The organism is Pigmentiphaga sp. MLSB6-MA01, from assembly GCF_058793475.1.
The window spans coordinates 166071-223146 of record NZ_JBXAFV010000004.1 but is presented as its reverse complement, the minus strand read 5'-3'; the positions used below and the strand labels follow the sequence as shown (position 1 = coordinate 223146).

The 57076-nt window shown below is 67.9% G+C and carries 50 protein-coding genes and 1 tRNA gene (2 of these 51 only partly in view); 31 read left to right on the top strand and 20 right to left on the bottom strand.

From position 1 onward, the window contains the following. Positions 1-388, bottom strand: the start of a protein-coding gene (locus tag AC1Q6E_RS08730) for an FAD-dependent monooxygenase (RefSeq protein ID WP_492572569.1). It extends 1277 nt beyond the left edge of the window; only the first 388 of its 1665 coding nucleotides appear in the window; its start codon is at positions 386-388; the stop codon falls past the left edge of the window. 226 nt (positions 389-614) lie between these two features. Here AC1Q6E_RS08730 and AC1Q6E_RS08725 point away from each other — a divergent pair, with 226 nt between their 5' ends. From AC1Q6E_RS08725 to AC1Q6E_RS08675, 11 genes are all read left to right on the top strand, one after another. Further along, positions 615-1667 carry a Bug family tripartite tricarboxylate transporter substrate binding protein gene (locus tag AC1Q6E_RS08725; RefSeq protein ID WP_152795944.1) on the top strand — a complete coding sequence of 351 codons (1053 nt, stop codon included), beginning with the start codon at positions 615-617 and terminating at the stop codon, positions 1665-1667. A 101-nt stretch (positions 1668-1768) separates the two neighbouring features. After that, positions 1769-2437: a TetR/AcrR family transcriptional regulator gene (locus AC1Q6E_RS08720; protein WP_296557671.1), complete on the top strand. Its 669-nt coding sequence runs from the start codon at positions 1769-1771 to the stop codon at positions 2435-2437. Between the two features lie 73 nt (positions 2438-2510). Then, positions 2511-3503: an amidohydrolase family protein gene (locus AC1Q6E_RS08715; protein WP_492572568.1), complete on the top strand. Its 993-nt coding sequence runs from the start codon at positions 2511-2513 to the stop codon at positions 3501-3503. A 124-nt stretch (positions 3504-3627) separates the two neighbouring features. After that, the gene (gene recA, locus AC1Q6E_RS08710; protein ID WP_152795939.1) at positions 3628-4701 is read left to right on the top strand and encodes a recombinase RecA; all 1074 of its coding nucleotides are present in this window, start codon (positions 3628-3630) and stop codon (positions 4699-4701) included. Then, positions 4688-5164, top strand: coding sequence for a recombination regulator RecX (gene recX, locus AC1Q6E_RS08705; protein WP_296557676.1), 477 nt, complete (start codon positions 4688-4690; stop codon positions 5162-5164). Before recA ends, recX begins: the two co-directional genes overlap by 14 nt. A gap of 59 nt (positions 5165-5223) precedes the next feature. Then, positions 5224-5526 carry a hypothetical protein gene (locus AC1Q6E_RS08700; protein WP_152795935.1) on the top strand — a complete coding sequence of 101 codons (303 nt, stop codon included), beginning with the start codon at positions 5224-5226 and terminating at the stop codon, positions 5524-5526. A gap of 48 nt (positions 5527-5574) precedes the next feature. Then, the gene (locus AC1Q6E_RS08695; protein WP_152795933.1) at positions 5575-7200 is read left to right on the top strand and encodes a M30 family zinc metallopeptidase; all 1626 of its coding nucleotides are present in this window, start codon (positions 5575-5577) and stop codon (positions 7198-7200) included. Positions 7201-7513: 313 nt separating this feature from the next. Continuing rightward, complete coding sequence (gene sucC, locus AC1Q6E_RS08690; protein WP_152795931.1) at positions 7514-8674, top strand: ADP-forming succinate--CoA ligase subunit beta; 1161 nt, start codon at positions 7514-7516, stop codon at positions 8672-8674. A gap of 38 nt (positions 8675-8712) precedes the next feature. Beyond that, positions 8713-9594 carry a succinate--CoA ligase subunit alpha gene (gene sucD, locus AC1Q6E_RS08685; protein WP_152795929.1) on the top strand — a complete coding sequence of 294 codons (882 nt, stop codon included), beginning with the start codon at positions 8713-8715 and terminating at the stop codon, positions 9592-9594. 60 nt (positions 9595-9654) lie between these two features. Further along, a complete protein-coding gene (locus AC1Q6E_RS08680) occupies positions 9655-10359 on the top strand; it encodes a TerC family protein (RefSeq protein ID WP_296557681.1) in 705 nt (234 codons plus the stop codon). 192 nt (positions 10360-10551) lie between these two features. Next, complete coding sequence (locus AC1Q6E_RS08675) at positions 10552-11280, top strand: TerC family protein (RefSeq protein ID WP_296557683.1); 729 nt, start codon at positions 10552-10554, stop codon at positions 11278-11280. 434 nt (positions 11281-11714) lie between these two features. On the opposite strand, the gene AC1Q6E_RS08670 is transcribed toward AC1Q6E_RS08675, so the two are convergent. The 4 genes from AC1Q6E_RS08670 to ppc form a co-directional block, all read right to left on the bottom strand. Next, positions 11715-12572: an IclR family transcriptional regulator gene (locus tag AC1Q6E_RS08670; protein WP_152795925.1), complete on the bottom strand. Its 858-nt coding sequence runs from the start codon at positions 12570-12572 to the stop codon at positions 11715-11717. A 50-nt stretch (positions 12573-12622) separates the two neighbouring features. Beyond that, positions 12623-13588 (bottom strand): tripartite tricarboxylate transporter substrate binding protein, encoded by a 966-nt coding sequence (locus AC1Q6E_RS08665; RefSeq protein WP_152795923.1) that lies wholly within the window; start codon positions 13586-13588, stop codon positions 12623-12625. Positions 13589-13617: 29 nt separating this feature from the next. Further along, entirely contained in the window at positions 13618-14766 is a 1149-nt protein-coding gene (locus tag AC1Q6E_RS08660) for an FAD-dependent monooxygenase (RefSeq protein ID WP_492572567.1), read from the bottom strand. A gap of 213 nt (positions 14767-14979) precedes the next feature. Beyond that, positions 14980-17823 carry a phosphoenolpyruvate carboxylase gene (gene ppc / locus AC1Q6E_RS08655; RefSeq protein ID WP_152795918.1) on the bottom strand — a complete coding sequence of 948 codons (2844 nt, stop codon included), beginning with the start codon at positions 17821-17823 and terminating at the stop codon, positions 14980-14982. A 195-nt stretch (positions 17824-18018) separates the two neighbouring features. On the opposite strand from ppc, the gene hemC reads away from it, so the two are divergent. The 5 genes from hemC to ppa all read left to right on the top strand — a co-directional run bounded on the left by hemC (position 18019) and on the right by ppa (position 22851). After that, the gene (hemC, locus tag AC1Q6E_RS08650) at positions 18019-18942 is read left to right on the top strand and encodes a hydroxymethylbilane synthase (RefSeq protein WP_492572566.1); all 924 of its coding nucleotides are present in this window, start codon (positions 18019-18021) and stop codon (positions 18940-18942) included. Between the two features lie 6 nt (positions 18943-18948). Next, a complete protein-coding gene (locus AC1Q6E_RS08645) occupies positions 18949-19788 on the top strand; it encodes a uroporphyrinogen-III synthase (RefSeq protein WP_152795914.1) in 840 nt (279 codons plus the stop codon). Beyond that, positions 19785-20945 carry a uroporphyrinogen-III C-methyltransferase gene (locus tag AC1Q6E_RS08640; RefSeq protein WP_152795912.1) on the top strand — a complete coding sequence of 387 codons (1161 nt, stop codon included), beginning with the start codon at positions 19785-19787 and terminating at the stop codon, positions 20943-20945. Before AC1Q6E_RS08645 ends, AC1Q6E_RS08640 begins: the two co-directional genes overlap by 4 nt. Positions 20946-20948: 3 nt before the next feature. Then, complete coding sequence (locus AC1Q6E_RS08635; RefSeq protein ID WP_152795910.1) at positions 20949-22244, top strand: heme biosynthesis protein HemY; 1296 nt, start codon at positions 20949-20951, stop codon at positions 22242-22244. Positions 22245-22314: 70 nt separating this feature from the next. Further along, the gene (ppa, locus tag AC1Q6E_RS08630) at positions 22315-22851 is read left to right on the top strand and encodes an inorganic diphosphatase (RefSeq protein ID WP_152795908.1); all 537 of its coding nucleotides are present in this window, start codon (positions 22315-22317) and stop codon (positions 22849-22851) included. A gap of 74 nt (positions 22852-22925) precedes the next feature. On the opposite strand, the gene AC1Q6E_RS08625 is transcribed toward ppa, so the two are convergent. The 10 genes from AC1Q6E_RS08625 to metC form a co-directional block, all read right to left on the bottom strand. Next, positions 22926-24326 (bottom strand): ATP-binding protein, encoded by a 1401-nt coding sequence (locus AC1Q6E_RS08625; RefSeq protein WP_492572565.1) that lies wholly within the window; start codon positions 24324-24326, stop codon positions 22926-22928. Beyond that, complete coding sequence (locus AC1Q6E_RS08620; protein WP_492572636.1) at positions 24302-24967, bottom strand: response regulator; 666 nt, start codon at positions 24965-24967, stop codon at positions 24302-24304. The genes AC1Q6E_RS08625 and AC1Q6E_RS08620 overlap by 25 nt, the downstream gene beginning before the upstream one ends. Positions 24968-25052: 85 nt before the next feature. Next, positions 25053-25811, bottom strand: a complete 759-nt coding sequence (locus tag AC1Q6E_RS08615) for a COG4705 family protein (protein ID WP_296557691.1) — start codon at positions 25809-25811, stop codon at positions 25053-25055. Positions 25812-26019: 208 nt separating this feature from the next. Next, complete coding sequence (locus AC1Q6E_RS08610) at positions 26020-26217, bottom strand: hypothetical protein (protein ID WP_152795902.1); 198 nt, start codon at positions 26215-26217, stop codon at positions 26020-26022. Between the two features lie 138 nt (positions 26218-26355). Beyond that, positions 26356-28164 (bottom strand): sensor histidine kinase, encoded by a 1809-nt coding sequence (locus AC1Q6E_RS08605; protein WP_296557694.1) that lies wholly within the window; start codon positions 28162-28164, stop codon positions 26356-26358. 264 nt (positions 28165-28428) lie between these two features. Then, positions 28429-29688, bottom strand: coding sequence for a D-amino acid dehydrogenase (locus AC1Q6E_RS08600; RefSeq protein WP_152795898.1), 1260 nt, complete (start codon positions 29686-29688; stop codon positions 28429-28431). Between the two features lie 12 nt (positions 29689-29700). Then, positions 29701-30696, bottom strand: coding sequence for a Bug family tripartite tricarboxylate transporter substrate binding protein (locus AC1Q6E_RS08595; RefSeq protein WP_152795896.1), 996 nt, complete (start codon positions 30694-30696; stop codon positions 29701-29703). Between the two features lie 195 nt (positions 30697-30891). After that, on the bottom strand, positions 30892-31671 hold the full coding sequence (locus tag AC1Q6E_RS08590) for an SDR family oxidoreductase (RefSeq protein WP_492572564.1): 780 nt from the start codon (positions 31669-31671) through the stop codon (positions 30892-30894). A 16-nt stretch (positions 31672-31687) separates the two neighbouring features. Beyond that, positions 31688-32623, bottom strand: coding sequence for a 4-hydroxy-tetrahydrodipicolinate synthase family protein (locus AC1Q6E_RS08585; protein WP_152795892.1), 936 nt, complete (start codon positions 32621-32623; stop codon positions 31688-31690). A 121-nt stretch (positions 32624-32744) separates the two neighbouring features. Beyond that, the gene (gene metC / locus AC1Q6E_RS08580) at positions 32745-33944 is read right to left on the bottom strand and encodes a cystathionine beta-lyase (protein ID WP_152795891.1); all 1200 of its coding nucleotides are present in this window, start codon (positions 33942-33944) and stop codon (positions 32745-32747) included. A gap of 182 nt (positions 33945-34126) precedes the next feature. Between metC and AC1Q6E_RS08575 the strand changes: the two genes are divergently transcribed. Both AC1Q6E_RS08575 and AC1Q6E_RS08570 read left to right on the top strand, forming a co-directional pair. Continuing rightward, a complete protein-coding gene (locus AC1Q6E_RS08575) occupies positions 34127-34585 on the top strand; it encodes an Lrp/AsnC family transcriptional regulator (RefSeq protein WP_087781515.1) in 459 nt (152 codons plus the stop codon). Positions 34586-34601: 16 nt separating this feature from the next. Then, positions 34602-36914 (top strand): molybdopterin guanine dinucleotide-containing S/N-oxide reductase, encoded by a 2313-nt coding sequence (locus tag AC1Q6E_RS08570; RefSeq protein ID WP_492572563.1) that lies wholly within the window; start codon positions 34602-34604, stop codon positions 36912-36914. Here the strand turns inward: AC1Q6E_RS08570 and AC1Q6E_RS08565 are convergent. Beyond that, a complete protein-coding gene (locus AC1Q6E_RS08565) occupies positions 36895-38313 on the bottom strand; it encodes an amino acid permease (RefSeq protein WP_152795887.1) in 1419 nt (472 codons plus the stop codon). The genes AC1Q6E_RS08570 and AC1Q6E_RS08565 overlap by 20 nt on opposite strands. Positions 38314-38442: 129 nt before the next feature. On the opposite strand from AC1Q6E_RS08565, the gene AC1Q6E_RS08560 reads away from it, so the two are divergent. After that, positions 38443-38517, top strand: a tRNA-Arg gene (locus tag AC1Q6E_RS08560). A gap of 25 nt (positions 38518-38542) precedes the next feature. Here the strand turns inward: AC1Q6E_RS08560 and AC1Q6E_RS08555 are convergent. Next, positions 38543-39496, bottom strand: a complete 954-nt coding sequence (locus tag AC1Q6E_RS08555; RefSeq protein ID WP_492572562.1) for a LysR family transcriptional regulator — start codon at positions 39494-39496, stop codon at positions 38543-38545. 99 nt (positions 39497-39595) lie between these two features. On the opposite strand from AC1Q6E_RS08555, the gene AC1Q6E_RS08550 reads away from it, so the two are divergent. The 3 genes from AC1Q6E_RS08550 to AC1Q6E_RS08540 are packed head-to-tail and all read left to right on the top strand — an operon-like array spanning position 39596 to position 42137. Then, positions 39596-40681 (top strand): Ldh family oxidoreductase, encoded by a 1086-nt coding sequence (locus AC1Q6E_RS08550; RefSeq protein ID WP_296557707.1) that lies wholly within the window; start codon positions 39596-39598, stop codon positions 40679-40681. A gap of 51 nt (positions 40682-40732) precedes the next feature. Beyond that, a complete protein-coding gene (locus AC1Q6E_RS08545; RefSeq protein ID WP_492572561.1) occupies positions 40733-41707 on the top strand; it encodes a Bug family tripartite tricarboxylate transporter substrate binding protein in 975 nt (324 codons plus the stop codon). Positions 41708-41723: 16 nt separating this feature from the next. Beyond that, positions 41724-42137, top strand: coding sequence for a cupin domain-containing protein (locus AC1Q6E_RS08540; RefSeq protein ID WP_152795881.1), 414 nt, complete (start codon positions 41724-41726; stop codon positions 42135-42137). A gap of 55 nt (positions 42138-42192) precedes the next feature. Here the strand turns inward: AC1Q6E_RS08540 and AC1Q6E_RS08535 are convergent, their stop codons facing one another. Then, complete coding sequence (locus AC1Q6E_RS08535; protein WP_152795879.1) at positions 42193-43128, bottom strand: LysR substrate-binding domain-containing protein; 936 nt, start codon at positions 43126-43128, stop codon at positions 42193-42195. A 120-nt stretch (positions 43129-43248) separates the two neighbouring features. On the opposite strand from AC1Q6E_RS08535, the gene AC1Q6E_RS08530 reads away from it, so the two are divergent. From AC1Q6E_RS08530 to AC1Q6E_RS08515, 4 genes are all read left to right on the top strand, one after another. After that, a complete protein-coding gene (locus AC1Q6E_RS08530; protein WP_296557714.1) occupies positions 43249-44133 on the top strand; it encodes an HTD2 family dehydratase in 885 nt (294 codons plus the stop codon). Next, positions 44130-45377 carry a CaiB/BaiF CoA transferase family protein gene (locus AC1Q6E_RS08525; protein WP_296557716.1) on the top strand — a complete coding sequence of 416 codons (1248 nt, stop codon included), beginning with the start codon at positions 44130-44132 and terminating at the stop codon, positions 45375-45377. The genes AC1Q6E_RS08530 and AC1Q6E_RS08525 overlap by 4 nt, the downstream gene beginning before the upstream one ends. Continuing rightward, positions 45374-46291, top strand: coding sequence for an HpcH/HpaI aldolase/citrate lyase family protein (locus AC1Q6E_RS08520; protein ID WP_296557718.1), 918 nt, complete (start codon positions 45374-45376; stop codon positions 46289-46291). Before AC1Q6E_RS08525 ends, AC1Q6E_RS08520 begins: the two co-directional genes overlap by 4 nt. Positions 46292-46358: 67 nt before the next feature. Beyond that, entirely contained in the window at positions 46359-47333 is a 975-nt protein-coding gene (locus AC1Q6E_RS08515; protein WP_152795875.1) for a Bug family tripartite tricarboxylate transporter substrate binding protein, read from the top strand. 45 nt (positions 47334-47378) lie between these two features. Here AC1Q6E_RS08515 and AC1Q6E_RS08510 read toward each other — a convergent pair whose 3' ends face one another. Then, entirely contained in the window at positions 47379-48332 is a 954-nt protein-coding gene (locus AC1Q6E_RS08510; RefSeq protein ID WP_296557721.1) for a tripartite tricarboxylate transporter substrate binding protein, read from the bottom strand. Between the two features lie 63 nt (positions 48333-48395). After that, entirely contained in the window at positions 48396-49304 is a 909-nt protein-coding gene (locus tag AC1Q6E_RS08505; RefSeq protein WP_152795871.1) for a dihydrodipicolinate synthase family protein, read from the bottom strand. Positions 49305-49517: 213 nt separating this feature from the next. Between AC1Q6E_RS08505 and AC1Q6E_RS08500 the strand changes: the two genes are divergently transcribed. The 5 genes from AC1Q6E_RS08500 to AC1Q6E_RS08480 all read left to right on the top strand — a co-directional run. Next, positions 49518-50243: a GntR family transcriptional regulator gene (locus AC1Q6E_RS08500; RefSeq protein ID WP_296557724.1), complete on the top strand. Its 726-nt coding sequence runs from the start codon at positions 49518-49520 to the stop codon at positions 50241-50243. An 82-nt stretch (positions 50244-50325) separates the two neighbouring features. Continuing rightward, entirely contained in the window at positions 50326-51531 is a 1206-nt protein-coding gene (locus AC1Q6E_RS08495) for an MFS transporter (RefSeq protein WP_152795867.1), read from the top strand. 312 nt (positions 51532-51843) lie between these two features. Continuing rightward, positions 51844-53802, top strand: a complete 1959-nt coding sequence (gene parE, locus AC1Q6E_RS08490; RefSeq protein ID WP_296557729.1) for a DNA topoisomerase IV subunit B — start codon at positions 51844-51846, stop codon at positions 53800-53802. Continuing rightward, on the top strand, positions 53802-56111 hold the full coding sequence (parC, locus tag AC1Q6E_RS08485) for a DNA topoisomerase IV subunit A (protein ID WP_152795863.1): 2310 nt from the start codon (positions 53802-53804) through the stop codon (positions 56109-56111). Before parE ends, parC begins: the two co-directional genes overlap by 1 nt. 4 nt (positions 56112-56115) lie before the next feature. Further along, a protein-coding gene (locus AC1Q6E_RS08480) for an MBL fold metallo-hydrolase (protein WP_296557732.1) crosses the window boundary here: on the top strand, positions 56116-57076 show its 5' portion. It continues 128 nt past the right edge of the window; 961 of the gene's 1089 nt are visible here — the first part of the coding sequence; it begins with the start codon at positions 56116-56118; the stop codon falls past the right edge of the window.

The window sequence follows — 57076 nt, the reverse complement described above, 5'->3', positions numbered from 1 at the left end:
GGCCCTGGGCGACCCACAGCGCATCCTCGGCCGCGTCGTCCAGCACCCGGTGCCAGCCCAGTCCTTCGGCGCGCACGCAGGCGAATTGCGTGCCGCCCAGTCCATCGAGGAAGGTGACGTGCGACGGCCACCCCGCCGGCACGTGGTTGACGGCCTTCAGCCGCCCGGCCAGGCCCCAGCGCCGCATGTGTTCCATGGTGCGCTTGTTCATGTTCATGGCCCGGGTCCACCAGTGCCCGACGGCCTCGACCTCGTCGATGACCTGGCATGAAATGCCCCGCAGGCCCAGTTCGACGGCGACGGCCAGCCCGACGGGGCCGGCGCCGACCACCAGCACATCGGGATCGGTCGCCAGGAATGGGGAGTGGGAGAAAGGGCGCTGCGTCATGATCGTCTCCTGCGTCGGGGCGCTTCCATCGTCTTTCATTTTTATTCCTAATAAAGGAATTTATTGCGAGATTCTTGTCGTCATCGAGGGCATTGTCAAGAGCCTTATGCAATGTTGAAACGAGAAGATTGGCCGTCCTTTGCCGGTATCCGCGAGGCATGGAAATTCCTGTTGTTATTTCCTAAAAAAGGAAATAAATTATGCCAACAACGACCGGGAGACATCCATGCATGCAATGAACGACGCCGTGCCGGCGAAGCATCCGCCTGCCGCGGCGGACCAGGGCGGGCGACGCTGGCGGAGGCCGCCGGGGCGCCTCGCGCGCCGGTTCCTGTCCGGCGTCCTGCTGGCGCTGGCGGGCGCGCACGCCGCGCTTGCCGGCGAGTTCCCGGACAAGCCTGTCACCATCATTTCTCCGTTCGCGCCGGGCGGCGCCGATCTGTTCCTGCGCATCGTGGCGCCGAAGCTGGGCGAGCAACTGGGGCAGCCGGTCGTCATCGAGAACGTGCCCGGCGCCGGAGGCATCCTGGGAGCGGAGCGCGTGATGCACGCGCCGCCGGATGGCTACACATTGCTGTTCGCGCCGTCCAGCGTGACCGTCACGGCGAAGTTCCTGTCGGCCAACGTGCGTTTCGACATCCTGAAGGATTTCACGCCGATCAGCCTGATGCACGAGACGCCCCAGGTGCTGTTCGTGCCGGGCGACCTGCCGGTCAATTCGGTGGCCGAGCTGATCCACTACGCGAAGCAGCGGCCGGGCAAGCTGGCCTACGGCAGCGCGGGCATCGGTTCGGTCATGCAGTTCAACGCCGAGCTGTTCAAGATGGAGTCCGGCACGGACATCCTGCACGTGCCCTTCAAGGGCATCAGCCCCATGAATACCGAGATCCTGGGCGGCCGCGTGGCCATGGGGTTCTCCACGCTGGCCTCGGTGGCGCCTTTCGCGAAGGCGGGCAAGCTCAAGGTGCTGGCCGCGCTCGATGCCAGGCGCCTGCCGTTCCTGCCCGACACGCCGGCGATCACCGAGACGTTGCCCGGTTTCCGCACCGTAGGCACCTGGTCTTCGCTGCTCGGGCCCGCGGGCATGCCGAAGGCGATCCAGGAGCGCCTGACGCGTGCCATGAGCGCCGTGCTGGCGATGCCCGACGTCAAGCGTTCGTACGATTTGAACTATGGCCTGATCATTGCCGGCTCGCCCGCGGACCTTACCCGGCGCCTGCAGAGCGAAATCGCGCAGACCACCCGCATCGCCGACACGGCGGGCATCCGTGCGGAATAGCCGTTGCGCCGGAGGAAGACGCCGGCCGCGCAGGGGCGGAGCTGGAAGGGGGGCGTGCGATAATGCCCGCCGGATCGAACCGGGTGGCGGGCATGGCGCGCATGGCAAAGGAAAATTCGGAGTCCGGCGGGGAGCGCAAGCGCGGCAAGGGGCGGCCCTCGGGCGCGGAGTCCGCCGTCGGCCGCAACCGCATCCTCGAACTGGCCGCGGACTTCCTGAAGACCCATCCCGTCTCCGAGTTGAGCACGGTCAACATTGCCAAGGTCGCCGGCGTCGATCCCGCGCTGGTGCGCTATTACTTCGGGTCCAAGAACGGCCTGCTGGCCGAGCTCATCTCCAAGTCCACGGGCGAGCGCACCGCGCTGAGCCTGCGGTACCTGTCCGATGCCGGCACGGCGGACCAGAAGCTCAAGCAGCGCGTCCGGTCGGTCCTGCAGGCCAACGTCGACAGCCCCTATTACCACGAGGTGATGGTGGCCCGGATCTTCAATGCCGACGACGAGGCGGCCCGGGCGATCCTCAACGACCTGGCCCAGCGCGGCCGCTATCTGGCCGAGAAATTCATGGCGGACGGCGAACGCAGCGGCGAACTGCGGGCGGTCGATCCCGCGTTCTTCCACATGCTGGTGGTCGGGGCCTGTTCCTTCTTCGTGACGGGCAGGCCGCTGCAGGAGGCCATGCGCGGCCGCAAGGTCAACGACCGGACCCTCGATGCCTTCGCCGAGTTCTTCGTCGACGTCGTGCTGAACGGACTCAAGCCCCGGCCCTGACGGGAGCGCCGCGGCGCCGCCGGCACGCCGCCGGCCCGGTCCATCGGCTTTCATCCATCCGGGGGGACCATCCATGTTGAAAGAGGGAGCGCCGGGCTGGCGCGCGCTGTGCCCGTGCTGCATCGACTTCCATGCGCACTTCATCCATCGCGAGGTCTTCGAGCTGGCGCAGCCGCACAGCGTGTCCAGCTGCTTCGGGCAGCGGCCGCTGTCGGCCGACAATCCACGCTTCCTGGGCATGCTGGATCCGCACCGGCAGGTCGACGACATGGCGGCGCGCGGCATCGATCGCCATGTGATTTCGTCGGCCGACGTCGTGGCGTCCCGGGCCTGGGCCGAGCCCGCCGAGGAAGCCCGGCAGGCAAGGCTGGTCAACGACATGGCGGCCGACTGGGTGCGCAGGTTCCCGGACCGGTTCGTGGGAACGTTCGTGCTGCCCCTGGGCGACATGGCGCTGGCCCTGCGCGAGATGGAGCGCGCGGTGGCGATGGGGCTGCGCGTGGCCAACCTGCCCAGCAACCACCGGGGCAGCTACCTGGGCGAGGCCCGCTACGGGGAAATGTGGGGCGCCATCGAAGACCTGGCGCTGGTCGCCTTCATCCACCCCGACGGGGTGCGCGACCCGTGGTTCCAGAACCATGCGCTCTGGAATTCCATCGGCCAGTCCATCGAAGAGGTCAAGGTCATGTCCTCGCTGATCTACGAAGGCGTCATGGAGCGGCACCCGGGCCTGCGGATCGTCATGGCCCACGGAGGCGGGTACATGCCCTACTACATGGGGCGGCTGGACCGCAACGCGACGTACCGGCCGGACACCATGCGCAACCTGAGCAAGCTGCCCAGCCATTACCTGCGCGATTTCCACTACGATAGCTGCGTGTACGATCCACATACCCTGGCGCTGCTGGTGCGCTGCGTGGGGGCGGACCGCCTCGTCCTGGGCGGGGATTACCCGTTCGGCGACGCCGACCCGGTCGGCGGACTGTCGGCGCTGGAGCCGGCGCAGCAGGCGGCGGTCGCGGGGGGCAATGCCGTCCGGCTGCTCGATTCCGGGGGCGGGAACTGAGGAAAAGGCAAGGGCGGCCCGCGGGCGGCGTTGTTTATTGCACGTGGCGCTTGCAGTCTCATACTGTTTTTTTATACAGTATCGAGCAGTGCAATAATTCGCCCATCAACCCAAGGATCCCAGAATGGACGACACCAAAGCTTCCAAGGCCGCTGCCGCTGCCCAGAACGAAAAGGCCAAGGCCCTGGCCGCCGCGCTGTCCCAGATCGAAAAGCAGTTCGGCAAGGGCTCGGTCATGCGCTATGGCGACAACGAGGTCGAGCACGACATCCAGGTCGTCTCCACCGGTTCGCTGGGCCTGGACATCGCCCTGGGCGTCGGCGGCCTGCCGCGCGGCCGGGTCGTCGAGATCTACGGTCCGGAATCGTCCGGCAAGACCACGCTCACGCTGCAGGTCATCGCCGAAATGCAGAAAATCGGCGGCGCCTGCGCCTTCATCGACGCCGAACACGCGCTGGACGTGCAATACGCCGCCAAGCTGGGCGTGAACCTGACCGATCTCCTGATCTCGCAGCCCGACACCGGCGAGCAGGCGCTGGAGATCACCGACGCGCTGGTGCGTTCGGGCGCGGTCGACCTGATCGTCATCGACTCGGTCGCGGCGCTGGTGCCCAAGGCCGAAATCGAAGGCGAGATGGGCGACTCCCTGCCCGGCCTGCAGGCCCGCCTGATGAGCCAGGCGCTGCGCAAGCTGACCGCCTCGATCAAGCGCACCAACTGCATGGTCATCTTCATCAACCAGATCCGGATGAAGATCGGCGTCATGTTCGGCAACCCGGAAACCACCACCGGCGGCAACGCGCTGAAGTTCTACGCCTCGGTCCGCCTCGACATCCGCCGCACCGGCTCCATCAAGAAGGGCGACGAGGTCATCGGCAACGAAACCCGCGTCAAGGTGGTCAAGAACAAGGTGTCGCCGCCGTTCAAGAGCGCCGAGTTCGACATCATGTACGGTGCCGGCATCTCGCGCGAAGGCGAGATCCTGGACCTGGGCGTGCAGGCGGGCATCGTCGAGAAGTCCGGGTCCTGGTTCAGCTATAACGGCGAACGCATCGGCCAGGGCAAGGACAATGCCCGCGAGTTCCTGAAAGAGCGCGTTGAAATGGCCATCGAGATCGAAAACCGCGTGCGCGACAACCTGGGGGTTGTTGCCCGGGTCGCCGGCGCTGGCAAAGTGACCGAGCTTGAAGGCGACTGAGGACGGCAAGCCCGCCTCGGGGCCTTCGCTGAAGGCCCGGGCGGTGGGCTACCTGTCCCGGCGCGAACACAGCCGCCTGGAACTGGGCCGCAAGCTTGCCCGTTTCGGGGAAGAGGACGAGGTTCGCGCCGTGCTCGACAGCCTGGAGAAGGAAGGCTGGCTGTCCACCGAGCGCTACGCCCAGAGCGTGGTGCACCGGCTGGCCGCCAAGCAGGGCACCATGCGCATCATGCATGAACTGCGCCAACATGGCGTGGCCGACGCCCAGATCGCCGAGTTGCGGGACACGCTCGACGCCACCGAGCTGGCGCGGGCCCGAGAGGTATGGCGCAAGCGTTTCGGCACGCTGCCCGCCGATGCCGGCCAGCGTGCGAAGCAGGTGCGTTTCCTGATGTCCCGGGGCTTTGGCCAGGCCACCATCAGGCAGGTGCTGCGGGGCGTGGACCTCGACGAGCTGGACTAGGGCCTGTTCACGCTGAATCCCCGTACACTTGCAGCATCCGCTTTCGCCGCGAGGCCGCTATGCGCGCATTGTTGCTGGCCCTGTGCCTGAGTGTGTCCAGCCTGTGGGCCTGCGCCCAGCCCGCCCCCCAGGCGGGCGAAGTGGTCACGCTGGAGGGGCGCCTCGTGCTCAAGGGCAATGAACCCTTCATCGTCGCCGTGCTGGAGTCGGGCGACCGGCAGTGGGACCTGCGGGGCCTGAGCCGGCAGCAGATGCAGGATCTGCAAGCCCGCACCGTCACGGTCACCGGCACGGTGACCCGTTCCGCCGGCGAAGCCGGCGGCGGGATGCCGGCCCAGTTGCAGGTGCAATCCATCCGCTAGCCCACCTGCCATGGTATGTTGCGCGGAAGCTTCTTCGGCGGGGGCAAGATGAATCGCAACACCGTGTTTACCATCCGGGCGCTGGCCGGGATCTCGTTGGCGACACTGCTGGCCTCCTGCGGAGGCGGCGGGGGCGATGCGGTATCCGGGTCGGGCGCGTTGTCCGTGGCGTGCAGCGGCGCGCAATGCGGCGCCTCCGACGCCCAGACCTACCGCGGCAGCGGCGTGGGCATCTGGCGCTACGACAATAGCGGTTCGAACTCGGGCACCTCGGTACCGATCGCCCTCAACGGCGTCGGCGGCCGCACGGTCACCCTGGTCTTCACCAATGTGTCCGACCGCGATGCCGGCATGGCCTCGATCAGCGCATCCGTCGCGGACCGGCCTGCCACCGCGTCGAAAGTGGAAGCCCCTGCCGATCCGGACCACTTGCCGGGCGTCAACCAGATTCCCGCGCACATCCGCGACTACCAGCCGCCGGTCGACCGCGCGTCCCAGCCCCAGTCCTCGGCGCGGCAGGGGCCCGCCGCCGTGGTGCGCGCCGCCGTCGAGGGCGACACGCGGGAATGGCAGGACAGCGGCGGCATGCGGTTCCAGGCCACGCTGGCCCGGCGCTGGGCGGCCTCCGACGGGCGCTGGCTGAACATCTGGGTGCAGGATGGCGAGCGCTCCGGCGCGAAAGTGAGCGAGGCCCTGCTCGACAGCCTGCGGAGCCGGTTCTCGTCGAACCAGGATTCCGTCTATCCCATCGTGACCGACCTCGCGGGCGCGCCCTGGGGCGCCACCGTCGGCAGCGGGTATATCGGTGCCGACCAGGACCTGCACATCGTGCTGTCCAACATCACGCCCGATGGCAAGCCCTGGGGCGTGATCGGCTATTTCTTCAGCGCCAATGCCTTCCTGAAGAGTTACGAGGCGCTCAGCAACGAGGCGGTGGTGTTGTTCCTGGACACCGAGACCATGTACCTGGGCGGCCAGGCCGGCCGGAACACGGGCTATACGACGCTGGCGCACGAGATGACCCATATGGTCAATTTCTACCAGCGCGCCGCGCGCACCGGCGTGAGTCCGGACAACCGCTTCGCGGTCTGGCTGGAGGAGACCACGGCCTTGATGATGGAAGACCTGGCGTCGGGCCGGGTGGTGCCGGGCTTCAACCCGCTGCGGGACGGGGACTACGGCAACTGGCTCCATCAAAGCCAGAACTGCGACTACATCCGGGGCTGGGACGCCAGCGTGTCATCCAGCTGTTTTTCGTATCCCATCGCCGCCAACTACGGGGGCTATCTGCTGAGGCAATACGGCACCGGTTTCTATCGCGACCTGCTGCGGCGCACCTCGTCCACCGATTCGTTCACGCTGCTCGACCAGGCGGTCAAGCAGGCGGGCGGCGCGGGCGCGCGCGCCGCCTTGCGCGACTGGGGCGCGGCGCTTGCCCTGCTGCCCGCGTCGTCGCCGGCCGGGTTCGGCTATCCCCGCCGGACGCAGGACGGCTACGACCTGCCCGCGATCAACGGCCCCGACTACGCTTCGCTGCGCAACCTGCCGTCCAGCTCGCCCTCCACGCTCAAGGCCTCGGGCCATTTTCCCCTGGTGCGCCGGCCGTCGGGCGCGTCGTATTCGGAAACCGTCGCGGTGCCGGCGGGCTCGGCCCTGACCGTCGTGGTCCAGTAGGCCGGGGGCCCCGGGGGGCAGGGGTGCTATACTCTCGCCGTTTTATCGCCTGCCCATTGCCTCCCGGCCACGCCCGGAACCCGCCGGCGCCCCCGATGCAATCGGCACCTTAGCGCATGCCCGTAACCGCCAATCGCCTCGCTATGCGACAGCCCGCGACTTTGCTCGTCCAGAGCACAGGTCCGTGGGCTTTTGTTTGCCCGGCCGCGGCTACGCCTGGGCTATCCCCATCCGTATCCAGGCGCATGACCCGTCATGGCGCTGGTCTTTTCCAACCGAACATTCAACGTCTACCCGACAGCGAAGGCTCCGCATGAAAATCCACGAGTATCAGGGCAAAGAGCTTCTGAAGAAATTTGGCGTCACCGTTCCGCGCGGCATCCCCGTGTTCTCGGTGGACGAGGCCGTCAAGGCCGCTGAACAACTGGGCGGCCCGGTGTGGGTCGTCAAGGCCCAGATCCATGCGGGCGGCCGCGGCAAGGGCGGCGGCGTCAAGCTGGGCCGTTCCATCGAGGAAGTGCGCACGCTGGCCGGCCAGATCCTGGGCATGCAGCTGGTCACGCACCAGACCGGTCCGGAAGGCCAGAAGGTCCGCCGCCTGCTGGTCGAGGAAGGCGCCGACATCAAGAAGGAACTGTATGTCGGCATCGTGACCGACCGCAGCTCGCAGCGCGTCTGCGTGATGGCCTCGAGCGAAGGCGGCATGGAGATCGAAGAGGTCGCCCACGCCACCCCCGAGAAGATCCTGAAGGTGTTCGTCGATCCCGCCAAGGGCCTGACCACCGAAGAGGCCTCGCAACTGGCTCGCGGCATCGGCGTTCCCGAAGGTTCGATCGCCGACGCGGCCGACCAGATCCAGAAGCTGTACACCTGCTACGTCGAAACCGACGCCGACCTGGCCGAGATCAACCCCCTGATCGTGACCGGTTCGGGCAAGATCATCGCCCTGGACGCCAAGTTCAACTTCGATTCGAACGCGCTGTACCGCCACCCCGAGATCGTGGCCTATCGCGACACCGATGAAGAGGATCCCGCCGAAATCGAAGCCAGCCAGTTCGGCCTGGCCTACATCCAGCTCGACGGCAACATCGGCTGCCTGGTGAACGGCGCCGGCCTGGCCATGGCGACCATGGACACCATCAAGCTGTTCGGCGGCGAACCGGCCAACTTCCTGGACGTCGGCGGTGGCGCCACGGCCGAGAAGGTGACCGAAGCCTTCAAGATCATGCTGAAGAACCCCGGCCTGAAGGCCATCCTGGTCAACATTTTCGGCGGCATCATGCGCTGCGACGTCATCGCCGAAGGCGTGATCGCCGCGTGCAAGGCCGTCAGCCTGAGCGTGCCGCTGGTGGTGCGCATGAAGGGCACCAACGAAGAGCTCGGCAAGAAGATGCTGGCCGACTCCGGACTGCCCATCATCAGCGCCGACACGATGGCCGAAGCCGCCACCGCCGTCGTGGCCGCCGCCAAGTAAGCGCACGAGCGCACAGCACAGGATATTAAGGACTCGAGATGTCTATTCTGATCAACAAAGATACCAAGGTCGTCACGCAGGGGATCACCGGCAAGACCGGCCAGTTCCACACCCGCATGTGCCGCGAGTACGCCAATGGCAAGAACTGCTTCGTGGCCGGCGTGAACCCCAAGAAGGCCGGCGAGGACTTCGAAGGCGTGCCCATCTACGCCAACGTCTCCGAAGCCAAGGCCGCCACCGGCGCCAACGTGTCGGTCATCTACGTGCCGCCCGCGGGCGCCGCCGCCGCGATCTGGGAAGCCGTCGAGGCCGACCTGGACCTGGCCATCTGCATCACCGAGGGCATCCCCGTCCGCGACATGCTGGAACTGCGCAACCGCATGCGCGACGAGAACAAGCGCACGCTGCTGCTCGGACCCAACTGCCCCGGCCTGATCACCCCCGACGAAATCAAGATCGGCATCATGCCCGGCCACATCCACCGCAAGGGCCGCATCGGCATCGTCAGCCGCTCGGGCACGCTTACGTACGAAGCCGTGGGCCAGGTCACGGAACTGGGCCTGGGCCAGTCCAGCGCCGTCGGCATCGGTGGCGATCCCATCAACGGCCTGAAGCACATCGACGTGCTGAAGATGTTCAATGACGATCCCGACACCGACGCCGTCATCATGATCGGCGAGATCGGCGGTCCGGACGAAGTGAACGCCGCCCAGTGGGCCAAGGACAACATGAAGAAGCCGGTGGTCGGCTTCATCGCGGGCGTGACGGCTCCGGCCGGCAAGCGCATGGGCCACGCCGGCGCGCTGATTTCCGGCGGCGCCGATACGGCCGAGGCCAAGCTCGAGATCATGGAAGCCTGCGGCATCAAGACGACCAAGAATCCGTCCGAGATGGGCAAACTGCTCAAGTCCGTGCTGTAATAAAAAACTCGACGGGCGCGGCCAGACCGGCTGCGCCCGTCGGCATTTCAGGAGATAGGTGTGGAATTCGGATCAGCGGCCTTCATACTGGCCCTCATACAAATCATCTGGGTGAACATCCTGTTGTCGGGGGACAATGCGGTGGTCATCGCGCTGGCGGCTCGTTCGCTGCCGGCCCATCAACAAAAGAAAGCAATCGTGATCGGCTCTGCGGCCGCCATCGTGATGCGGATCGTCCTGACGCTGGTTGCGGCCCAGTTGCTGCAACTGCCCTGGTTGAAGCTGATCGGCTCGGTGCTGCTGCTGTACATCGGTATTTCGCTGTTGTTGCCGGAAGGTGAAGAGGACGGAGGCAAGCTGGCCAAGGATGGCCTGATGGCCGCCATCCGCACCATCCTGATCGCCGACCTGGTCATGAGCCTGGACAACGTGATCGCCGTGGCGGCCGCCGCCATGGGCAATACCGTGCTCCTGGTCCTGGGCCTGGCCATCAGCATCCCGTTGGTGATCTTCGGCAGCACGCTGCTGCTGAAGGTCATCGAGCGCTTCCCGCTCATCGTCTGGCTGGGCGCCGCCCTGCTGGGTTTCATCGCGGGCGAGCTGTTCGTCAATGATCCGGCGTTGCACACCGAGGCCCTCGAAGCCTCGATGGGCCTCACGCATCATGCCGCGGAAATCGGCGCGGGCGTGCTGGGCGCCATCATCGTGCTGGTGGCGGGCAAGGTGCTGATGTCGCGGCGCCGGTCTGGCGACCAGCCTGCCTGACGGGTTGCAGTCGTAGTGCGTCGGCCTGGCCTCGGGGCGCCAGGCCGGCTTCGTCTTCGCGGTGGGGATGTCCGGGCATGCGGGTGCCTGGAAATGCCCACCGGGCAGGCGCGATGAATTCTAAAAACAAGGAAGAACCGATCTTCCTCACAGGAAGATTCGCTCGTCCGGATCTGGCTTAGGGAGCTACACGTGCTTGAATTTTTACAGACGCTCAGTTGGGCGGCGGTATTGCAGATCATCCTGATCGACATCCTGCTGGGGGGCGACAACGCGGTCGTCATCGCGCTGGCCTGCCGCAATCTGCCGGCCAAGCGGCGAATGCAGGGCATTCTGTGGGGGACGGCGGGCGCCATCGTGCTGCGCGTCGTGCTGATCGCTTTCGCGGTCACGATGCTCCAGATTCCGTTCCTGAAGATCGTGGGCGGCGTGCTGCTGTTCTGGATCGGCATCAAGCTTCTGGTGCCCGAGGATGAGTCGCACGACAATATCGAAGGCGGCGCCACGCTGCTGGGCGCGATCAAGACCATCATCATCGCCGACTTCGTCATGAGCCTGGACAACGTCATCGCCATCGCGGGCGCGGCCCAGCAGGCGGACGAGTCCCATCAGATCGGGCTGGTCGTGTTCGGCCTGCTGGTGAGCGTGCCCATCATCATCTGGGGCAGCACGCTGGTCCTGAAGCTGATCGATCGCTTCCCCGTCGTGGTGACGCTGGGCGGTGCGCTGCTGGGGTGGATTGCCGGCGGCATGCTGGCGACCGACGTCGCGGTCCAGTCCCATGTGATCCAGCCGAGTTCGCTGGCCGCCTACAACACGCAGATCACCTATGCCGCGGAAATCCTCGGCGCGCTGATCGTCGTCGGGGTGGGGATGTGGCTGGCCCGCCGCAAGAAGGTGGGGCAGCCCGGCCACGCCTGATCGGAACGCGGGGCCGCGAGGCCCTGGCGCGGCACGCCCTGCCTCGGCAGGGCGTTGTCGTTTGCGGCCGGTCATTCGCGGAAAAGGGCTGCTTGCCCGGCGAGCCGTGGCGTTCCAGGCAGGCGGGCCTGGCGGGCGCGGGCATGACGCGGGAAGGCCGGGCCCTTCCCGGCCAGGTCAGCGCCAGCCGCCGTGATCGCCGGCCATGGGTGCATCCCGCGCCTGAAACAGGCTAACCTATTGCCCCGCCGGGTTCCGGATCTCCCGCGCATCGGGACAGAGCCCGATAACCCGGTATTTTTTTATTGCCGCGCTCGCGCGGCGGTGTCAGAGGATGGAATGAAGAGCTTGCAGAAAGGGTTGACGCTGATGCAGATGCTGGTGGTGATCGGCGCGGTCGGCGTGGCGATCGCGGTCGTGGTTTCCTACCTGCGCTAGGTACTGGCAACGGGCTGCGGCTCGCGGTGGCCCAACGCCAGCGACAGCTCCCGCGCGGCCCGCACGACGGCGGGGATCACCGTCCCGGCAACGACCTCGTCGGTGAAGGTGTAGATCATCGAGGTTGCGTTCAGTCCCGCCACGACTTCTCCTCGGGCGTTCAGGACCGGCGCGGCGATCGAACGCACGCCCCGGTGGAATTCCTCGTCGTTGTAGACGTAGCCGCGTTCGCGCGCGGTATCCAGCAGCGCGCGGAAGGCGGCGGGGTTTACCGTCGATTTTTCGGTCAGGGCGGGAATGGGCGCGCCGTCCAGGATGCGGTCGATGTCCGCCTGGGGCTTGTAGGCCAGCAGGATCCGTCCGATCGAGGACGAGTGCGGCGGCATGCGGGACCCGACATGGATGTCGATCGAGGTCGGCAGCGGAATGCGGGCCTGTGCCACGTAGACCAGCTCGTCGCGGTCCAGGATGGCCATGTGCACCGAGGCGCCGACCTCGGTGCGCAGCCGGTTCATGATGGGCTGCGCCAGTTCGACCAGGGGAAGACGGTTCAGGTAGGCGAAACCGAGCTTCATCGCATGCGCGGTGAGCCGGTAGCGCCGGCCGACCTCCTCGCGTTCGAGGAAACCCAGCTTCTCCAGCGTATGGACGAAGCGATGGGGCTTGCTGCGGCTCCAGCCCAGGCGCTGCGCGAGTTCGGTCAGAGTGAGCGAGGGCTGTTCGCAATCGAAGGCTTCGAGCACGGACAGGCCCTGGGCCAGCGCGTCGACCCAGTAGGGATCCTTGCGGGGAGTGGAAGCGTTGTCGGGCGGATCGTCGCCGTCGTCGATAGCCGGCAGCAGGGGTTCGGTCATAGGGGGCAGATAGGACGGGGCGCAAGGCGAACGCCCCGCGCCCGGTCATTTTATAGTCTACGCAGCCCTATCCGGTCGATCAGCAGTTTTTCCTTTTGCATGGTGTCCGCCGCGAAGCGGGTGAACTGTTCGCTGCTCAGGTAGGCGGGCTCCAGGTCGTACTGCTTGAGCGCGGCGCGGTAGTTGTCCATGTCCATGGACTGCTTGAAGGCGTCGTGCAGGATGCGGACCACGCCTGGGTCGGTGTCGCGGGGCGCGGCCAGCCCGAAGGGGGCGTTCTGCACGATGTCGTAGCCCAGTTCCCTGAGCGTGGGCGCCGACGAGAAGCGGGCGCTGCGCGCTTCGCCGCCGGTGGCGAGCAGGCGCAATTGCCCGGACTCGACGTATTGGGCCCAGCTCGGACCGTCGGCGAGCGACATGATGTGGCCGCCCAGCAGCGCGGCCAGCGCCTCGGCGCCGCCCTTGTAGGGTACGTGGTTGAACTTCACGCGGGCCTGGAAGGCCAGGTCTTCCATGGTCAGGTGGGGAGAGGACAGGGTGCCCGGCGTGCCGTAGGTCATCGTGCCCGGATTGGCCTTGGCGTAGGCGATGTAGTCCGCCACCGTCCTGATGGGCGAGGAAGCCGGCACCACGAGGCCGAAGGGGTAGGCCGCCAGGCCGATGATGTATTTCAGGTCCTTGAGCGGATCCCAGGCGGTCTTGACCAGATAGGGCGTGCGGAACACCGATACCGCGATCTGCGCGATGGTGTAGCCGTCGGGCGCGGTGGCCTGCATCATCTGGGCGGGAATCACCATTCCCGCGCCAGGCTTGTTCTCGACCACGACGGGTTGCTTCAGGATGGCGGCCGCATTTTGCGCCAGGACGCGGAACGCGACGTCGGTGGCGCCGCCGGGCGCGAAGCCGACCAGCATGCGGATGGGCCGCGAGGGGAAACCGGGTTGGGCGCGCGTGGCCGGGGCCGCGCCGGCCCCCGCCGCCGCGATCATGGTGCCGAGGAAATGTCGTCTGTGCATGGCAAGGACTCCGCTAGGAAGGGAAGGGTTCAGTGCGCCCGCTCGGGCAGCGGTTCGGTCCAGGCGTCGTAGCCATAGACCCAGTCGGCGTTCGTGTCCGAGCGCAGCCAGTCGTTCTGCAGCGAGCCGCGCTGGATGCGGCTGGCGCGTTCCAGCCGGGCCTGTTCGTAGCGCAGCAGGGCGGCGGGCACGTCGTCCTTGGCCTGGCCCAGGCAGCGGCTCAGGACCGCGGCGTCCTCCAGGCCCATGGCGGCGCCCTGGGCCATGAAGGGCAGCATCGCGTGGCAGGCGTCGCCCAGCAGGGTGACCCGGCCATGGGTCCAGCGCGCCATGGGGTCGCGCGCGTAGAGCGCGGTCTTGAGGACGACGTCGCAGCCTTCCAGGATGGCGAGCGCTTCCTCGTGGAAGCCGGCGTACGCGCGCAGCAGTTCGTCCTTGTGGCCCTGGATCGACCAGGATTCGTGCGTCCATTCGGTTTCGGGCACGGTGGCGAACACGAACAGTTCGCGCTGGCCGCGGTCGATCAGGAAGGTGAATATCTGGCTGGAAGCATCCGGTCCCCACCACTTGGTCGTGGGGGTCAGGTCGTAGCGGGCCAGCGGTGCGGTGGGGACGATGGACCGGAACGCGACCTTGCCTGTGAAGCGGGGCGCCTCGGGTCCGGCGATGGCTTCGCGCACCACGGAATGGATGCCGTCGCAGCCGACCACGGCGCGCGCGGCCACCCGCGACCCATCGGCCAGCTCCAGCCATGCCTGGCGCCCGTCCTGGCCGACGCTGGCCACCTTGGCGCCCAGGCGGACCGCGCCGGCGGGCAGGGCCGTTTCCAGCGCCGACAGCAGATCGGCGCGGTGGATGGTCAGTTGCGGCGCGCCGTAGCGCCGTTCGCCCTGGGCGTGCAATTCCAGCCGGGAGGTTTCCTGGCCGCTGTCCCATAGCCGGCTGACCCGGCTGGTGGGTTCGTAGGCGGTACCCCGGAGCACCGCGCCCACGCCCAGTCCGTCCAGCACCTTGACCGCATTGGGCGTCAGATTGATGCCGGCGCCCACGCGCCCGAACCGGGGCGCCTGTTCGTAGACCCCCACCGTGAATCCCGCGCGATGCAGGGAGATGGCCGCGGCCATGCCGCCTATGCCCGCTCCGACGATCGCGATGTCGACTTCCGTCATGCTGCTCATCCTGATTTGTTTTGTATGAGAAAACTTTTTTTGAATATAAAACTTAACTGCGCGGGGAAGCAATAGGGGGAAGCCACGAAGGCGAGCGGAGGCGCATGCGCCGGGACGCGGCGCATGGCAGGGGGAAGAGGGCGTGGCGGCCGGCCGGAGGGATCCGGCCGGCCAGGGAGGGAGCAAGGCGGCGGGTCGGCGGCCGGCCCGCTCCGGCCGGGGTCAGCCGGTGTTGCGCAGGCCCGCGGCGATGCCGTTGATGGTCAGGTGGATGCCGTTCTGGGTTCGCCCGGCGGGATCCGCCTTGGTCCGGCCCGCCTTGCCGTGGGTGGCGCGATAGCGGCGGAGCAGTTCGATCTGCACGTGGTTGAGCGGATCGATGTAGGCGATGCGATCGCGGATCGAGCGCGCCAGGGACGGGTCACCGGCCAGCAACTGGCGCTGGCCGGTGATCAGCTTCAGCGCGCTCATGGTGCGCTTCCATTCGTCGCTGATCGCGCCGAAGATGCGCTTGCGCAGCGCGGTGTCAGGCACCAGCTGGGCATAGCGGGAGGCGATCACCAGGTCGGTCTTGGCCAGCACCATTTCCATGTTGGACAGCAGCGTGCGGAAGAACGGCCAGTCGCGCGCCATGGCCCGCAGGTGCTCGACGCGCTCGCGCTTGGTGCCCTCGCCGTGGCGCAGGTAGTCGTCGATGGCCGCGCCCATGCCGTACCAGCCCGGCAGCAGCAGCCGGCATTGGCCCCACGAGAATCCCCAGGGAATGGCGCGCAGGTCCTCGATGCGTCCGGTGGATTTGCGCGAGGCCGGGCGCGATCCGATGTTCAGGCCGGCGATCTCGGAGATCGGCGTCGAGGCGAAGAAGTAGTCGGCGAATCCCGGGGTCTCGTAGACCAGGTTCCGATAGCTGCGCATGGCAATCCCGGACAGGCGGTCCATGGTCTGTCCATAGCTGGCGAACAGCGCGTCCTCGGCCGAGGCGCTTTCGGTGTGGTCGGCCAGGCTGGCTTCCAGCGTGGCCGCGGTCAGCAACTCGAGATGCCAGCGGCCGATGTCGGCGTCCTTGTACTTGCTCTGGATGACCTCGCCCTGTTCGGTCAGGCGGATCTGGCCGGCCACGGTGCCGGGCGGCTGGGCAAGGATGGCGTCGAAGCTCGAACCGCCGCCCCGGCCCACGGTGCCGCCGCGGCCATGGAACAGGCGCAGCCTGACCTTGCGGGCGCGGAAGACCTCGACCAGCGCGCGCTCGGCCTGGTAGAGGGACCAGTTCGACGTCAGGAAGCCGCCGTCCTTGTTGCTGTCGGAGTAGCCCAGCATGACTTCCTGCACGCCGCGCTGGGCGTGGCGCACCCGCGCCTTGACTTCGGGCAGGTCGAGGAACTGCGCCATGATGCCGGGGCCGTTGGCCAGGTCGGGAATGGTCTCGAACAGCGGCACCACCATCAGCCCTTCGCCGTCGGCGGGAACGTGGCCGCTCGTAGAGCCGCCTCCCGGCGCGATCAGGCCGGTCTCTTGTTGCAGGACCAGGACTTCCAGCAGGTCGCTGACGGTTTCCGTATGCGACACGATGGCATGGTGCACGGCCTGCGCGCCGAAGCGCTGGCGGGCGCTGGCGGCCGCCCGGAAGATATCGAGTTCGCGGGTGGTTTCCTCGCTGTAGCGCAGCCAGGGCGAGACCAGCGGGCGCACTTCCTTGAGTTCGCGCCGCAGCAGCGCGATCCGGGCGGTTTCGTCCAGGCTGGCGTAGTCGGGTTCGACTCCGGCGCGCGCGAACAGTTCGGCCACCGTGCGTTCGTGCACGTCGGAACTCTGGCGCAGGTCGATCGTGGCCAGGTGGAAGCCGAACACGTCCACCGCCTGGCGCAGCGCCGACAGGCGCAGCCGGGCGATGGGCGAGGCATGGTGGCCGTTGAGCGAGTCGGCGATCACCGCCAGGTCGGCGGCGAAGGCGGCCGGTTCGGCATAGGGCTGGGCGGGCGGAGCCGCGCGGCGGGCCAGGTCGCGGCCGGTCAGCGCGCGCGCCGACGCCGCCAGGCGGGCGTAGATGCCGACCAGGGCGCGGCGGTAAGGTTCGTCGCGGCGGTGCTCGGAAAGATCGCCGCCTTGCTCGGCCAGCGCGGCCAGCGCATGCGAGGCGGGCGTCAGCAGTTCGCTCAGGGACAGCTCGGCGCCGAGCGCGTGGGTCTCGTCCAGGTAGTACTCGAAGGCCGTGGTGCTCTGGCGCAGCAGCGCCAGGTTCAGCGTCTCGGCGTCGACGTTGGGGTTGCCGTCGCGGTCGCCGCCTATCCAGCTGCCCATGCGAAGGAAGGACTTGAGCGGGGTGGGGTGGGGGCCGAACGGATCGGCCGGCTCGCGGCCGAGCAGGCGCGAAAGATGGCCGTACAGTTGCGGGATGACGGACAGGAAGGTGCTGCGGTAGTAGGACAGCGCGTTCTCGATCTCGTCGGCCACGGTCAGCCGGGAGTTGCGCAGCATGCGCGTCTGCCACAGCGTGGTGATGCGGCCCAGCAGGGCCAGGGTCTGCTCGAAGGATTCGTCGGTGGTGCGCGGGTCGTCGCGTTCCTGCAGCAGGTGGGCGATTTCCTTGTGTACGTCCAGCGTGCTCTTGCGCTGGACCTCGGTGGGGTGGGCCGTCAGGACCGGCGAGATCAGCGTCTCGTCCAGCAACTGGCGCATGCGCGCGTTGCCGATGCCCGCCGCGCGCAGCCGGGACACGGCGTTCTGCAGGCTGCCGCGCGCGGGGGCGTCCTGCTGGAGCAGCGTGGCGCGGCGGCGGCGGTTCTGGTCGCGGTCCTCGGCGATGTTGGCCAGGTGCAGGTAGTAGGTGAAGGCGCGGACCACGGAGTTGGTTTCGTCGGCCGCCAGCAGCTTGAGGCGTTTTTCCAGCGCGCGGCCGTCGGTGGCGTTGCCGTCGCGGCGAAAGCGCACCGCCGTGCGGCGCACGGTCTCGATGGTGTCGAAGACGCCCGCGCCTTCGCTGGCGCGGATCACGTCGCCCAGGAGGCGGCCCAGCAGTCGGATGTCGTTGCGAAGAGGCAGGTCGGGATCTTGAAGCGATGAGGTCATGGAGCGTCGCGCGAGTTGTCGTTGGAGTCGGCTGCTGCAAATGCTTGGAGAGGCGGCCCGGCGGCAAAAGACGCGGTACGGGCGCCGCCAAAGCATGCCATGAAAAATGGCCGCATATCGAATACTTCTATAATCCCGAAGGGGGGCGCCGCGAGAGCGGAAGCCTGGCCGCACCGCAATCGAGATCTCCGTATTTTGAAAAACGATCGTTTGATCATCGCCACCCGCGAAAGCCAGCTGGCGCTCTGGCAGGCCGAGCATGTGCAGGCGCGGCTGCGCGCGCTGTATCCGCAATGCACCGTCGAACTGCTGGGCATGACCACCCGCGGTGACCGCATCCTGGACCGCACGCTGTCCAAGGTCGGCGGCAAGGGCCTGTTCGTCAAGGAACTGGAAACCGCCCTGCAGGACGGCCGGGCCGACCTGGCCGTGCATTCGCTCAAGGACGTGCCGGTGGACCTGGCGCCGGAGTTCGCGCTGTCCACCATCATGGAGCGCGAGGATCCGCGCGACGCCCTGGTGTCGGCGCGCTACGCGGAGCTGGCCGAGATGCCCGCCGGCGCGGTCATCGGCACCTCCAGCCTGCGCCGCGAGTCGCAGATCCGGGCCCGCCATCCTCATCTGCAGGTCAGGCCCCTGCGCGGCAACCTGCAGACCCGGCTGGCCAAGCTCGATCGCGGCGAATACGACGCCATCGTGCTGGCGGCCGCGGGCCTGCGCAGGCTGGGCCTGGGCGACCGCATCCGGACCCTGCTGGCGCCCGAGGACAGCCTGCCGGCAGCCGGGCAGGGCGCCCTGGGCATCGAGATCCGCGCCGACCGCGAAGACCTGCGGGCCGCGCTGGCTCCGCTGGCCCATGCCGCGACTACCGCCGAAGCCCTGGCCGAGCGCGCCGTGTCGCGGCGTCTGGGCGGTTCCTGTCAGGTGCCGCTGGCCGCCTACGCGCAGGCGCAGGGCGAGTCGCTGCGCCTGTGGGCCCTCGTCGCGACGCCCGACGGCGGGCGCATCGTCCGCGCCGGACGCACCGGCGCGGCACGGGACGCCGAGGCCCTGGGCCTGGCCGTGGCCGAAGAGCTTCTTGCGGCCGGCGCGGCGGACATCCTCGCTACGCTGGGCTGAGCCGCGATGCCGGCCCAGCCATCCGCGCCGGCCCCCGGGCGCACCGCCATCCTGACCCGTCCCGCCGGCCAGAACGACGACCTGGCGCAGGCGCTCACGGCGCGCGGATGGCGGACGCTGGACCTGCCGGCGCTGCGGCTGACCCCCGAGGCCGGCCCGGCGCCCGATCCCGCGGATGTCGGCCTCGTCGTCTTTGTCAGCGGCAATGCGGTCCGCATGTTCCTGGACAAATGGCGCGCATCCGCCGGGCCGGACTGGACATGGCCCGCCGCCACCGCCGCCGCGGTCGTCGGACCCGCCAGCGCGCGGGCGCTGCGCGAGCACCCGGCCTTCGGCGACGGGCCGAGGTTGCTGCAGCCCGCGCCCGACAGCCTCCACTTCGATTCCGAGGCGCTGTGGGCCATCCTGTCCGCCGCGCCGCTGCCTGCCAGGGTCCTGATCGTGCGCGGTGGCCGGGGCGAGCAGGGCAGCGGCCGGGACTGGCTGGCCGGCCGCCTGCGCGACGCCGGCGCCAGCGTGACCCTGCACCGCGCCTACCGGCGGGTTCCCGAGGCCTGGACGCCCGCCCTGGCCGGCCGCTTGCGCGAACTGGCCCGCGCAGCTATCCCCACGACCTGGCTGCTGACCAGCGCCGAGGGCGTGGACGCGGTGCGCGGACAACTGGCCGCCCTGGAGTTGCTGGACTGGTGGGCAGATTGTCGTCTCGTTGCAACCCATCCGCGGATCGCCCGGCATCTAATAACGGTGATCGCCGAAGCGTTGCCTGCTCGCGGCGTCCCGCCAATGTTACAAACTTGCGCGCCCCGGGATGAGGACATCCTGGCCGCGATAGAATCGGTGTCATGACTGCATCCGAGAACGCATCTCCAGCATCCGCGCAGGGTCCTGCGCCCAACGATACCCGTTCCGCAACCGAGCGCGCCGGCCGTGCCCCCAAGGGCAGGGCGTCCAGCAGATCCTTTCCCTGGCTGGGGACGGTGCTCGCTTTCGCGCTGATCGTGATCGTGGTGCTGGCCGCCGCGCTGTGGCGCCAGCAGCAGCTCGTCGATGCCATCGGCCGCGAATCGGCGCGCCGGTTCAACGAACTCGATTCCTTCTCCCGCGATGCCCAGGCCCGCGCCCGCCAGGCCCTGTCCATCGCCCAGGGCAACACCGACAAGCTGGCCGTGCTCGAATCCAAGGTGCTGGAGTCGCAAAGCCAGCAGGCCGCGCTGGAGCAGCTCTACCAGGAGTTGTCGCGCGGCGAGGACGAATGGACGCTGATCGAGGTCGAGCAGGCGCTGTCCATCGCGGCCCAGCAACTGCAACTGGCCGGCAACGTGCAGAACTCGATCGCCGCGCTGCAGGTGGCCGATGCCCGCCTGGCGCGCGCCGACCGGCCGCAGTTCACCGCCGTGCGCCGCGCCATCGCGCAGGATCTCGAACGGCTGCGCGGACTGCCGTCGGTGGATGTGTCCGGCCTGGTGGTCAAGATCGACCAGTTGATCGGCCTGCTCGATCGCCTGCCGCTGCTGGCCAGCGTGCAGCCGGCCCATGAAGCCGACGATCAGGTCCCGCCGCCCGTGGTCGACCCGGCGCAGGCCCCGGCCGGCGATGCGCCCTGGTGGAAGCGCGCCATCGCGTGGTGGGGCCCGCTGCGGGACGGTTTCCTGGGCGACATGCGCGATCTGATCCGCATCCGCCGCATCGACAAGCCCGACGCTCTGCTGGTGTCGCCCGAACAAGGCGCCCTGGTGCGCGAGAATCTCAAGCTCAGGCTGCTCAATGCCCGGCTGGCCCTGCTGTCCCGGCAGGAGCATGCCTGGCAGGCCGACCTGGACGCCGTCGTCCAGGCCCTGCCCGCCTACTTCGATGTGAACGCGCCGGCCACGCGCAATGCCCAGGCCCTGCTCCGGCAGATCCGCGAGACCGATATCTCCATCGAGCTGCCGACCCTCAACGACAGCCTGTCGGCGGTGCGGTCGGTGCTGCCGCGCAATGCCGTTTCCGGCGCGCAGAGGTAAGGCATGCGCACCTGGTTCTGGACCTTGTTGCTGCTGGTGGCCGCCGTCGGGCTGGCCGTCGGGCTGCGTTATCACGCCGGCAATGTCGCGCTGCTGCTGCCGCCCTACCGGGTCGAGCTGTCCGCCAGCCTGGCCGCGCTGATCCTGCTCGCGTTGTTCGCGGTGCTGTACGCCGCGCTGCGCGCCATTTCGTGGACCCTGGAGCTGCCGGTGCGGGTGCGCCGCTGGCGCGCGCGCCGGGCGCTGGCGCAGCAGCAGGAACTGCTCGAGCGCGGCTGGATCAACCTGCTGGAAGGCCGCTACGCCAAGGCCGAAGCCGACATGAGCAATGTTGCCGGGCAGACCGACGTGCCGTCGCGCCGAGTCCTGGCCAACCTGTCGGCCGCCCGGGCGGCGCACGCGATGCAGGAGTTCGCCCGCCGCGATCTGCTGCTCGCGCAGGCCCGCGAAGCGGCCGAGGCGGATGCCGGGCTCAAGCCCGCCGTCGTCCTGGTCGAGGCCGACATGCTGCTCGACCAGCAGCGGCCCGAGGAAGCGCTGGCGCTGCTGTCGCAGTTGCACGAGGGCGGCCCCAAGCACATGCATTCGCTGCGGCTGACCCTGCGCGCCCACCGTGACCTGGGGCATTGGGCCGAGGTCCTGAAGCTGGCGCGCACGCTGTCCAAGCGCAATGCCCTGCATCCGGCCGCCGCCACGCGCATGATCGCCGCCGCCGCGGCCGAACTGCTGCGGTCGGCCAGCGATGCCGCCACGCGGCGCGTCATCTGGAAGGACCTGAAGGACGACGAACGCGTCCTGCCCGAAGTGGCCCGGGCCGGCGCGGAGGTGTTCGAGGCCGATGGCGACGAGGTGCGCACCCGCCGCATCCTCGAAGCCGCGCTCGACGCCCAGCTCAGCGCGGTCCTGTTGCAGGCCTATGCCCGCTGCAGCGCCGAACAGATATCTCCGCGGCTGGAGAAAGCCGAAAGCTGGCTGCGCCAGCACCCCAACGATCCCGACCTGCTGCAGGCGCTGGGCACGCTGTGCCTGTGCGGACGCCTGTGGGGGCCGGCGCAACGCTATCTCGAACGCAGCCTGAGCGAGCGCGACGACCCGCGTACGCACGCGTTGCTGGCCAGCCTGTACGATCGCACCGACCGCGCCGTCGATGCCGTGCGGCACTGGCGTCTCGCCACCGAAGGCGTCATCGGCCTGCCGGTGCTCAAGGCGGACGAGGGGGTGCTGTTCGGCCCCGCCGCCGCGCGTCCCCAGTTCGAGAGCGAAGAGGACGTAGCGCCCGATCGCGCGGCCGGCCTCTAGCGGCGGTTTTTTTCGATGTCGTGCCGGCCCCGGGCCGGTCCACCTGTTTTTTTCAACTTTCCAGGCAGTTATGAATCTCGATCGAGTCGGTCCCGGCAAAAAGGCGCCGGAAGAATTCAACGTCATCATTGAGATCCCGATGAACGCGGATCCGATCAAGTACGAAGTCGACAAGGAAACTGGAGCCTTGTTCGTCGATCGCTTCATGATGACCGCCATGCACTACCCGTGCAACTACGGCTACGTGCCGCAGACCCTGTCCGACGACGGCGACCCCGTCGACGTGCTGGTCATCACGCCCCATCCGGTCACCGTCGGCGCCGTGGTTCGCTGCCGCCCCATCGGCATCCTGAACATGGACGACGAAGCGGGTGGCGACGCCAAGCTGCTGGCCGTGCCCGTGGACAAGGTCCTGCCCATCTACCGCCACTGGCAGAAGCCGGAAGACCTGCAGCCCGAATACCTGCTGCGCATCCAGCATTTCTTCGAGCACTACAAGGACCTGGAGAAGGGCAAGTGGGTCAAGATCAAGGGCTGGGACGGCCCGGACGCCGCCCGCCAGGAGATCGTTGGCAGCATCGAGCGCTACCAGCAGGCAGGCAAGTAAGTCGACGGTCGTACCGTTGTGCGAAGACCTCCCGCCAGGGAGGTCTTTTCATTTCAGGCCGGCGGTATTTCCGTTCATCGAGGTCGAGTTGCGTCGGTGGGGCCGGTATCGATCCGGCCAGCCGCTTCCATGGGGATGAGCACCGTGACGCTCAGGCCGGTCTGCGTTGCCTGGTCGGAAAAGTCGAGGCGGATCTCGGCGCCTGTGCGGTCGGCAATTGTCTTGACGATCGAAAGCCCCAGGCCCGAACCCATCTGTCCGCTGCCCGGCGTGCGGTAGAACGCGTCGAAAACCCGTTCGCGCTCGGCCGCCGGAATGCCCGGACCGGTGTCCCGGACGCACAGCACGGCATGGTTTGGCGCCACCCCGACGGAGAGGTCGACCCGTCCGCCCTCCGGCGTGTAGCGAATGGCGTTGTCGACCAGATTCCGGGTCAAGGCGATCATGTCCACCTCGCGTACCCAAACCCGCGCATCCTGGTTTCCCTCGACCCCGATGTCGATGCGCCTGGCCTCGGCCAGCGGCATGAGGTCCTCCAGCACCCGGCGGTAGATGCCTTGGACGGACACCGGCGAGGTCGGCGGATCCGGCGCCGACTGGGCCTTGGCCAGGGCCAGCAATTGATCCAGCAGGCCGCGGCCGCGCTCGATGCCCTGGCGCAGCAGCATCAGCCGTTCACGGGCCTGGCTCGACATTTCCGCCTCTGCCAGCCGTTCCGCTTGCAGCGACAGCGCCGTCAGCGGCGAGCGCAACTCGTGGGCGGCGTCCGCCACGAAACGGCGCTGCGACGCCATGGACTGCCCCACGCGGGCCAGCAGGCGATTGATCGCTATGGTAAAAGGCCGCACCTCGATGGGAAGGTGGCGGTCTTGGACCGGGTGCAGCGCCTGCTCGGCGCGCTGATCGATTTCCTTGGAAAGCGCCGCAATGGGCCGGAACATGCCGCGCACCAGATTGGCGACGATCAGCAGCAGCACCGGCACCAGGAGCAGGAAAGGCAGGACGGTGCGCAGCGCCCCATCTCGGGCGATTTCATTGCGGAAGTCGGATTCCTGGGCCACGGCGATCCGTTCGCCGGCGGCCGTCGTCCTGACCAGGACGCGGAACGCTTCTCCGCCGACTTCCAGGGTGTGCAGGCCGTCGACCAGCGTTGCCGGGAGCGCGAGCGTTCCTCCCGCCTCTTTGCCTGGGAGAGCCGGGCCGCCGTCCCCGAGGCGCTGGACGATCACGCGCGACGCGTCGTCGCCGCCCTCGGGTCCGGCCGCGTTGGCGGGCGCGGCGGGGGGCAGGCGCTGCCGATCCATGAGTTGCGCGACCTGGCGCAAGACATCGTCCTGGAGTTCGTGGGCTTCATCGAAGGCCGAAAGGAACGAGAAGATGCCGGCCGCTGCCGCGACCACGAGGATGGCCAGCGACAGGGTGAAGGACAGCTTGAGCTGCACCGATTCGTTCAGGCGTTTTTGGAGACCATCCATCCCACCCCCCTGACGTTCTTGATCGTCTCGCTGCCCAGCTTGCGCCGAAGTGCGTGAATCAGATATTCGACGGCATTGCTTTCCACCTCTTCGCCCCAGCCGTAGATGCGATCCTCCAGCTCGCCGCGCGAGAGAATGGCTCCCGGCCGAACCAGCAGGGCTTGCAGCAGCGAGAACTCCCGGTGGGACAGTAGAACCGGGGCACCGTCCTTGACGCGGGCTTCTTTCGTGGCGGGGTCGAGCGATATCACGCCGTTGCCCAGAACGGGCGCGGCGCTTCCGCCCTTGCGCCGTAGCACGGCGCGCATCCGGGCCAGCAGCTCGGCCATCTCGAACGGCTTGGGGACGTAGTCGTCGGCCCCGCCGTCCAGGCCGCGCAGACGGTCATCCAGGCCATCGCGGGCCGTGATGATGAGCAGGGGGACAGGATTGTCCCGGGCGCGGAGGCTGCCCAGCACTTCGAGCCCGTCCTTGCCGGGCAAGCCCAGGTCGAGCAGCACCAGGTCATAGTGCTGGCCCGCCAGCGTCGCCAGGGCGGTTGCGCCATCCCGCACCCAGTCGGCGGCATAGGACGCATCCTTCAAGGCGCCCTGGATCGCTTCACCGATCATGGCGTCGTCTTCGACCAGCAGCACCCGCATGTTCTCTCCTGTCGTGGTGTCCCATTCGCCATGCATGCATGGCTGCTGTCAGGATCGTATTGAAAACGGGACATGACGGCACTATTCAATGCGCCGTCCGGGCCGCCCGCTGCCTGAGCAGCAGAATAGCGGTCAGCATGAAGGCCAGCAGCGCGGCAGAGGCCCAGTAGCGGCTCAAGGCCAATCCTCCCGCGCTCAGCGGCTTGTCCAGGAAGTCACCGACCACGGCGCCCAGCGGACGGGTCAGGATGAACGCCGCCCAGAACAGCAGCGTGCGCGATACACGAGTCCAGCGATAGGCTGCCAGAATCAGGGCGAGCCATCCCACGAACACGATGGCCGCGCCGGTGTAGCCCAGGCCGGCCGTGTCGGCCGTCCAATCGCCCAGCGCCGTCCCCAAGGTCTGGGAGAACATGATCGTCATCCAGTAGAAGGCTTCCGCCTTGGGCGTGCTGACGGTGCTTACCGATACCGAACCCAGGGTGCGATGCCAGGCGAGGAGCGTGCCGAGCAGCATGGCCAGCAGCAGGCACGAGCCGCCAGCGTAGCCGATGCCCAGCGAGCGGTCCGCGAAATCGGCCAGCGTCGTGCCGACCGTGGTGGTGGCAATGATGGTGGTCCAATACAGGAAAGGGTGGAATCCCTTGGCCTTGATCTGCGCGATCACGGCCGCCAGGAAGATCGCCGCGAAAATGCCGGTGCCGATCAGATAGCCCAGGTTCATGGACATCGAGACGGCATCCCCGCCGGTTTCGCCGAGCGTGGTGGCGGCGATCTTGATGAGCCAGAACCCGAGCGTGACTTCGGGAACCTTGGCCAGCGCGTGGTCAGTGGATGTTTTCATGAGGAACCTCGCAGCCTGGACCCCGCCTTGGCGGGGGTCGGAGGCTGGCAACGGATTGGCCCTGGCCGCAGGCAAGGTGGAACGGCCTGCGGGCAGTCTGCCGGGGCTGGCTTAGCCGGGCCATAGGTTCACTCACGGACCGATCCGCGCGGGATCAAGCGGCCGGCAATCCGGCGAGGGGCCGGCCGACGCCGCCTGGCGGCCTGTCCTAGCCGTGCTTCTGCTCAGCCAGGCAATGCGGGCAGTAGCGGGAATGCGGCTTCAGGTAGCGGTCGCAGTCCAGGCACAGCGATCCTCCTCGCAACTCGATCTCCCGCAGGCGCCGCCGCTTGCGCCAGGACGATCGGAACTTGAGCAGGCCCAGCAGGAAAGCGACCGCGAGCGAGCTATAGGCGAGGGTGGTCATGAAGCCTCGAAAACGAGGAATAGGGACCGTTTATTCTAGGTTTTTCCTGTTTCATCTTGTAATTATTTCCGAAATGTAATGTGCTGTGGCGCTTTACATACGGATACAGGAAGGCGGGCGCCGCAGTCGCGGCCGGTGTTACCGGGGATGCGGCTCGTGGGGCAGGGTGAAGCGCAAGGTGGCGCCCTTGCCGGGTTCGCCGTGGGCGACGATGCGCCCGCCATGGCGCTCGATGATGCGGCGGCAATGCGCAAGCCCCACGCCGGTGCCGTCGAAATCCCGGTTGGAATGCAGCCGGCTGAACATGCCGAAGAGCTTGGCCGACTGCCGCATGTCGAAGCCGGCGCCGTTGTCGCGAACGTTGATGGCGATCGTCTGTTCGTATTCGTCGGCCCAGATCTCGATCAGCGCGTTGGGCGTGTAGCGGGTGAACTTGACCGCGTTGTCCAGCAGGTTGACCATGACCAGCCGGATCAGGTGGGGATCGGCGAAGACGCGTGGCAGCTTGTCGATGCGCCAGGAAACCGACCGGTCGCCGACGTTGGCGGCCAGTTCCGACTGGATCTCCTGCACCATGGTGCCGAGCGGCCAGAGTGAAGGCACGATGCCGGCGCGCCCCAGCCGCGAGAGTTCCAGCAGGGCGTCGATGGTGCGGTTCATGCGCTCCGCGGTGGTCAGGAGCGCCGACAGCATGGGCTTGATGTCGCTGCCGGGCTGCTCGCTCTTGCGCAGCATGATGTCGGCGGCAGACATGATCTGGCGGGCCGGCGCGCGCAGGTCGTGGCTGACCGAGCTGGTGAAGGCTTCCAGCTCGGCCGTGCGCTCGGCCACGCGCAGCTCCAGGGTTTCGTTCAGTTGCCGGATCTTGTCCTCGGCCAGCCGGTGTTCCGTGACGTCGACGCAGAACAACTCCACCCGCTGCCTGCCGTCGCGCGTGACGCTGATCGCGGCAAGCTCGACGTCGCGTTTCTGGCCGTCCAGCGCCACCAGCCGGTAAGGCCTGAATTCGGCGAAGCCGGGGGCCTGGGCGAGTTCCTCGATGCGGCGGCGGACCTTCTCGCGGTCCTTGTCGACGATGAAGTCCGAGAACGGCCGTCCGATGGCGCGGCCAGGCCAGTCCGCCGACAGCATGAGCAGCGCCGCGGGATTGGCATAGATCAGCAGGCCGTCGACCTGGCTCAGGATACCGATGGGCGCGTGCTCGATGACGGCCTTGTACATGGATTCGCGCTCGATCAGGCCGTGCTTGGCGCGCACCGCGTCGGTCACGTCGACCAGCATCATCAGCGTGGCCGGGGCGCCCGCGGCCGTGTCGGCGTGCGGCGACAGGAAGACGTCGAACTCGCGCTTGACGTTGTCGGGCGTGGTGAAGGGCAGGCGGAAGCTCACGGCCTTGCCTTGCGCGGCCTGTTCGAGATGGGGGGCGTACAGCGAGGCCGCGCGGCGCGGCCAGAGTTCCTGGGTGGTGCGTCCCAGCGCGATGGCGGCGGACTTGTCGATCAGCGCCAGGTAGGGGGCGTTGGCGTAGGTCAGCGCCCCGTCGGCGCCGGCGATCGCCATGGCGTGGGGCAGCAGGTCCAGCAGCGGCTCCATGCGCGCGGCGGTCGAGCCCGCCGCGGGCCGGTCGAGCGTGTCTCGCGCCGCCGGTCGCCGGGCCGCCGCCTGGGACGCCGACAGGCAGAGATGGACGACGGCCACGGACAGCAGCGTGGTCACGGCGAACAGCGGCGCAACGGGGACGTCGGGCACGCGCCAGATCAGCGGCAGGGGGCCGATCACCCAGGTCCAGAAGTCCAGCAGCGAGGTAAAGACCACGGATACCATCGAGAGCAGCGTCGATTCGCGCAGGGGCAGCACGATGACGCCGGCGACCAGCGCGGAGATCAGGGGCAGCGCGATGGGCCATTGCAGGCCGCCGGTGACCGCGCAGGCCAGCAGGCCGAGCACGGAGCATCCGTAAATCAGGCCGCGTCCACGGACGGGGGGACGGACTTGGGCGGAGGCAACGGCATCGCCTGCCAGGACGCTTGCTCGGTCAGCTGGCATGGGAGCTTGGTATCAATTGAAATAATGGGTTACGTGTGGCAGCCGCGCCGGATTGTACCGGCTTCCCTCCGGGCTGGGAATCGTCGCGTTCGTCGAAAGGCAGGTCCGTGCCCGGACCAGGTGCCGTCCGGGGGCAGGACGGCCTTTGGCAAAAAGGAGCAGGCCCTAGGCCTGGAAGCGTTCCGCCGTCAGTCCGTCCAGGTCGATGGCGGGCTGCCGGCCGGCAACGATGTCGGCGACGATGCGGGAGGTGCCGCAGGATTGCGTCCATCCGTTCGAGCCGTGGCCGCTGTTCAGGAACAGGTTGTTCCAGCGCGTGCGGCCCAGGATGGGCGGGCCGTCCGGCGTCATGGGCCGCAGGCCGGCCCAGAATTCCACCTGGTCCCAGTCCAGTCCCCGCGGGAACAATTCGCCCACGACGTCGACCAGCAGTTTCTTGCGCGCCGGGTTCAAGCCCAGTCCGTAGCCGGTCAGCTCGGCCATGCCGGCGGCGCGTATGCGGTCGCCCAGGCGCGAGATCATGATCTTGTTGTGCTCGTCCATGACCGCCATGCGCGGGACCGCGTCGGGGTCGGACACGGGCACGGTGATGGAATAGCCCTTCAGGGGGTAGACCGGCAGGTTCAGGCCCAGCGGCCGCACCAGGAAGGGCGCGTGGCTGCCCAGCGCGACGACGTAGGCATCGGCGCGCAGCGGGCCTTGCGACGTGCGGACCGCGCCGATGGCATCGCCCTCTCGCTCCAGCGCGTCGATGCGCACGCCATAGCGGAAATCGACGCCGCGCTGCTGCAGGAACGCGGCCAGGCCCTGCGAGAATTTGTAGCTGTCGCCCGAGGCGTCGGCGGGCATGTGCAGGGCGCCCGCCACCGTGGCGCGGCTGTGCGCCATGGCTGGTTCCAGCGCGCTGATGTCGGCGGCGTCCAGGATGCGCCAGGGTACGCCGTACTCTTCCAGGGCCTTGGCCGACAGCCGGCCCAGGTCGAGTTCGGCGGGCGTGCGGAAAATCTGCAGCGTGCCGCCTTCATGAAAGTCGAACGACGGCAGCTCCTCGCTGCCGGCGATCTCGCGCAGGCACTGCAGGCTGTAGTGCGCCACGCGCTGCATGCGCAGCTTGTTGATGCGGAAACGCTCGGCATTGCAGTTGCGCATCCATTGCAGCACCCAGGCCACCTTGCGGGGCTCGGGCAGCGGCGAGAACCGGATGGGGGAATCGCGCTGGACCGACAGCTTCAGCACCTTGGCGATCATGCCCGGCGCGGCCCAGGGGCCGGCGAAGCTGGGACATAATCCGCCCGCGTTGCCGTAGCTGGTTTCCCGGCCGGGGCCGGGCTGGCGCTCGACCACGGTGACTTCGTGACCGTCCTTCCACAGGTAGTAGGCGGTCGCGACGCCGACCACGCCGGCGCCCAGCACGAGTACTTTCATGAACCTTGCCGCTTATTCGACCGTGATCTTGGCCGCGTCGATGATCTTCTGGTAGCGCGCCATTTCCGAGTCGATGTACTTGGCGAAGTCGGCCGAGTTCTTGTAGGCCGATTCGAAACCCAGGGACGCCAGGCGCTCCTTCATCTCGGTCGATGCCATGATCTTGGCCGTGGCGGCGTCCAGCTTCTTCAGGATGGGGGCCGGCACCTTGGCGGGCGCCCACAGGCCGTACCACGAGTAGAACTCGAAGTCCTTGAAGCCGGATTCGCGCATGGTGGGCACGTCGGGCAGCAGCGGGCTGCGTTCGCGGCCGGTCACGGCCAGGGCGCGCAGCTTGCCGGACTTCACGTGCGGCAGCGAGGACAGCATCGGATCCATCATGGCGGACACCTGGCCGCCCACGAGATCCTGGAGCGCCGGCGCGGCGCCCTTGTACAGCACGATGGGGATGTCGCCGGTCAGGTGGGCTTCATGCAGGAACTGCGCCGCGCCCAGGTGGCCGGCCGAGCCGAAGCCGCTGGTCACGAAGGTGTACTTGGTGGGGTTGGCCTTCAGGACGGAGACGAATTCCTGGACGCTGTGGGCGGGGACCGTGGGATGGACGCTGAAGATCAGCGCGCCCTGGGCCAGCATGCTGACGGGGGCGAAGTCCTTGACCGCGTCGAACTTGATGTTCTTCTTGTACAGCAGGGGATTGATGGCGTGGATGGAGGCGTTGAAGTACAGCGTGTAGCCGTCCGGCTCGGCGCGCGCGACGTAGGCGGCGCCGATCATGCCCGACGCGCCGGCGCGGTTCTCGACCACGATGGATTGCTTGAGTTCGTCCTTGAGCTTTTCGGCGAACAGGCGGGCCGTGTTGTCGACCGCGCCGCCAGGCGCGTGCGGGACGACGATGGTGATCGGGCGGGCCGGATAGTCGCCCTGCGCGAAGGCGGGGCTGGTCAGGGCGGCAGCGCTGGCGGCGGCCAGGGCGGTATTCAGGAAAGTGCGGCGGGTCGTGCGTTTCATGATTTCCCCATATTCGAAAAACAGAATTGTCTCCGTTTTCTATATATTTTGCGGTTATTAGAAAATGCTCCGGTTTCCCCTGTCGGGGTGGGCCGGAGCCCGCGCATCCTGGGCCATCCCGCGGGCGGGACGGCACGGACGCCTTGTTGTTCTCCTGTTTTCCTTCTTATTCCCGGATCGACGCCCAGGTGCCCGTCAGAACGTGCCCGGGTAGCCGCCGCCGTCTATCAGCAGGCTCTGGCCCGTGATGTAGCCCGTGTGCGCCGAGCACACGAAGGCGCACAGCGCGCCCAGTTCCTCGGCGCGCCCATAGCGGCCGGCGGGGTTGTTGCTGCCGCGTTCCGCCCAGAGCTGGTCGAAGGTCTTGCCGGTATCCTCCAGCATGCCCTCGATGTGGCGGCGCTGGGCGTCGGTGGCGAACACGCCCGGCAGCAGGTTGTTGATCGTGACGTTGTGGCGCACCGTCTGGCGGGACAATCCCGCCACGAAGCCCACGAGACCCGAGCGCGCGCCGTTGGACAGGCCCAGTTCGATCTGCGGCGTCTTCACGCTGCGCGACACGATGTTGACGATGCGGCCGAATTTGCGTTCGACCATGCCGTCGACCGTGCGGCGGATCATTTCGATCGGCCCCAGCATCATCGAGTCCAGCGCCTGGTGCCAGTCGTCCAGCGTCCATTTGCGGAAGTCGCCAGGCTCGGGACCGTCGGCATTGTTGACCAGGATGTCGGGGGCGGGACAGGCGGTCAGCGCCGCGTCGCGTCCCGCTTCGGTCGTGATGTTGGAGACCACGTAGCGTACCGGCGTGCCGGTCTGCGCCGTGATCTCCGCCGCCGCTTTTTCCAGCGTGGCCTGGGTGCGCGCCGCGATGGTCACGAGCACGCCTTCCTGCGACAGCTGGAGCGCGCAGGCGCGCCCCATGCCGCGGCTGCCGCCGAATACCAGTGCGCTTTTGCCTTGGATGCCGAGGTCCATGAGTCGCGTCCGTCCGTCAGGCCGACTTCAGCTCGGGCGAGCTCCAGCCGTATTTCTTGTCCAGCTCGAGCTCGCGCACCACGCGCAGGCCCTTCTGCAGGGCCTCGGGAGCCAGGCCCTTGAGCGGCTTGCGCAGATCGCCGGCGGGCAGGCCGACGGCCTTCATCAGCGACTTGATCGCCACCGGGTTGATGGCCGAGTACGAGAAGTGCAGCATGGGCAGCATGTGCAGGTACATGTCGCGGAAGCTTTCGGACACGTCGGGCGTCTTCCAGGGCTTGGAGATCGTGGCGATCTCGGCCGGGGCGATGTTGCCGGTCATGTTGGCGGTGCCGTGGCCGCCCAGGCTCATGGTCGGAACGACCAGGCCCAGGTTGGGCGAGTCGCAGCACATCACGGCCACGTCGGGGCGGGCGCGCAGCACTTGCGCGACCTGGCCCACGCGGGTGGTCGATTCCTTGTGCACGACGTAGTTGGGGTGCTTGAAGATGCGCAGCAGGTTGTCCCAGTGCAGGTCGGTCTTCACGCGCGGCGGGTTGTTGTAGATGCCCAGCGGCAGGTCGGTGGCGTCGGCCACTTCCAGGAAGTAGTCCTCGATGTCGGACTCGGAGCCGCAGATGTAGGCCGGCGCGGCCAGGATGGCGCCGTCGGCGCCGTTGGCGCGGGCAAAGCGCAGGTAATCGATGGTGGTGGCGGTGTTGTTGCCGGTGCAGCCGTAGAAGAACTTCATCTTGCCGTTCTTCATCTTGGCCGTCTCGGCGATGATCTGCTGGCGCTCTTGCTGCGACAGCATCGAGACCTCGCCCGTCGAGCCCATCATGAGCACGGCGGAGGTGCCGTTGTCCTCATGGAACTTGAGCAGGGTGCGGAAGCCTTCGAAATCGACGCTGCCGTCTTGATTGAAAGGGGTGATCAGGGCAACGAACGACCCTTCGATTTTCATCTTAGCCATGACGATTCCACCAATTGGATAACTGTTACATGATACCTTGCGGAGGTCTTCCGCTTTTCCCCTGTGGGCGCCGCGGATCCGGCTTTGCCGGTCCGCCAGCGCCGCCCCCTGGGGGGTGCGCCTAAGCGCGTAGGGGGGTGCACACCTCAACCTCCGCCAGCGCGGCGAAGCCGCCTTCCAGGTCGGCGATCAGGTCGGCCGGGTCCTCCAGGCCGACGTGCAGCCGCAGCGCCTGGCCGGTGTAGGGCCATTTGGCGGTGACACGGTCGCCCGACGGGTTGAAGGGGATGACCAGGCTTTCGTAGCCGCCCCACGATACGCCGATGCCGAACAGCTGCAAGCTGTCGATGAAGGCTTCCACCGCGGCCGGCGAGGCGGGCTTGAGCACTACCGCGAACAGTCCGGCGGCGCCCAGGAAGTCGCGTTTCCACAGCGCGTGGCCGGGATGGCTGGGCAACGCGGGGTGCAGCACCTTTTCCACCTCGGGCCGGGTTTCCAGCCACGAGGCCACCTCGATGCCCGACTTCCAGTGCTGCTGCAGGCGCACGTTCATGGTGCGCAGGCCGCGCAAGGCGAGATAGACGTCGTCGGGGCCGGCGGTTTGGCCCAGGTCCTGGGTGGTGCGCTTGATCAGCGGCCAGGTTTCCTCGGTGCAGGTGACGATGCCCAGCATGGCGTCGGAATGGCCGACGATGTACTTGGTCGCGGCCTGGATGGAGACATCCACGCCATGCTCGAAGGGCTTGAAGAACAGCGGCGTGCCCCAGGTGTTGTCCATGACCACCCTGGCGCCGTGGCGATGGGCCACGGCCGCGATGGCGGGGATATCCTGCATGTCGAAGGTCTCGGACCCGGGAGATTCGACGTAGACCACGCGGGTGTTGGGCCGCATGCTGGACTCGATGCCGCCGCCCGAGGTCGGGTCGTAGATGGTGACTTCCACGCCGAAGCGGCCCAGCACGCGGGTCAGGAAGGTGCGGGTGGGAGAATAGGCGCTGTCGGTCAGCAGCACGTGGTCGCCGGCGGCCAGCAGCGCGGTCAGCGCGGTGGCGCAGGCGGCCAGCCCCGACGGGAACACCTGCGAGCGGTAGCCGCCTTCCAGTTCGGCGATGGCTTCTTCCAGCGCATGATGGGTGGGCGTGCCGAAGCGGCCATAGGTGGTGGCGCCTGGCTCGTCGGCGGCGCGCCGCTTCTTCTTTTCTTCCCATTCGGCCATCGACCCGTGAAGAATGGTCGACCCGCGGAAGATCGGGGTGTTCACGAGTCCGGCGAAACGCTCGGGGTGCCTGCCGGCGGTAACCAGCCTGGTCTTCTCTTTCATTGCTGCGGTTGTCCTCGAATACACAGACGGCGCCGGGGCGCCGGATCCCATCCGCGATACGGTCGGGCATGGAGAAAGTGTAGGCGGGAAGGGGATTAAATTTTTTTCCTTCTTGACACCGATTTGTCAAAAAATGGGAAAATTATTTATCCTATAGTCTCTAGAATGGTGATTGATTCCCCATGGATAAAAAAGACAGCAATATTCTTTCTATCCTCCAGGAAGACGCCACGCTGTCGGTCAACGAGATCGCCGAGCGGGTCAGCCTGTCTCCCACCGCGTGCTGGAAACGCATCCAGCGCCTGACGCAGGAAGGCGTGATCCGCAAGCAGGTATGCCTGCTCGACAACCGCAAGCTGGGCGTGGGAGTGACCGTGTTCGTGGCCGTCAAGACCAACCACCACGACCTGCAATGGCTGCAGAAATTCGCCGCCGGGGTGCGCGACATGCCCGAGGTGGTCGAGTTCTACCGGATGAGCGGCGAGATCGACTACCTGCTCAAGGTCGTGGTGCCGGACATCCAGGGCTTCGACATGGTGTACAAGAAACTCATACAGGTCGTGGAACTCTTCGACGTCAGTTCGAGTTTCGCGATGGAAGAACTGAAATACACGACGGCGCTGCCGTTGGATTACGCCTGACCCCGCCGAGACCGCCATGGCCGCAGACATCAAACGCTTTCCGTCCCTCTCCCACTGGGGCGCCTTCACCGCGGTCGTCGCCGACGGCCGCCTGCAGGCCTGCGAGCCGTTCGCGCTCGACCAGGCCCCGTCGCCCATCCTCCAGTCCATGCCCGGCATGGTCCATTCCCCCCTGCGCATCGCCCGCCCCGCCGTGCGCGAAGGCTGGCTGCGCGACCGCGAGCGGGCCGATCGCGGCGCGCGCGGCAGCGACCGGTTCGTGGAAGTGGAATGGGACGTGGCCTTGAAACTCGTGGCCGACGAACTGGCGCGGGTGCGGACCACCCATGGCGACACCTCGATCTTCGGCGGGTCCTACGGCTGGTCTTCGGCCGGCCGCCTGCATCATGCGCGCACGCAGACGCACCGCTTCCTGAACGCGGGGGGCGGCTGCGTCAACCAGGCCGGCAACTATAGCTGGGGCGCCGCGCAATTCCTGTTGCCGCACGTCATCGGCACCTATTCGCCGGTCACCGGGCGCGTGACCGACTGGAACAGTGTCGCCGCGCACACCCGGCTGTTCGTGGCCTTCGGCGGGATACCGCTGCGCAATACGCAGATCACCTCGGGCGGCGCCGGCGAGCACTCCGCGCCGCGCTGGCTGGCGCGCGCGCGGGAAGCGGGCGTGGAATTCGTGGTGGTCAGCCCCACTCGCGCCGATGTGCCGGAGGGCATCGAGGCGCGTTGGATCCCCATCCGGCCCAATACGGACGCTGCCCTGATGCTGGGGATGATCCACACGCTGCTGACCGAAGACCTGCACGCCGCCGATTTCACGCGGACACATTGCGCCGGCTTTGACCGTTTCGCCGACTACGTCCTGGGCAAGTCCGACGGCCAGCCCAAGAGCCCCGAATGGGCGCAGGCCTTGTGCGGCGTGCCGGCGGCCGACATACGCGGCCTGGCGCGGCGCGCCGCCGGCACGCGCACCATGCTGACCTGCACCTGGTCGCTGCAGCGCGCGCATCGCGGCGAGCAACCCTATTGGGCCTCGATCGCGCTGGCTTCGGCGCTGGGCCAGATCGGCCTGCCCGGCGGCGGCTTCGCGTTCGGCCATGGCTCCATGAATGGCGTCGGCAACCCGCGGCCGGCCGCCGCCTCGCCCGAGATGTCCTCGGGCGCGAATCCCACCGGGCGCTCGATTCCCGTGGCGCGCATCGCCGACATGCTGCTGCGGCCGGGCCAGCCCTTCGAGTTCAACGGCCGCACCGACGTCTATCCCGACATCCAGATGATCTACTGGGCGGGCGGCAATCCTTTCCATCACCACCAGGACCTGAACCGCCTGGTGCGTGCCTGGAGCAAGCCCCAGACCATCGTCGTGCACGACAGCTGGTGGACGCCCACGGCGCGCCGCGCCGACATCGTGCTGCCCGCCACCACCACCCTCGAACGCAACGATATCGGCGGTTCGTCGCGCGACCGTTTCGTGCTGGCCATGCACCAGGCGCTGGTGCCCCACGCGCAAAGCCGCAACGACTTCGACATCTACCGCGAACTGGCGGCCATGGGCGGCTACGAGGCGGCCTTCACCGGCGGCCGCGACGAGTTCCAGTGGATACGGCACATCTACGACGGCATGGCCGCGGGATGGCGCGAAGCGGGTTTCGATGCGCCGGCCTTCGAGGACTTCTGGCGCGCGGGCCACCTGGAGTTGCCTGAACCGGCGCGCGAATTCGTGCTGTTCGAGGACTTCCGCCGCGATCCGGCGGCCCATCCGCTCAAGACCCCGTCGGGCCGGATAGAGATTTATTCCGAGCGCATCGCCGGCTTCGGCTACGACGACTGCCCGCCCCATCCGGCCTGGGTACCGCCGGCTGAATGGCTGGGCGCGGACCTGGCCGCGCGTTTCCCGCTGCACCTGGTCACCTCGCAGCCGGGCGACAAGCTGCATTCGCAACTGGACGCCGGCGTCGTGTCCGCCGCGAACAAGCTGCACGGACGCGAACGCGTGCGGATGGCGCCGGAGGACGCGGCGGCGCGCGGAATCCAGGACGGCGACCTCGTCAGGGTTTTCAACGATCGCGGCGCCTGCATCGCGGCGGCGCTGGTGCTGGACGGCGTGATGCCCGGCGTGGCGATCATGTCCACCGGCGCGTGGTTCGACCCCCTGGACGCGGCGCTGGAGCGCCATGGCAATCCCAATGTGCTGACGCTGGACGCGGGCACCTCGCGCCTGGCGCAGGCGCCCAGCGCGCTGTCGGCGCTGGTGGACATCCGCAAGTGGGAAGGCGAGGCGCCGGCGGTGGAGGCCTTCGAGGTGCCGGAGATCAGCGTCCGGGCGGCGTGACCGGTTCGGCGCTTCCCAGCACGGCCTTGCGGCGCGAGTACAGGAAATACACCGCGAGGCCCGCCAGCACCCATACGCAGAAGGCCAGCCAGGTGACGTGGTCCAGGTGGGCGATCAGGAACACGCAGCATGCGACGGCCGCGAGCGGGACATAGGGGACGCCGGGGCAGCGGAAGCCGCGCTGCAGGTCGGGATGGGTCTTGCGCAGCACGATGACGGCCAGCGAGATCAGCGCGAAAGCGGTCAGCGTGCCGATGTTGATGAGCTCGGCCAGCACGGCCAGGGGGACGAGCCCGGCGATCAGCGCGAATAGGAGCCCGACGGACCACGTCAGCGCGAAGGGCGTCGCGTAGCGTGGGTGCAGGCTGGCCAGCCGCCTGGGCAGCAGGCCGTCGCGGGCCATGGCGTAGAGGATGCGCGTCAGGCCGTAGCCCATGACCAGGATGACCGTCGTCATGCCCAGTATCGCGCCCAGGTCCACCACGCCGGCCAGGCCGAGCTGCCCGGTGCGCTGCAGGGCCAGCGATACCGGGTGGTCGGTGTTCTCGGCGAAGTCCCGGTAGGGCACGATGCCGGTCATGACCAGCGTCACGAGCACGTACAGCACGGTGCAGATCAGGAGCGAGCCCAGGATGCCGAGCGGCAGCGAACGCTGCGGATCCCTGACCTCCTCGGCCGACGACGCGACCGCGTCGAAGCCGATGAACGCGTAGAACATCAGGGCCGCGCCGGCGTAGACGCCGCTCATGCCGTAGGGCATGAAGGGGGTCCAGTTCTCGGTCCGCACGTGGGTGGCGCCGGCGGCGATGAACAGCACCACCACCAGGATCTTGATCGCCACCATCGTGTTGTTCACGCGCTTGGACTGGCGGATGCCCAGCGAGAGCAGGGCGGTGATGGCGGCCAGGACCAGGAAGGCGGGCAGGTTGAACAGCGAGGCGCTGCCGGCCACCGCGCCAGGCGCCGCGCGCAGCGCCTCGGGCAGGTGCAGGCCGAAGCCGGCGACCAGCGATTGCAGGTAGCCGGACCAGCCCGCCGCGACGGCCGAGGCGGCCAGGCCGAACTCCAGGATCAGGATCCAGCCGATCAGCCAGGCCGGCAGCTCGCCCAGCGTGGCATAGACATAGGTGTAGACGGAACCCGATACCGGCAGTGAGGACGAGAACTCGGCGTAGGACAGGGCCGAGAAGAAGCAGGCGATGGCCGCCAGCACGAAGGACAGGGACAGGGCGGGACCGGCGATCAGGCTGCCGGTGCCGGTAAGAATGAAGATACCCGAACCGACGACCGCGCCCACGCCCAGCATGACGAGATCGAAGGTGGAGAGGCTTTTGCGCAGGCCGGCGGTCTGGCGCTGCGCCAGCATGCTGTCTATGCTTTTGACGCGGAACAGGTCCATGGTCGCCTTTCGCTGGAGGTGGTGTTGGCGCGTTCCCGCCCGGTCCATTGCCCGCATTCTCACATAGGTGGGATTGCCGAGGCGATTCTTGTCCCGGGGGCCTTTCTGCTGGTACAGTAGCGGGCTTGCGTCCCTGTAGTTCAATGGATAGAACAGGTTCCTCCTAAGAATCAGATCCAGGTTCGATTCCTGGTGGGGACGCCATCCTCCGCTTCCCTCCTTCCCCCGGTCACCCCCCGATTCGCATGGAATCCTGCCTTTCAGCGGATGCCGCGCCCAGGTTCGATATGCCGAAGACATTGGCGCGATCGAGCCGGGCGAATTCGGCGTGGAGCAGTTCCTGCACCGCATCGTAGGCGGCCGGGCTGTCCCGCTCGATGCGGCGGGCCAGCACCAGCATGCGGTTCAACTGCACGCCCGTGATTTCCGAGCCGGTCACCCGGCCAGCGGCGACCAGATCCTTGAAGACCGAGATCGGCATGATGGTGGCCCATCGGCCGCGGCACACCAGTTCCCGGATGGCATCCACCGAGTCGATCTCGGCCTCGAGCGTCAGGTCCATGCCCAGGGGCATCAACTGCCTGTCCACGATGTCGCGATGCAGGGAGGTCATCAAGAGCGGTATGCGATGCAACTGCGTGGCGGGGATGACCGGGCCCAGGCCCAGCGCGACGTTGGCGATCAGCGCGAAGGGTTCGCCCAGCAGCGGTTGCAGGGCCAGCGAGCCGCCCGGGGCGGGGTTGGTGACCACGGCCAGGTCCACCATTCCGCGCTCCACCCATTCCAGCAGGGACGGGGTGAAGGCTTCGCGCACCTTGATATGGATGCCGTCCAGGCCGCGCCGCGATTGCTCGAACAGGCCGGGCACCAGGACCGCGGCCAGGGTGGGCGAGATGCCGATGGTGACGGTGGTCGCGGCGCTGGCCGGGCGCTGCGTCATCTGGCGGCGTAGCCGGGCCGCCTCGGCCAGCATGCGCTGGGCGGACTCGTACAGCGTCAGCCCGGCGGCCGTCAGCCGCACGCCGCGGGCGCCCCGTATCAGCAAGGGCTGGCCCATGTCCCGTTCCAGTTCCCGGAGCTGGCGGCTGAGCGCGGGCTGGGCGATGGATATCGCTGCGGCCGCGGCGCTCAGGCTGCCGGCATCGACGATGGCGACGAAGTACCGCAACGTGCGCAGATTCATGGCAAACCCGAAGAAACCATATCAAGATGATATGGCCTGGAGCGAATTCTGTATTGGATTTCCCGCATGCCGCTCTCTAGCATTGGCCGGTAATGGGCAATGGCATCGACGGATATGGGTGAAGATAGCAATTCGATATCGGTTTCACAGGAACAACTGGAGCGGTTCATCGCGTCCGCGCTGCGGCGGGCGGGTCTGCCCGAGGGCGACGCATCGGCGGTGGCGGGGTTGATGGCGCAGGCCGATCTGCAAGGGTCGGACGGCCACGGCGTTATCCGCCTGCCCCAGTACATACGGCGGATCCGGGCGGGCGGCATCAATGTCCGGCCCGACATCCGGGTGGTGGCCGACATGCCGGCCATGGCCATCGTGGACGGCGACAACGGCATGGGGCACCTGGTGGTCTCGCGCGCGACCGAGATCGCCATCGGCAAGGCCCGGACCCAGGGAGTCGCGTGGGTCGGCACGCGGCGCAGCAACCATGCCGGCCCGGCATCGCTGTACTCGGCCATGCCGTTGCGGCACGAGATGATCGGCATCTACTTCGCCGTGGGCAACGCCAATCATCTGCCGCCCTGGGGCGGCACCGAGATGCTGTTGTCGACCAATCCCATTTCCGCCAGCGTACCGGCGGGCGAGGAACCCGCCGTGGTCCTGGACATGGCGACCACGGTCGCCGCCTACGGCAAGGTCAAGGCCAAGGCCAAGCGCGGCGAGATGATGCCCGAAGGCTGGATGATCGACCGCGAGGGCAAGCCGCTGCTCGACCCCACGCGTTCGGACGACGGTTTCCTGATGCCCATCGGCGGCCACAAGGGCTATGGCCTGGCCCTGATCGTGGGCCTGCTGGCCGGCACCTTGAACGGCGCCGCGATGGGGCGCGAGGTCGTCGATTTCAACAAAGACCATGTGACGGCCACCAATACCGGACAGGCCATCCTGGTCCTGAACCTGGCCGCGTTCGGGCCGGTCCAGGCGTTCAAGGGGGCGGTCGACCGGCTGGTGGAGGACCTGCGCGGCAGTGCCCGCATGCCCGGCACCGATCGGATCTGGATGCCCGGCGAACAAAGCCATGCGCGCCGCCGCCGCTACCGGGAAACGGGCATCCCCGTGTCCCGTGGCGTGGCGGCCGAGCTGGACCAGCTTGCCAGGGAACTGGAGATACCGCCCCTGGCAGCCTGCTGATCGACCATTCGTTCCCAGACATCATCCGCATAGACGGGGGAGGAGACAGACATGAAGTCCATCATCGCAAGCGTGGGCATGGCGTTGCTGGCCTGCGCGGGCAGCGTGCCCGCGCAGGCGGCCGATACCTATCCCGCCAGGCCCGTCCGCATGGTGATCCCGCTGGCCGCGGGCTCCGCGGTGGACAAGGCGGTCCGGATCGTGGTCCAGAAGATGTCCGAGGACCTGGGCCAGCCCTTCGTGGTCGAGAACATTCCCGGCTCGTCGGGGCTGATCGGCGCGGACAAGGTGGCCAAGGCCGCGCCGGACGGCTACACGCTGGGGGGCTTCAACGACAGCATCCTCACCATGATTCCGCACATCTATCCCAACATGCCGTGGCATCCCCTGAAGGATTTCGATCCGGTCTCGCTGGTGGCGACGGTCGAATGGGGGCTGGTGGCGCCGGCGGACTCTCCCTACAAGACGGCGGCCGATTTCATCGCCGATGCGCGCGCGAATCCCGGCCGCATCAACTACAGCTCGGGCGGCAACGGCAGCCCGCAGCACATCGCGATGGCGCTGTTCGCCAAGAAGGCCGGCCTGGACATCGTGCACGTGCCCTACAAGGGCGCCACGCCCGGCGCCGTCGCGGTGGCGGGCAAGGAAGTGCAGGCGGGTTTCCAGGGGCTGGGAACGGTGGCCGGGCTGATCCAGGGCGGGAAGGTGAAGCTGCTCGCGGTCTCCACGAAGGAGCCGCTGGCGCAGTTCCCCGGGGTGCCGACGGTGGACACGTCCGGCCTGCCGGGATTCTTCTTCGATTCGTGGGCCACGATCGTCGCGCCGCACGGCACGCCCCGGCCCATCGTCGACCGCCTGCACCAGAGCGTGGTGAAGGCGCTGGCCGCGGCCGACGTCAAGGCGCAACTGGCGCCGCTGGGCATGACGCTGCGCGGTATCGGTCCCGACGAGTTCGGGGCGGCCACGCGCGGCAACTTCGACCTGTACCGGCAACTGATACACGATGGCAACATCCAGTCCAACTGAGGCCGAGGAACCCACGATGAACATCACGCCGTCCCGGGCCGTCCTGCTCAAGGCAGCCGAGTTGCCAGTTCACGACCGGGGCGGCGGCGCGCGCACCACGCCGCTGGTCGGCCGTCAGACCGGTGCCCAGGGTTTCCTGACCGGCTATACCGAATTCGCGGCGGGGGCGCAGATCCCCTTCCACTTCCACAATTGCGAGGAAAGCGTCGTGCTGATCGAGGGCGAGGCCGTGCTGGACATCGACGGCGAGTCCCATCCGCTCAGGGCGCACGACGCCACCTATATCCCGCCGGGCGTGCCGCACCGCTTCCGCAATCTGTCGGCGACGCGGCCGATGAAGATCCTGTGGATCTACGGCTCGCCGGACGCCACCCGCAGCCTGGTGGAGACCGGCGAGACCCGGCCGATCGCGGCCGAGCACGGCAAGTAGCCGTCCGTCCGGGGTTCTCGGCCCGCTGTTCGCGCCCCTGCGCGAAGCCGCCGCCTCAGGCCGGCGGTTCGGTGCTCAGCAGTGCTTCCTCGATCGCGGCGGGCGTCAGGTCCGGCGCCAGCTTGCCGACGAACTCGTACAGGTGGCGCGGCCAGTAGGCGCCGCGCCGCGCCAGCGCGTAGACGGTGCTGGTCGGGAACAGGTGGTCCACCGGACGCGCGTCGAGCTTGCGGTCGCGCGTGCGGGAATAGGCCAGGAGCGGGATGACGGCCAGGCCCACGCCGGTGGCGGCATAGCTTTTCATGATTTCCACGTCGGTGCCGCGCATGGCGATCTTGGGCGCCAGGCCGGCGGCGGCGAAGGCTTCGTTCACCCGCCGGCCGATGGCGTGCTGTTCGCTATAGGTGATGAGCGGGTGGCGGGCGATGGCCTCCAGCGTCAAGGGCGAGGTCTCGAACACGGGATGGCCACGCTCGCCGATCAGCACGTGCTTGAGCTTGTAGCAAGGGATGGTGGCCAGCGACGGCGGCAGGATCTGCGGCGCGGTGGACAGGCCCAGGTCGACTTCGCCGGTGGCGACCAGATCGGCGATCTCGGACGGCGTGGCCTGGACCAGGTGCAGCCCCACGCCCGGATGGCGCCGGGTGAATCCCAGCACGATGTCCTGCAGCGCGTAGCGCGCGTGCGTGTGCGTGGTGGCGATGGCCAGCCGGCCGCCGGCTTCGCGGCGGTGATCGGACACGATGAGCGAGATGTCGTCGGTTGCCGCCAGCATGCCGCGCATGCAGCGCAGCACCTGGCGGCCCACGTCGGTCAGCCCCAGGATGCGGCTCTTGGCGCGGATCAGCAGCGCCACGCCCAGGCTGTCCTCCAGTTGCCCGATCTGCTTGCTGACCGCCGACTGGGTGGTGTGCAGGGCGCGCGCCGCCCGCGACACGCTCATGTCATGGTCGACGACGGCGCAGAAGGCCCGGATCTGCTGGAGTTTCATCGGGGTATTCCAGAGGTTCGTTTCCAAAATGGAATAGACATCCGCAATTTATCATTTCTCGGAAATAAGGGGCGAGTCTACGATGGGCTTCGTACAAGAGAACTCCAGCGAGACACCATCGTGACCTCCGACACCACGCCCGCGGCACTCGACGCGTTGCAAGCCTGGGTGGGCCGCAGCGAGACGAACGCCGACGCCGTCACCCCCCAACTGGCCGAACGTCTGTCGGCCACCATCGAGTCCTCGCGCGGCGCCGCGTTCGCCCGGGGCGCCGAATTCCCGCAGATGTGGTACAGCGTGCTCTTCCCGCGCGTCGTGCCGCGCTCCCAGCTGGGCCGCGATGGCCATCCGGCGCTGGGCGATTTCCTGCCGCCCGTGCCGCTGCCCAAGCGCATGTTCGCCGGCAAGCGCATCCAGTTCGTCGCGCCCATCCGCATCGGCGACGAACTGGAGCGGGTGTCCACCATCGCCTCGATCACGCCCAAGCAGGGCAGCTCGGGACCGCTGGTGTTCGTGACCGTGCGCCACGTCGTCAGCAACGCCGCCGGCGCGGTGGTGATCGAGGAGCAGGACGTCGTCTATCGCGACAGCACGCTGGCCAAGGACGGCGGCGCGGCCAGGCCCGCCGCGCCCGCTTTCGAGGCCCTGCACCGGTCCGACACCATCGTGGCCGATGCCGTGATGATCTTCCGCTACAGCGCGCTGTGCTTCAACGGCCACCGCATCCACTACGACCAGCCCTATGCCACCCAGGTCGAAGGCTATCCCGGCCTGGTGGTCAACGGCGGCCTGGGGGCGCTGTGCGCCGCCGAGCATCTGCACGAAGCCTGGGGCGGCGTCCGGCTGGCGCGCCTGACCACCCGCAATACGGCGCCGCTGTTCGAGGGCGTGCCCTTCCGCATCGAGAGCCGCGAGGGCGCGGAGCCCGGCGCGATCGAATTCCGTGTCGTGACCGAAGCGGGCAAGACCACGCTGCAGGGCTCGGCCACGAAGGAGGGCGCATGATGGCGTCCGTTTCGCAGCAGGCGGGGCGCGCGCCGCTCGAAGGCCTGCGCATCGTCGACCTGACGCAGGTGGTGGTGGGGCCGTATGCGACGCAGTTCCTGGCGGATTTCGGCGCCGAGGTCATCAAGATCGAGCATCCCTCGGGCGATCTGGCGCGCTGGATAGGCGGGCGTTCGCCCACGCCCGGCATGGCCGCGAAATACCTGCACCTGAACCGCAACAAGAAGAGCCTGGCGCTGGACCTGAAGAAGCCCGGCGCGCTCGATGCCCTGAAGAAGCTGATCGCCTCGGCCGACGTGGTGGTGCACAACATGCGGCCGCCCGCGGCGGCGCGCCTGGGGCTGTCGGCCGAAGACCTGATCCGGCTCAAGCCCGACCTGATCTATTGCAGCGTGGTGGGCTTCGGCCAGGAAGGTCGCTATCGCGACAAGCCGGCCTACGACTCCATCATCCAGGGCGCCTCGGGCCTGGCGGCCATCAATAACGGCGGCGACGGCCAGCCGCGTTTCGTGCCCATGGTCATCGCCGACCGCACCGTCGGGGTGATGGTGGCCAACAGCATCCTGATGGCGGTGGTGCAGCGGCTGCGGCACGGCGGTCCCCAGGTGGTGGAAGTGCCCATGTTCGAGAGCATGACCGCCTTCGTGCTGGCCGAGCACATGTTCCTGAAGACCTTCGACCCGCCGCTTGGCGCCACCGGCGACTCGCGCCTGCTCGACCCCAATTCGCGGCCCGTGCGCACCGCCGACGGCTATCTGTGCGTGACCGCGAACACCGACGCGCAGGTCTTCGCGATGTTCGACGCGATGGGCCGGCCCGAGCTGCGGACCGATCCGCGCTTCGCCGAGAAGCGTGCCCGCTTCGAGAACATCGGCGAGATGTTCCGCATCCGCAACGAGGTGTTCGCGACGCGGACCACGGCCGAGTGGCTGGAGGTCCTGGAAGCCGCCGACATTCCCGCGATGCCGCTGCATACGCTGGATTCGGTGCTGGACGATCCGCACCTGGCGGACACCGGGTTGTTCCAGAAGATCGAGCATCCCACCGAGGGCACGATCACCAACCTGCGCAACCCGGTCCGCTTCTCGACCTACGAGCCGGCGCTCAAGTGGCCCGCGCCGCATATCGGGGAGCACAGCGTCGAACTGTTGCGCGCCGCCGGTCTCGGCGACGGAGACATCCAGGCCATGGTGGCCAGCGGCGCGACGGTCGATCATGCCGCCGCCCGGGAGGAGGCACGATGACGAGCATGGCAGAACAAGCCAAGCAGCGCGAACTGCCGGTCTGGCGGTCGTTGCTCTACGTGCCGGCGAACGTGCCGCGCTTCATCGAGAAGGCGCACACCCGCGGCGCGGACGCCATCATGCTGGACCTCGAGGACAGCGTGCCGGTTTCCGAGAAGGCCGCGGCGCGCGAGGCGGTCACGGCCGCCGCCGCGCAGGTGCGGCGCGGCGGCGCCGACGTGCTGGTGCGGGTGAACCGCCCGCTCGGCCTGTGCGTGCGGGACGTCGAGGCCAGCGTGGGCGCGGACGTGGACGGCATCGCCATCACCAAGGTGGACGGTCCGTCGCACGTGCGGCTACTGGACGAACTGGTGACCGAACTGGAGGCGGACCGCGGCCTGGCCATGGGGCGCACGCGCTTCCTGGTCATGATCGAGACGCCGGAGGCGTTCGAGCAGATGACCGACATCGCCCGCGCGTCGCCGCGCGTGGCGGCCATCAACATAGGTGGCGAGGATTTCGCCCTGAACGGCGGTTTCGAGCCCACCGACGAGGCGCTGCTGATGCCCAAGCAGCGCATGATCCTGGCGGCGCGCGCCGCCGGCGTCATGCCGCTGGGCTACATCGGCACCGTGGCCGATTTTTCCGATTGGGACCGGTTCCGGACCATGGTCGCGCGATCGAGGCAATTCGGTTTCGACGGCGCGAGCTGCGTGCATCCGGGGCAGGTCGCCATCGTCAACGAGGAGTACGGGCCGCGGCCTGGCGACGTGGCGCATGCCATGCGCGTCATCGAGGCGGCGGAGCAGGCGCAGGCCGAAGGCCGCGCGTCGTTCCAGCTGGACGGCAGGATGATCGATATCCCGGTCATCGAACGGGCCCGAAGGCTGATCGCGCGCCAGCGGCGCATCGAGGCCCGGGGAGCCCGTCCCTGAGCCGCGGGGCGGCGGGCTTGGGGGTCCGCCGCTCATCTATATCAATACACACAGGAGACCCATCGCCATGTTCAAGCAAGTCATTACCTCGGCCATCGTCTGCGCCGCTTTCGCGGCCCCGCTGCACGCGGCCGACAACTACCCGTCCCGGCCCATCACCCTGGTGGTTCCCTTCACCCCGGGCGGCAGCACCGACATCATCGCGCGCGTCATGAGCAAGCAGCTGGGCGCGGCGCTCGGCCAGCCCATCGTCGTCGAGAACAAGCCCGGCGCGGGCGGCATCGTGGGCACGCAATACGCGAAGTCGCAGCCGGCCGACGGCTACACCCTGATCATGGGCGCCATCGGGACCTTCGGCGCCAACGCCACGTTGTACCGCCGCCTGCCCTACGATCCGGTCAAGGATTTCGCCCCGATCTCGCTGGTGGCCGGCGTGCCCAACGTGCTGGCGGTCAATCCGGCCAAGCTGGACGTGCGCACGGTGGACGAGTTGATCAAGGCCGTGCGCGCCAAGCCCAATGGCTATGACTATGCCTCGGGCGGCAACGGCAGCGCGGCGCACCTCGCGACCGAATACTTCAAGCTCAGGGCCAACATCCAGGTCCAGCACGTGCCCTACAAGGGCACGGCGCCCGCGCTGAACGACCTGGTCGGCGGCGTGACCTCGATGGTGCTGACCGGCTATCCGCCGCTCTCGCCGTTCTTCCAGGCCGGCCGCCTGCGTCCCATCGCCGTGGCGACCGCCAAGCGCCTGCCGCAGTTGCCCGACGTGCCGACCATCAGCGAGACCAAGGGCCTCGAAGGCTTCGAGGCCAGCCAGTGGTATGGCCTCCTGACCATCGCCGGCACGCCCAAGCCCATCGTGGATCGCCTGAACAAGGAAATCGTGGCCGCGCTGAAGAATCCGGAGACCCTGGAGCAGTTCCGCAAGGAAGGCCTGGAGCCGATGTCCAACACGCCCGAGGAATTCGCCCAGTACATCAAGGACCAGATCCAGCTCTGGCGGCCGGTCATCCAGAAGGCCAACATCATCATCGACTGATGGCCGCGGCCGGCGGCGCGGGGATATCGCTCCGCCGGCCTCGTGCTACTGCTTGAGATTGAGCTTGGGCACCAAGGTCTTGAATGCCTGCCCCTGCCGGGCCACGTCGGACGAGAACTCGGACAGGTCGGCGTAGGCCGGCGTCAGGTTCTGCTTGCGCATGGTGGTCTGGAACTCGGTCGACTGCGACAGGGTCCGGGCCGCCGTGCGCCATTTCTCCACCGCCTCGGCGGGGGTGCCCTTGGGGACCCCCACGCCGCGCCAAACGCTGAACAGCAGGTCATGGCCCAGTTCCTTGAAGGTCGGGACCTGGCCCAGCGTCTCGATCCGCTTGTCCGACATCACCGCCAGCGTGCGCAGCTTGCCGGCTTCCACATGCTGGCGCAGTTCCGCGTAGGCCACGGTGGTGGCCTGCACGTCGCCCGCCAGCAACCCCATGATGGCCGGTGCCGATCCCTGGTAGGGGACGTGCGTGAACGCGATGCCCGCCGATTCGCCCAGCGCCGCGGCCGCCATGTGCGGCACCGTGCCGTTGCCGGCGTTCGAGATCGCGACGCGGTCCGGATTGGCCTTGGCATGGGCCAGGAATTCCTGGATGGTCTGCCACGGCGCGTCAGCGCGGACCGTGATCGACGACGGATCGTCGGTGAAGCGGGCGATGGGCTGGAATTCATCCACGGTGGTCTTGCCTATGCCCATCAGCGGCACGACCAGCATCTCCGGCGTCATCAGGACCAGCCGGTAGCCGTCGGCCGGGCCGGTGGCCACGTAGGACCAGCCGATCGAGCCGCTGGCGCCGGGTTTGTTGACCACGTAGACGGTCTGCGGAAAGATGGGGCGCACCGCGTCGGCGATGGCGCGGGCGGTGTTGTCGCTGCCGCCGCCGGGCTGGTAGGCGACGACGAGTTCCACGGGCTTGGCCGGGTAGCCGGCGGCCCAGGACGAAGCCAGCGCGGACAGGCTGGCGAGTGAAGCGCAAAGCAGGCGGGCGAGGTTCATGGTGCGGTCCTTCTGCTGTGGGAAAGCCCCCGGGTGGCGCCTGGCGCCGAGGGGGCGGGGGGATCAGTAGTCGTATCCCAGCCGGCGCAGGCCGGCCTGGGTCTCGCGGACGATGGCGATGGTGCGCTCCCGCTCGGCGCCCGACAACGGGAGCCGAGGGGGCTTGACGGTTTCCGCGCTGCCGCCGATCAGGTGCTCGGCCAGCTTGATGTGCTGCACCAGCTTGGCCACGGTATCCAGGTGATAGAGCGGCGTCAGCACGCGATACAGCTCGCGTGCCTTGTCGAAATCCCCCGCGGCGGCCAGCGCGAGCAGGTCCACCGATTCGCGCGGCACCGCGTTGGCCATGCCCGACACCCAGCACCGGACGCCCAGCGCGGCGCTCTCGACCACCAGGTCGTCCACGCCGCACACCACGGCCAGGCGGTCGCCGAAGCGGGTGATGAGATCGGTGACGCGCGTGGTGTCGTAGGACTCTTCCTTGAGCGCGACGATGGTCGGCTCTTCCAGCAGGCGGGCCACGACATCGGGCACGAGGTCCACGCCGTAGCCGCGGGGATTGTTGTAGAGCAGGATGGGCAGCGGCGAGGCCTGCGCCACCGCGCGGTAGAAGGCCACGGTCTCGTCGGCGTCCGACTTGTAGGTCAGCCCCGGGAACACCATCAGGCCGTCCACGCCCAGCGCCTGCGCGTCGCGGGCGAAGGCCGCGGCCCGCTCGGTGCTGGTCTCGGCCACGCCGGACAGCACCGGCACGCGGCCCTTCACGGTGTCCAGCGCGAGGCGCAGCACCTGCTGCTTTTCCTGGGGCGACAACTGGGCGTTCTCGCCCACCATGCCCATCATCAGGACGCCGTCCACGCCACGGGCGATCAGGCGTTCCAGGCCGGCGCGGATCGCCTCGGCATCCAGCGAGCAGTCGGGTTTGAACTTGGTCGTGACGGCGGGAAACACGCCTTGCCATCGGATCGTCATGCGGGTGCTCCTTGGAATCTTCAATTCGGATATTGACTACTTTATATTGGATCCAATTTGAAGGTCCATGAAAAACGGCCACGGGGGCCGTCACCAGCCCGACCTGATCGGTCGGTAGCTGTTGGATAGTGGATCCAATATACTTATATTAAAACCCAAGCCCGCCGCGCGTCTGTCCGGGTTTACCTGGACCCCGTCATTTCCCTTTCCGCCATGCCCAGAAACGACATTCCCCCGTCTTCCCTTCCGGCTGCCAAACCGTCCGCCACCAACCGGCTGGTGCGCCGGACCACGTCCGAACTGGTGGCCGAGGCGCTCCGCGACCGCATCCTGTCGGGAGCGATCCCCCCCGGGTCGCCGCTGCGCCAGGAACTCCTGGCCGAGGAACTGGGCGTCAGCCGGATTCCGGTCCGCGAGGCCATCCGGCAGCTCAGCGCCGAAGGGCTGGTGGACGCCATTCCTCACCGCGGGGCTTTCGTTTCCATGCTGTCGCGCGCCGAGGTCGAAGAGTTGTTCGACATCCGCCTGCGCCTGGAGCCCTGGCTGATCCACGAGGCGGCCACGCAGATCTCGGAAGAGGAACTGGCGCTGGCCGAGCAATGCGTGGCGCGCATGGATACCGCGGGACCCGAGCAGTGGGGCCAGCTGAACTGGCAACTGCACGAAGGACTGTACCGCGCGGCCCAGCGGCCCGCCGCGCTGGCCATCGTGCGCGGCCTGCACGAGAAGTCCGAACGCTATTTCCGCTTCCAGGTGGTCAACGCCCCGATCCGGCAGCAGGCGCACCAGGAGCACATGGCCCTGATCTCGCTGTGCCGCGGCCGGCAGGCCGACCAGGCGCAGGCGGTGCTGGAGCGCCACATCGGCGATGCCGCGGAGCAGATCCTGGCCATCGTCGAACGCCTGCTGGACCAGGCGCCGGGCCGCGATCCGGCGTAGCGGGGGCGGTGCGACTACAATGCGCAGGCCGTGGCCGGTCGCGCACGCACCGGCGCCACGGTTTTCCACGATCCATTCCTTCATGCCGTCGCAGCCTCTTTCTTCATCGATCCCGTCGTCCCGCCCAGGAAACATCGTCGTCTGCGCGTCGCTCGTGCTGCTGTTCGCCATGGGCGTGCGGGCGACCTTCGGCCTGTTCATGCAGCCCATGGGACTGGTCCACGGCTGGGGACGCGACGTGTTCTCGCTCGCCTTCGCCATCCAGAACCTGGTGTGGGGCGTGTCGGCCATCCTGATGGGATCGGTGGCCGACAAATGGGGGTCGGGCCGGACCATCGTCATCTCGGCGCTGCTGTGCGCCCTGGGCCTGGTGGGCACGCGCTACGCCGGGTCCGAGGCCATGCTGTACCTGTGCGCCGGCGTGCTGGTCGGACTGGGGCAGGCCGGCACGACGTTCGCCGTGCTGTTGCCGGTGGTGGCGCGCGCCGTGCCGCCGGCGGGCCGGAGCACGGCGATGGGCATCGCCAGCGCGGGCGGCTCCATGGGCCAGTTCGTGGTCGTTCCCGCCGGGCAGTTGCTGATCGACCATGTCGATTGGACCGGCGCGCTGTGGGTGTTGTCCGCGCTGATGCTGCTGGCGCTGCCGCTGGCCACGCGCCTGACGGGCAAGCCGGCGCAGGTCGCGGGCGCCCAGTCGCTGGGCGCGGCGGTGCGCCAGGCCATGGGGCACGGCTCCTATCATTACCTGTTCTGGAGCTACGCGGTCTGCGGCTTCCACACGGCCTTCATCACGCTGCACCTGCCCGCCTTCGTGGTGGACGGCGGCCTGAAAGCCTCGGACGGCGCGCTGGCCATCGCGCTCATCGGCCTGTTCAACGTGTTCGGCTCGTACTGGGCCGGCCGCATGGGCGGCCGCCACAGCAAGAAGCACCTGCTGGCGCTGCTGTACGCGACGCGCTCGGCGGCGATCATGCTGCTGATCCTGTTGCCGCTGACGCCGGCGGTGCTGTACGCCTTCTCGGCCCTGATCGGACTGGTCTGGCTGGGAACGGTGCCGCTGACCACCGCGTTGGTGGGACATATCTACGGCATGCGTTATGCCTCTACCCTCACGGGCATCGTCTTTTTCGGCCACCAGATCGGCAGCTTCGTCGGGGTCTGGCTGGGCGGCAAGCTGTATGTCGCCACCGGCAGCTACGATGTGGTCTGGTGGATGTCGGTCGCGCTGGGCCTGATCGCCGCGGCGCTGTGCATGCCCGTGCGCGAGCGCGCATTGGTGCCGGCATGAGTCCCGCCGGGAACAGGAGGCAAATCCATGGCCGATCACAGCCGGCAGGCACAACCCGGGAGGCGCGGGCGCGTCTGGCGGAAAGTCCTTGCCTGCGCTTTGCTTGGCGCCGTGCTTGCGGTAGCCTTCCTGGGCTATTTGCGCCCGCAACTCGTCGTCGGATGGGACGGGCTCATGGCCCTGTGCGGCTTTTGAACGCCGCCGGCCGGGAAAGGGAGGGGTGCCCAAAAAATGGGCGTGCCAGTCCGACCCGCATGGTTAGGCCCTCCATCCGTAAAATATCCTTCATTTTCCACAGTCGCTGGGGATAACTTGGCCACTCGCTACAACGAAGCTTCCATCCGGGTGCTGAAGGGGCTGGAGCCCGTCAAGCAGCGCCCGGGCATGTACACCCGAACCGAAAACCCCCTGCACGTGGTGCAGGAAGTGATCGACAATGGCGCCGACGAGGCGCTGGCCGGCTACGGCAAACATCTGCAGGTCACCCTGCATACCGACGGCAGCGTGACCGTCGAGGACGAGGGCCGCGGCATTCCCGTCGGCATGCATCCCGAGGAAAACGCGCCGGTCGTCGAACTGGTCTTCACCCGCCTGCACGCGGGCGGCAAGTTCGACAAGCAGGGCGGCGGCGCCTATTCGTTCTCCGGCGGCCTGCACGGCGTCGGCGTCTCGGTCACCAACGCGCTGTCGTCGCGGATGGAGGTCACGGTCTGGCGCGACGGCGCGGCCCACCGGCTGGTGTTCCAGCACGGCGACGTGGTCGAGGAGCTCGCGCAGGTGTCCGACCTCGCGCGCAAGAAAAGCGGCACGCGCGTGCGCTGCTGGCCGGATCCCAAGTATTTCGACAGCGGCGCGATCCCCATGGGCGAGCTGTCGCGCCTCCTGCGCAGCAAGGCCGTGCTGCTGCCTGGCGTGAAGGTCACGCTGCGGGTCGAGAAGACCGGCGAGACCCAGACCTGGCTGTACGAGCAGGGCCTGCGCGGCTACCTGACCGAGGCGCTGGCCGGCGCCGAACTGCTCATCCCCCTGTTCGAGGGCGAGCAGTACGCCGGCAGCGACAACGAGAACTTCGCCGAGGGCGAGGGCGCGCAATGGGTGGTGGCCTGGACCGAGGACGGCAACGTCGTGCGCGAGTCCTACGTCAACCTGATCCCGACGCCGGCCGGCGGCACGCACGAGGCCGGGCTGCGCGACGGCCTGTTCAACGCCGTCAAGGGCTTCGTCGAACTGCACAACCTCAGCCCCAAGGGTGTCAAGCTGTTGCCCGAGGACGTGTTCGCGCGCGCCAGCTTCGTGCTGTCGGCCAAGGTGCTCGATCCGCAGTTCCAGGGCCAGATCAAGGAGCGCCTGAACAGCCGCGACGCGGTGCGCCTGGTGGGCGGCTTCTCGAAGCCCGCGCTCGAGCTGTGGCTGAACTCCCACGTCGAGTACGGCAAGAAGCTGGCCGAACTGGTCATCCGCCAGGCGCAGTCGCGCGTGCGGGCCACGCAGAAGGTCGAGAAGCGCAAGAGCTCCGGCGTGGCGGTGCTGCCCGGCAAGCTGACCGATTGCGAAAGCAGCGATGCCACCCGCACCGAGGTCTTCCTGGTCGAGGGCGACTCGGCCGGCGGGTCGGCCAAGATGGGGCGCGACAAGGAATTCCAGGCCATCCTGCCCTTGCGCGGCAAGGTGCTCAACGCCTGGGAGGTCGAGCGCGACCGCCTGTTCGCCAACAACGAGATCCACGATATCGCGGTGGCGATCGGCGTCGATCCCCACGGGGCCAGCGACGATCCCGACCTGTCGGGCCTGCGCTATGGACGCGTCTGCATCCTGTCCGACGCGGACGTGGACGGTTCGCACATCCAGGTGCTGCTCCTGACGCTGTTCCTGCGGCACTTCCCCAAGCTGGTCGAGGCCGGGCACGTGTACGTGGCGCGGCCGCCGCTGTTCCGCGTGGACGTGCCGGCGCTGGGCAAGCGGCCGCCGCGCAAGCTCTATTGCCTGGACCAGGGCGAACTGACCGCGGTCGAGGACAAGCTGCGCAAGGAAGGCGTGCGCGAAGGATCCTGGAGCATCAGCCGCTTCAAGGGCCTGGGCGAAATGAGCCCCGAGCAGCTTTGGGAAACCACGATGAACCCCGACACCCGGCGCCTGTTGCCGATCACCTACGGCGAGCTTGGCGCGGACGAGACCACGCGCATGTTCGACATGCTGATGGGCAAGGGTGAGGCCGCGCAGCGGCGCTCGTGGCTGGAAGAGAAAGGCGACCTCGCCGAGGTGGATATTTGATGACGGACGAACAACAACCCGGCTTGTTCGAGATGCCGGGCGGCGATGCCGCGATCACGCTGGCGCGCTATGCGGAACAGGCTTATCTGGATTACGCGGTATCGGTGGTCAAGGGTCGGGCGCTGCCCGACGTCAGCGACGGCCAGAAACCGGTGCAGCGGCGCATCCTGTACGCGATGCAGGCCATGGGGCTGGGCGCCAACGCCAAGCCGGTGAAGTCGGCCCGCGTGGTGGGCGACGTGCTGGGCAAGTACCACCCCCATGGCGACCAGGCCGCCTATGACGCGCTGGTGCGCATGGCGCAATCGTTCTCGCTGCGCTATCCGCTCATCGACGGACAGGGCAACTTCGGTTCGCGCGATGGCGACGGCGCCGCGGCGATGCGCTACACCGAGGCGCGGCTCACGCCCATCGCCCGGCTGCTGCTGGACGAACTGGACGAAGGCACGGTCGATTTCGTTCCCAACTACGACGGGTCGTACCAGGAACCCAGGCAGTTGCCGGCGCGCCTGCCCGTGGTGCTCCTGAACGGCGCCTCGGGCATCGCGGTGGGCATGGCCACCGAGATCCCGCCGCACAACCTGCGCGAAGTCGCGCAGGCCGCGGTGGCGCTGCTGAAGAATCCCAGGATCGCCGACGACGAACTCTACGGCCTGCTGCCCGGCCCCGATTATCCCGGCGGTGGCCAGATCATCACGCCACGGCCCGAGATCGCCCAGATCCTCGGCACGGGCCGCGGCTCGATCAAGGTGCGCGCGCGCTGGAAATTCGAGGAAATGGCCCGGGGCCAGTGGCAACTGGTGGTCACCGAGCTGCCGCCGTCCACCTCCGGCCAGAAAGTGCTGGAAGAGATCGAGGAACTCACCAACCCCAAGGTGAAGGCGGGCAAGAAGAGCCTGTCCAACGACCAGCAGCAGACCAAGGCGGCCTTGCTGAGCCTGCTCGACGCGGTGCGCGACGAGTCCGGCAAGGACGCCGCGGTGCGGCTGGTGTTCGAGCCCAAGACCTCGCGGGTGGACCGCGACGAATTCGTCAACACGCTGCTGGCCCACACGTCCATGGAAAGCAGCGCGCCCATCAACCTGGTGGCGGTGGGCAACGACGGACGGCCGCGCCAGAAGTCCATGCGCGAGATCCTGGACGAGTGGCTGGCCTTCCGCACCCAGACCGTCACGCGCCGCTCGCGCCATCGCCTGGACAAGGTGCTGGACCGCATCCATGTGCTGGAAGGGCGCATGGTGGTCTACCTGAACGTGGATGCCGTGATCAAGGTCATCCGCGAATCGGACGAGCCCAAGCCCGCGCTCATGCAGGCCTTCAAGCTGTCCGAGCGCCAGGCCGAGGACATCCTGGAAATGCGCCTGCGGCAATTGGCCCGCCTGGAAGGCTTCAAGATCGAGCAGGAGCTGAAGGACCTGAAGGAAGAACAGGGCAAGCTCGAAGAACTGCTGGCCAATCCGGCTTCGCTCAAGCGCATGATCATCAAGGAAATCGAAGCCGACGCCAAGCAGTACGGCGACGACCGCCGCACGCTGATCGAAGCGGCCGAGCGCGCCACCATCGAAGCCAAGGTCATCGACGAGCCCGTTACTGTCATCGTGTCGCAGAAAGGCTGGCTGCGGGCCCGCCAGGGCCACGGCCATGACGCCAGCCTGTTTACCTTCAAGGCGGGCGATGCGCTTTACGGCGCGTTCGAATGCCGGACCACCGATACGCTGATCGCGCTGGGCAGCAACGGCCGCGTCTATTCGGTGGCCGTCAGCGCGCTGCCGTCGGCGCGCGGCGACGGCGTGCCGGTGACCACGCTGATCGACCTGGAGGCCGGGGCCCGCATCCTGCACATGATCGCGGCGGCGCCCGAGAGCCGCTGGCTGCTGGCGACCGGACGCGGCGTCGGCTTCGTCACCCGCCTGGGCGACATGGCCACGCGCCAGCGCGGCGGCAAGCAATTCATGACCCTGGACGAGGGCGACGGCCCGCTGCGCCCCGTGCCGGTGTTCGACGGCGCCGACTCGCTCGCGCTGCTGACTGACAAGGGCCGCTTCCTGGTGTTCGGCCTGGCCGAGGTCAAGGCGTTGTCGTCGGGCGGCCGTGGCACGGCGCTGATGGACATCGATCCCAAGGACAGCCTGGCCCAGGTCGTGCCGGTCGGGCCGGCGGGGTTGCGGATCACGGGCATCTACCGCAACAAGCCGCACGAAGAGATCCTGTCCGCCGGCGGGCTGGCGGCCTACGTCGGCAAGCGGGCACGCAAGGGCCGGCTGCTGGATGCCAAGCCCAAGCAGCCCGTGCTGTCCCCGGTGTTGTAGCAACATGATGGCCCGGGGGGTGGCGGCGGTCCTGGCGGCTTGCGCGGTGGCGGGGTGTTCCCCCGTCAATCCGTACTATGACCCCGCCCAGCCGCACCATACCCCGCACGGGTTCCGCAACCTGTACTCGTATGCCCATCCGGGCACGCTCGATTTCTGGCGCTGGCAGTTCGACCGCTGGGCGCAGGGCCTGCCCCCGCCTCCGACGGAGTCCCTGGTGCCGGTCGTGGCGGACACCGCGTGGCTGAAGGAGTCCTCGCCCGACGTGCGGGTGAGCTGGGTGGGGCATTCCACCCTGCTGGTGCAACTGGGCCGCTTCAATCTGTTGACCGATCCGGTGTTTTCCGAGCGCGCGTCGCCTTTCGAGCTCATCGGACCCAGGCGCCATCAGCCGCCGGGCATCGCGCCGGCCGACCTGCCGCATATCGATGCCGTGGTGATCTCGCACAATCACTACGATCACCTGGATCTCGCCTCGGTCAAGGCGCTGGCGGCCCAGCCCGGCGGTCCGCCTGTCTTCATGGTGCCCCTGGGCGTGGACGTGTGGTTTCGCCAGTACGTGCCCGAGGCCACCGATCTGCGTCCGCTGGACTGGTGGGGCCAGACGGTGGTCGGCGATGCCATCCTGACGCTGTTGCCCGTCCAGCACTGGAGCGCCCGCACGCCGTTCGACCGGAATGTCTCGCTATGGGGGGCGTGGGCGGTCCAGACCCGCGAACCCGCTTTCAACTTCCTGTTCGGCGGCGACTTCGGCTATTCCAGGGACATCGCCACCATAGGCGAGCGCATGGGCCCCTTCGACCTGGCCGCGCTGCCGATAGGCGCCTATGCGCCGCGCTGGTTCATGCGCGGCCACCACATGAATCCCACCGAGGCCGTGCAGGCGCACCGGGAACTGCGCGCCAAGGCCTCCGTCGCCATCCACTGGGGCACGTTCGAGCTCGCCGACGAGGCGCTGGACCAGC

Coding starts and splice junctions, on each gene's coding strand:
- AC1Q6E_RS08725 (WP_152795944.1), top strand. CDS start 615: ATGCATGCAATGAACGACGCCGTGCCGGCGAAGCATCCGCCTGCCGCG.
- AC1Q6E_RS08720 (WP_296557671.1), top strand. CDS start 1,769: ATGGCAAAGGAAAATTCGGAGTCCGGCGGGGAGCGCAAGCGCGGCAAG.
- AC1Q6E_RS08715 (WP_492572568.1), top strand. CDS start 2,511: ATGTTGAAAGAGGGAGCGCCGGGCTGGCGCGCGCTGTGCCCGTGCTGC.
- recA (WP_152795939.1), top strand. CDS start 3,628: ATGGACGACACCAAAGCTTCCAAGGCCGCTGCCGCTGCCCAGAACGAA.
- AC1Q6E_RS08700 (WP_152795935.1), top strand. CDS start 5,224: ATGCGCGCATTGTTGCTGGCCCTGTGCCTGAGTGTGTCCAGCCTGTGG.
- AC1Q6E_RS08695 (WP_152795933.1), top strand. CDS start 5,575: ATGAATCGCAACACCGTGTTTACCATCCGGGCGCTGGCCGGGATCTCG.
- sucC (WP_152795931.1), top strand. CDS start 7,514: ATGAAAATCCACGAGTATCAGGGCAAAGAGCTTCTGAAGAAATTTGGC.
- sucD (WP_152795929.1), top strand. CDS start 8,713: ATGTCTATTCTGATCAACAAAGATACCAAGGTCGTCACGCAGGGGATC.
- AC1Q6E_RS08670 (WP_152795925.1), bottom strand. CDS start 12,572: ATGACCGAACCCCTGCTGCCGGCTATCGACGACGGCGACGATCCGCCC.
- AC1Q6E_RS08665 (WP_152795923.1), bottom strand. CDS start 13,588: ATGCACAGACGACATTTCCTCGGCACCATGATCGCGGCGGCGGGGGCC.
- AC1Q6E_RS08660 (WP_492572567.1), bottom strand. CDS start 14,766: ATGAGCAGCATGACGGAAGTCGACATCGCGATCGTCGGAGCGGGCATA.
- ppc (WP_152795918.1), bottom strand. CDS start 17,823: ATGACCTCATCGCTTCAAGATCCCGACCTGCCTCTTCGCAACGACATC.
- AC1Q6E_RS08645 (WP_152795914.1), top strand. CDS start 18,949: ATGCCGGCCCAGCCATCCGCGCCGGCCCCCGGGCGCACCGCCATCCTG.
- AC1Q6E_RS08640 (WP_152795912.1), top strand. CDS start 19,785: ATGACTGCATCCGAGAACGCATCTCCAGCATCCGCGCAGGGTCCTGCG.
- AC1Q6E_RS08635 (WP_152795910.1), top strand. CDS start 20,949: ATGCGCACCTGGTTCTGGACCTTGTTGCTGCTGGTGGCCGCCGTCGGG.
- ppa (WP_152795908.1), top strand. CDS start 22,315: ATGAATCTCGATCGAGTCGGTCCCGGCAAAAAGGCGCCGGAAGAATTC.
- AC1Q6E_RS08625 (WP_492572565.1), bottom strand. CDS start 24,326: ATGGATGGTCTCCAAAAACGCCTGAACGAATCGGTGCAGCTCAAGCTG.
- AC1Q6E_RS08620 (WP_492572636.1), bottom strand. CDS start 24,967: ATGCGGGTGCTGCTGGTCGAAGACGACGCCATGATCGGTGAAGCGATC.
- AC1Q6E_RS08615 (WP_296557691.1), bottom strand. CDS start 25,811: ATGAAAACATCCACTGACCACGCGCTGGCCAAGGTTCCCGAAGTCACG.
- AC1Q6E_RS08610 (WP_152795902.1), bottom strand. CDS start 26,217: ATGACCACCCTCGCCTATAGCTCGCTCGCGGTCGCTTTCCTGCTGGGC.
- AC1Q6E_RS08600 (WP_152795898.1), bottom strand. CDS start 29,688: ATGAAAGTACTCGTGCTGGGCGCCGGCGTGGTCGGCGTCGCGACCGCC.
- AC1Q6E_RS08595 (WP_152795896.1), bottom strand. CDS start 30,696: ATGAAACGCACGACCCGCCGCACTTTCCTGAATACCGCCCTGGCCGCC.
- AC1Q6E_RS08590 (WP_492572564.1), bottom strand. CDS start 31,671: ATGGACCTCGGCATCCAAGGCAAAAGCGCACTGGTATTCGGCGGCAGC.
- AC1Q6E_RS08585 (WP_152795892.1), bottom strand. CDS start 32,623: ATGGCTAAGATGAAAATCGAAGGGTCGTTCGTTGCCCTGATCACCCCT.
- metC (WP_152795891.1), bottom strand. CDS start 33,944: ATGAAAGAGAAGACCAGGCTGGTTACCGCCGGCAGGCACCCCGAGCGT.
- AC1Q6E_RS08575 (WP_087781515.1), top strand. CDS start 34,127: ATGGATAAAAAAGACAGCAATATTCTTTCTATCCTCCAGGAAGACGCC.
- AC1Q6E_RS08570 (WP_492572563.1), top strand. CDS start 34,602: ATGGCCGCAGACATCAAACGCTTTCCGTCCCTCTCCCACTGGGGCGCC.
- AC1Q6E_RS08565 (WP_152795887.1), bottom strand. CDS start 38,313: ATGGACCTGTTCCGCGTCAAAAGCATAGACAGCATGCTGGCGCAGCGC.
- AC1Q6E_RS08555 (WP_492572562.1), bottom strand. CDS start 39,496: ATGAATCTGCGCACGTTGCGGTACTTCGTCGCCATCGTCGATGCCGGC.
- AC1Q6E_RS08550 (WP_296557707.1), top strand. CDS start 39,596: ATGGCATCGACGGATATGGGTGAAGATAGCAATTCGATATCGGTTTCA.
- AC1Q6E_RS08545 (WP_492572561.1), top strand. CDS start 40,733: ATGAAGTCCATCATCGCAAGCGTGGGCATGGCGTTGCTGGCCTGCGCG.
- AC1Q6E_RS08540 (WP_152795881.1), top strand. CDS start 41,724: ATGAACATCACGCCGTCCCGGGCCGTCCTGCTCAAGGCAGCCGAGTTG.
- AC1Q6E_RS08535 (WP_152795879.1), bottom strand. CDS start 43,128: ATGAAACTCCAGCAGATCCGGGCCTTCTGCGCCGTCGTCGACCATGAC.
- AC1Q6E_RS08525 (WP_296557716.1), top strand. CDS start 44,130: ATGATGGCGTCCGTTTCGCAGCAGGCGGGGCGCGCGCCGCTCGAAGGC.
- AC1Q6E_RS08520 (WP_296557718.1), top strand. CDS start 45,374: ATGACGAGCATGGCAGAACAAGCCAAGCAGCGCGAACTGCCGGTCTGG.
- AC1Q6E_RS08515 (WP_152795875.1), top strand. CDS start 46,359: ATGTTCAAGCAAGTCATTACCTCGGCCATCGTCTGCGCCGCTTTCGCG.
- AC1Q6E_RS08510 (WP_296557721.1), bottom strand. CDS start 48,332: ATGAACCTCGCCCGCCTGCTTTGCGCTTCACTCGCCAGCCTGTCCGCG.
- AC1Q6E_RS08505 (WP_152795871.1), bottom strand. CDS start 49,304: ATGACGATCCGATGGCAAGGCGTGTTTCCCGCCGTCACGACCAAGTTC.
- AC1Q6E_RS08500 (WP_296557724.1), top strand. CDS start 49,518: ATGCCCAGAAACGACATTCCCCCGTCTTCCCTTCCGGCTGCCAAACCG.
- AC1Q6E_RS08495 (WP_152795867.1), top strand. CDS start 50,326: ATGCCGTCGCAGCCTCTTTCTTCATCGATCCCGTCGTCCCGCCCAGGA.
- parC (WP_152795863.1), top strand. CDS start 53,802: ATGACGGACGAACAACAACCCGGCTTGTTCGAGATGCCGGGCGGCGAT.